Raw genomic sequence first — 56,568 nt, 5'->3', positions numbered from 1 at the left:
GCCCACCGATCCCGTTTTGCAGGCGCAATATAATCGGATCAAAGCCAAGCTGCAGGGCTATATCTGGCCAGCCTCATCCACATTGGGGCAATATCCGCCATCCGATAAAAGCATTCCGGCCCGCTATGCCCGTATTTACGCCTATAACAAGGCTTTGGAATGGGACAAAGCCATGGCCGAAGCCGATAGCCTGATCGCGGAAATCCCCGATGATCCTTATTTCCATGAGATCAAGGGCCAAATTCTTTTAGAAAATGGCCATGTCGAACAATCCCTGCCGCATCTGGAACGCGCCGCCCAACTGGCCCCCACCGAGCCTTTGATTCTCACCCTTTATGCGCAGGCGCTGGTGGCAAAAGATGAGCCGGAAACCGACAGGCTGGCCATGCCCATTTTGGAAAGATCGGTTCGGATCGATCCCTATAACAGCTTTGGCTGGTATCAGCTTGCCATCATCTATACCCGCAATGAAGAACCCGCTTTGGCCAATCTGGCTACCGCCGAACGCTATATGCTGCAACGCAATCCCGGCCGCGCCGCCATGCATGCAAGCCAGGCCTTGGAAGGCTTGAGCCCCGGCACGCCGAAGTGGCTGCGGGCGCAGGATATAAGGCAGGCCGCCGGTGTTGAGATCGAGCAAAGCGCAAATCGTCGTCGATAACGGAATATCATTTTATGTCAAACAAGCCGGGAGCTTCGCGGCTCCGCCCCTATAGCCTGATCATTGCCAGCCTTGCTTTGGTCATTTCCATGGCCTCCTTGCTTTTGGTGCTCAATTCTACGCAAAAATCGACTTTGGGGCCAAACCCCGATAAAGCCCGGATGCATGACATGTTTCGGGCTTATCTATTGGAAAATCCTGAAATCCTGCCCGAAGCCATCGCCATCTTGCGCCAGCGCGATGAAGCCGCTCAGCAGCAAAGGTTGCAGGCTTTGGCATCGGATCGCTGGGATGATATCCGCAAGGATGCCTATTCCCCCATCATCGGGCCGGATGATGCGGCGGTTACAGTGGTTGAATATTATGATTATCGCTGCCCATTCTGCCGCCGGGCGCATCCCGATATGGTCCGGCTTCTAAAAGAGCATGGGGATGATATCCGCTATGTGTTCAAGCAGTTTCCCGTGCTGGATCGGGATGGGGAAAATGGCGTGTCTCATTTTGCCGCCCGCGCCGCCATCGCCGCCTCAAATCAGGAGGTCTTCCCGGCTTTTCATGAAAAGCTGATGACCCATGAAGGATCGCTGAATAAGGGCGTGATCCTTGATTTTGCCGAAGCCCTGAAGCTCGATATGGGCCGCTTTCGCAGCGATATGGATGATCCGGCCCTTTCCGCTTATTTTGAGCAAACTATCAATCTGGCGCGCATGGTCGGCATCAGCGGCACCCCCACTTATGTCATCAATGGGCAGGTGCTGGCCGGCGCCCAAGGCTATGATGCCATTCTGGATCTGGTGGAAAAAGCCCGCAACTAAGCGGACTTCCTCGCGCAATGTGCTGTTATCAAAGGCCAGCCGCTGATGGCGGCTTGCCCCCTTTGCCAGTTATGCGCACAGTGCTTTCATCATGAAAACTCTTTAGCCCAGAAAGACCGCCATGTCTGATCTTCCCTTTCCGGATTTAAACGCCAAAATCGGCCAAAGGCTTGTTCTTTCCGATTGGCATGAGGTGACACAGGCGCATATCAATGCCTTTGCCGATGCCACCGGTGATCATCAATGGATTCACATCGATGTGGACCGCGCCAAGGCTGAAAGCCCTTTTGGCGCCCCCATTGCCCATGGATTTTATACTTTGTCGCTGCTGCCCTATCTGATGGGGGATTTTTTTGGCGCTTATAAAGTGGCCCAAGGGATCAATTATGGCTGCGATAGCGTGCGCTTTCCCGCCCCGGTTCCGGTGGGATCAAGGGTGCGCGGCAGCTTTGTGCTGAAAGCAACGGCGGCAGGGCCGATGGGCTCCTTGAAATGCACCGTCACCTCGACGGTTGAAATCGAAGGCGGCCAAAAGCCTGCCTGTGTGGCAGATCAGGTCTTTTTACTTTTTCCATGAAAGGATTGAGCATGAGCGGACTTTTCTCCCTCAAGGATAAAGTGGCGATCATCACCGGATCATCTCGGGGCATTGGCCGGGCGATGGCCATAGCCATGGCCGATGCCGGGGCCAAAGTGGTGATTTCTTCGCGTAAGCGCGAGGCCTGCAAGCCGGTAGCCGATGCCATCAAGGCGGCGGGCGGCGAAGCCATCATTGTGCCCTGCAATATATCGGATAAGGATCAGCTTCTAAATCTGGTCAGCAAAACGCGCGAGCATTATGGCCGGATCGATATTTTGGTGTGCAATGCCGCATCCAATCCGGTTTATGGCTCGATGACGGAAGTGTCTGATGATGCCTTTGACAAGATCATCGGCAATAATGTGCGCGCCAATATGAATCTGGCCCATATGGTTCTGCCCGAGATGGCCGAACGCGGCGATGGGGCGATCATTCTGGTGTCTTCTATCGCGGGCCTTTCAGGCAGCCGCAATCTGGGGATTTATGCGATTTCCAAGGCCGCTGATTTTCAGGTGGCCCGCAATCTGGCCGTGGAATGGTCGAAAAAAGGGATCCGGATCAATTGCATCGCCCCCGGACTTATCCGTACAGATTTCGCCAAAGCCCTGTGGGAAAATGACAAGGCCCGCGCCTATGTGGAAAAAGTGACCCCGGCTGGCCGCATCGGCGAGCCTGAAGATATGGCGGGGATTGCGGTTTTTCTGGCAAGCCCGGCGGCGCGCTATATCACCGGTCAAACCATCATTGCTGATGGCGGGGTGACCATTGCCGATATTTTTTAGGCAAAGATAGCATAAAGAGGCTGACAAAAAGGGAGGATGGTGCCCGCTGCCGGACTTGAACCGGCACGGCCAAAAGGCCGAGGGATTTTAAGTCCCTTGCGTCTACCAAATTCCGCCAAGCGGGCACACGCACATCCTATGGCACAGCCTTTGCGGCATGAAAAGATGCCACAAAGGCAAAAACCAAAATTATCCGGCTTTGTGCCATCAGCCTTCGCGGGGATCGCGCACCGGTTCGGCCCCAAAGCGGCGCACGGCGGCCTCGATCTCGTGAAGGGCACGATCAATCAATGCCTGATCCAAGGCCCGCACCACCACATGCAGGCCAGCCCGGCCCTCCCGATAATAGGGATAGCTGCCGATCTGCACATCCGGGTGGGCTTTGGCAATCAGCCCCAGATCCCCGGCCAGGGCGCTTTCCGGCACCGGCACAGACAGGCTGGCCGATAGCATCGGCAGGCCGCCCACCAGCTTATGTCGAATGCTTTCCAGCATCGATTGCATGATCAGGGGAACCCCCGCCAGCACAAACACATTTTCAATCTGAAAGCCGGGGGCCACACTTACCGGATTATCGATCAGGCTGCCGCCCTTTGGCACCCGCGCCATGCGCTGGCGAGCTTCGGTAAATTCGCCGGGGGGATAATGCGCTTCCAGTAAAGCCATCGCTTCAGGGTGAAAATGCAAAGGCACAGCAAAAGCCTGGGCTATCGATTCTGCGGTGATATCATCATGGGTAGGGCCAATGCCACCGGTGGTGAACACATAATCAAATTGTCGCCGACAGCTATTCACATGATCGACGATTCTGCTCGTATCATCGGGGATCACCCGCACTTCATCGAGCCTGATCCCTTCCCCATTCAGCCATTTCGCCAGATAAGCCAGATTGGCATCTTTGGTCCGGCCAGATAGAATCTCATCACCGATGATGATCAGCGCCGCCTTCACAACAGGCTTGGCTGCCGCATCATCAGGCTGCGCGGAAATGGAATGATCGCTCATGGATTGTGGCTCCGGGCGCCAGATTGGGGAACGACGCTAGAGGCTCGGTGTATCCTATTTGGCTGGCAAAATCCATTCCCCGCATCCGCTTTTCTTTCCTTTCCGGCAAGCCATGCGCTGCACATTGATCAGGATCGCGCAATCGTCTAGCCTTGGCCGACCATTATGGGGATAAGGATCAAAAACAATGCAAAAGCGCGATGATAAAGGCCAAAATCCACAGGCCAAAATCCGCAAAAATCGCTTCTCTGCCGCCCTTTTGCTGGGTGGCTTTTTCAGCAGCAGCCTGCTGATGACCGTCATCACCACCACTGCCAGCGCACAGGTGCCACCGGGGGAAACCCCGATCCTGCGCGAAATGGGCGCCAAGGCCAGCCCCGAACGGCTGCGCCTCGATGTGGAAAAACTGGTAAGCTTCGGCACCCGCCACAGCTTATCTGAAACCCAATCCGAAACACGCGGCATCGGCGCAGCGCGGCGCTGGATCGAAGAGGAATTCAACCGGATTTCCAAAGCCTGTGGCAATTGTCTGGAGGTGATCACGGTGGCAGATACCGTTTCAGGCGAACGCCGCATTCCCGATCCCACCGAGATCGTCAATGTCATCGCCATTCAGCGCGGCACCCTTGATCCTGATCGCATGGTGATCATGTCGGGCGATATCGATAGCCGGGTCTCTGATCCCATGAATGCGACCGCCGACAGCCCCGGCGCCAATGATAATGCAACAGGCGTTGCCGGCACCATCGAGGCGGCGCGTGTGCTATCGCAATATCGCTTCCCCGGCACCATTGTTTATGCAGCCCTTTCGGGCGAGGAACAGGGCCTTTTTGGCGGCCAGATTTTGGCAGAATACGCCTTGAAACAGGGCTGGAAGGTCAAAGCCGTTATCAATAATGATATGATCGGCAATATTTCCGGCATCAATGGCGTGATCGATAACAGCACGGCCCGGGTTTTTTCTGAAGGCACCCGCGCCACCGAAACCCCCGAAGAAGCGCGCATCCGGCGTTTCAGCGGGGGTGAGGTGGATAGTGCCTCGCGCAATCTGGCGCGCTATATTGACCGGCTGGCCGATGATTATATCCCCAATCTGGATGTGATGATGGTGTATCGGCTGGATCGTTTTGGCCGTGGCGGCCATCATCGCCCGTTCAATGATGTGGGGATGCCCGGTGTGCGGATCATGGAAACCAATGAAGATTATACCCGCCAGCATCAGGATTTGCGCCGCGAAAACGGGATTGACTATGGCGATGTGATCGCGGGCGTGGATTTTGCCTATAATGCCAAGCTCACTGCGCTCAATGTGGTGACTTTGGCCGCTCTGGCCTCGGCCCCGCCTTTTCCATCGGATGTCAAAATCGCCGGTGCCGTTGAGCCATCAACAAAGCTGAGTTGGACCCGACCCACCGGCAAAGAGGCTGAAAACCTGGCCGGTTATCGGGTTTATTGGCGCTTGACCACCGATCCGCAATGGACCTTCAGCCGCTGGGTTGGCGATAGCGATCAGGTGACTTTGGAGAATATCGTGATCGATAATTATTATTTCGGGGTCGCCAGTGTTTCCAAGGATGGCTTTGAAAGCCCGGTGGTGTTCCCCGGCCCTGCGGGCAGCTTTGATCATGGCATAGCGACAGAGGCGGAATGAGCACGGCATTCTGACCAAAAAATGAAATAAAGCCATGCATTTTCCCGATCCCCTGATCCCGGCGCGGCTGATCCGGCGCTATAAACGCTTTCTGGCCGATGTCGTGCTTGAGGATGGCCGCCAGATCACCGCCCATTGCCCCAATCCCGGGGCCATGCTGGGCTGTGCCGAGGAAGGGGCCCGCATCTGGCTTTCCCCGGTGCATAATCCCAAGGCCCGGCTGCGCTGGCGCTGGGAACTGGTGGAAAGCCACGATACATTGATCGGTATCAACACCATGCTGGCCAATCGCATCGTGGCTGAGGCCATCAAAAAAGGGCAGATCGCCCCTCTAGCGGGCTATGGCAGCCTCAAGTCCGAAGTGAGCACGGGTGCGGGCACGCGCTTTGATTTCATGGCCAGCGATCACCCCGAAAGGCCGGGTGAGCCATGCTATATCGAGGTGAAAAGCGTTACCTATCGCCGCGATGGCCTTGCCCAATTCCCCGATAGCGTCACCCAAAGGGGTGCGAGGCATCTTTTGGCCCTGAAAGCGATGCTTGACAGCGGGGCGCGCGCAATGATGATTTATCTGATACAACGCTCTGATTGTAGCGAGATGACATTTGCCTGTGATATAGATCAAATTTATTACCACGCCTATGAGGAGGCCGTGGAAGCGGGGATCGAATCTTATGCCTATGGCTGTCATTTATCGCCATCTGCCATTGAAATCGATCAACCCCTTCCCATCGGCAAGCCAGCCTTGTATGCCGGTCCTTAACGACCACATCATGAAACAGCACATCATGAAACACACGACCAATCTGTGACCATGAGGATAATCCGGTGAGAGAAATGCAAGAAAACGCCATGACCCAGGAACGCCGATCACAGGGGATCAAGCTTCATGATGAAGCGGGTTTTGAAGGCATGCGCAAAGCGGGCAGATTGGCGGCAGAGGTTCTTGATTTCATCGCCCCCCATGTTGAACCCGGCATCAGCACCGAAGCGCTGGATCGCCTGTGCCATGATTTCATCCTTGATCATGGGGCCATTCCGGCACCGCTCAATTATCGCGGCTTCCCCAAATCGATCTGCACATCGATCAATCATGTGGTCTGCCACGGTATTCCCGGCCCCAAGGTCTTGAAAGATGGCGATAGCATCAATATCGATATCACCGTCATTCTGGATGGCTGGCATGGCGATACCAGCCGGATGTTTTTTGCCGGAACCCCATCGGTGAAGGCCCGCAGGCTGGCGGACATCACCCATGAAGCCATGATGCGCGGCATCGAAATCGTGAAACCCGGGGTGACTCTGGGCGATATCGGCCATGCCATCCAAAGCTATGTGGAAAGCGAACGCTGCTCGGTGGTGCGTGAATTTTGCGGCCATGGTATCGGGCTGGTGTTTCATGATGCGCCCAATATCTTGCATTATGGTCGCCCTGGCACCGGCGAGGTGCTGGAAGAGGGCATGTTTTTCACCATCGAACCCATGGTCAATGCGGGCAAACCCGATACCAAGGTGCTTGAGGATGGCTGGACGGCGGTCACCCGTGACCGTTCCTTGTCGATGCAGTTCGAGCATAGCCTTGCCGTTACCGCCGATGGCCATGAAATTTTCACTCGCTCACCGGCTGGCCTTCACCAACCGCCTTATGAACTCTAGGGCCGCAAATGCCCGGCGATCCCTCTGATAACACCGGTCATCGTCAGCGTTTGCGCACACGCTTCATGGCGACCCGGGGCCAGGGGATGCCCGATTATGAAATGATAGAATTGCTCCTTATGGGTGCAATTTTGCGGCGCGATGTAAAGCCTTTGGCCAAGCAGATGTTGAAGCTTTTTGGCAGCTATGAAGGCGTGATCACCGCCTCGCCCGAACGACTGCGCGAAGTGGATGGGGTTGGCGAAGTGGCGATTTCCATGATCAAGCTGGTGGAAGCCACCGCCCTGCGGCTATCGCAATCAAAGGTGCTCAATCGCCCGATCCTCAGCAATTGGCGGGCCTTGCTCGATTATTGCACTGCGGCCATGGCCCATGCCAAAACCGAACAATTCCGCATTTTATTTCTGGATCGCAAAAATATCCTGATGGCCGATGAGGTGCAGCAGCAGGGCACCATCGATCACACCCCGGTCTATCCGCGTGAGGTGATCAAGCGGGCTTTGGAGCTTCATGCCTCTGCCCTTATTCTGGTGCATAATCATCCTTCTGGCGATCCCACGCCCTCGCGCGGCGATATCGAAATGACCAAAGACATCGTGGAGGCCGCCAAAAAGCTGGGCATTTCCGTTCATGATCATCTGGTCATCGGGCGCAAGGGGCATGTCAGCTTTAAAAGTCTCGGTCTTCTCTAAAGATGGGCCTGCTCTAGTCGATCTTGCGAAGAAAAATGCGGCGACTTGCCAGCATCGCCCCCCGATGCTAGGGAAACCGCGCCTGCCCCATCACCCGCCCGGAGACCGATCAATGATCACCCGCTATTCCCGCCCCGAAATGACCGCCCTGTGGTCGGCAGAGAGCAAATTCGGCATCTGGTTCGAGATCGAAGCCCATGCCTGTGATGCGCAGGCAGCGCTTGGCATCATCCCCCCTGAAGCGGCCAAAGCCGTGTGGGAGCGCGGCCGGTTCGAGGTGGCGCGGATCGACGAGATCGAGGCCGAAGTAAAGCATGATGTCATCGCTTTTCTCACCAATCTGGCCGAACATGTAGGGCCGGAAGCGCGCTTTGTGCATCAGGGGATGACCTCATCCGATGTGCTGGATACCTGCTTTAATATCCAGCTTGTGCGGGCGGCCGATCTGTTGATTGCCGATCTCGATGCGCTTTTGGCGGTGCTGGAACGCCGCGCCCATGAACATCGCGATAGCATCACCATTGGCCGCAGCCACGGCATCCATGCCGAGCCCACCACCTTTGGTTTGAAAATGGCCCAGGCCTATGCCGAATTTGACCGCGCCAAAAGCCGGATGCGCGCCGCCCGCGAAGAAGTGGCAACCTGCGCCATTTCAGGGGCGGTGGGCAGCTTTGCCAATATCGATCCCCATGTGGAAGCCCATGTGGCCGAAAAACTGGGATTGGCCATCGAACCTGTTTCAACCCAGGTGATCCCCCGTGATCGCCATGCCATGTATTTTGCAACCTTGGGCGTGATCGCCAGTTCGGTAGAGCGGTTGGCCACGGAAATCCGCCATCTGCAACGCACCGAAGTGCTGGAGGTGGAGGAATATTTCTCACCCGGCCAGAAGGGCAGTTCGGCCATGCCCCATAAGCGCAATCCGGTGCTCACCGAAAATCTCACCGGGCTGGCCCGCATGGTGCGCTCTTATGCCTTTCCGGCCATGGAAAATGTGGCGCTATGGCATGAGCGCGATATTTCCCATTCATCGGTGGAACGGATGATCGGCCCCGATGCCACCATTACCCTGGATTTCGCGCTGGCCCGCCTCACTTCGGTGATGGATAAGCTTTTGGTTTATCCTGATCGGATGCGCGCCAATATGGATCGCTTGGGGGGATTGGTCAATTCCCAGCGGGTGCTCCTTGCCCTCACCCAAAAAGGGATGAGCCGCGAAAAGGCCTATGGCCTCGTTCAGCGCCATGCCATGAAGGTGTGGGAAAGCGATGGCCGCGATCATCTGCTCGACCTTTTGAAAGCCGATCCCGAACTGGCGGACATCTTTGGCGCAGGCGAATTGGAAGGGCTTTTTGATCTGGGCTATCACACCAAACATGTGGAAACGATTTTCCACCGCGTTTTTGGCCGATAGATTTTTGGCTGATCTGTTTTAGGCCGCTCGCATCTCCGAGGCTTACGGGCGGCCTCTGGCCGCTCGCATCCGAGGCTTAGAAATTATTTTCCTGCATGATCTCGTTGCGGGCTTCTTCCATGCATTCCTGCAAGCGACGCTCCAGATGATGCTCGGTCATCTCGATCTTATGGGCCCGGAAATCGGCCAAAACCTTACGGATGACATCCTTATCGCCTACTTCTTCAAAATCTGAATCGATCACCGTTTTGGCATAGGCCAGCGCATCTTCAGCGCTCATGCCGAATTCGGCAGCCGCCCACAGGCCCAGAAGCTTGTTGCGGCGCATGGCCGTTTTGAACCGCAGATTTTCATCCAGCGCATATTTCGCTTCAAAATTCTGTTCACGGTCATTGAACATGCTCATCTGGAGTCCTTGATTTTCGGTGATGAATGGGTCTTTCACGATGTAATCACATTGTTCGCGCATCGCAAGCGTTCACAAAGCTTGACGAACCGAATTTTACGCGCTTTTTTAGGGCCCGTGGTGATTTGGTCCGACCGGCTTGCGGCCACGTAAAAAAAGCAGCTAAAAGGTGGGGGCTTGCCTCGACTCTTCATGCGCCGGTTGGGCAGATCTTTGCTTATGAACTTGAAAGGCGCTTCAGCATGAAAAATAAAACCGGCTTTGATCGCCAGATCACCCAAAAATGGCGGCGCGATACGCAGCTCATCCGGGGCGGCACCCTGCGCAGCAATTTAGGCGAAACATCAGAAGCCATCTTCATGACATCGGGCTTTGCCTATGCCACCGCCGAAAGCGCTCAGGCCCGCTTTGAAGGCGAAGAAGAAGGCTTTACCTATAGCCGGCAGGGCAATCCCACCATTGCCATGTTCGAGGAACGCATGGCCCTGATCGAAGGTGCCGAAGCCGCCGCCGCCACTGCCAGCGGCATGGCCGCCATGAATGCCGCCCTTTTGGGGCTGCTGCGCGCCGGTGATCATGTGGTCGCTGGCCGGGCGCTTTTTGGCTCCTGCCGGTGGTTGATCGATGAATTGCTGCCCCGCTATGGCATAGAGACCACCACCGTCAACGGCCCCGATCTGGACGAATGGAAGCGTGCTATCCGCCCCAATACCAAGCTGTTTTTCCTCGAATCCCCCTCCAATCCCACCCTTGAGATCATCGATATCCAAAAGGTTGCCGATCTGGCGCATGAGGTGGGCGCGCGGCTGGTGGTGGATAATGTCTTTGCTTCACCTATTTTGCAAAAACCGCTGGACCTGGGTGCCGATGTGGTGTGCTATTCGGCCACCAAGCATATCGATGGCCAGGGCCGCACGCTCGGCGGGATCATCTTGAGTAGTCAAGCCATCATCGTCGATGAATTGGGGCCTTTTTTGCGCCATACCGGCCCCAGCCTTTCGCCCTTCAATGCGTGGCTGCTTTTAAAGTCGCTGGAAACCCTTGAACTGCGGGTGAATGCCATGTGTGATCGCGCCGATCATCTGGCCGCCGCCATCGCTCAAGCCGGGATTGATTGTCTGCATCCCAGCCTGCCCGGCTTCAAGCAGGCCGATCTTGCGCATCGGCAGATGAAGCGCGGGGGCACCGTTGTCACCTTCACCTTGCCCGGCGGGGCCCAACAGGCCTTCCGCTTTTTGAACGCCCTCAGCATCATCGATATTTCCAATAATCTGGGCGATAGCCGTAGCATTGCCGCCCATCCCTGGACCACAACCCACAAGGCGCTGGATGAACAGACCCGGCTGCAAATGGGGATCACCCCGGGGATGATCCGCTTGAGCGCAGGCCTTGAGGATAAAGACGATCTGGTGGAAGATGTTCTGGCGGCACTGGCCGCAAGCGCGCCATAATTCATCGGCACATATGGGCGATGGTAACGGACAGGAAAGGGGCCCCATGAAAAACGCGCGCGCATCTGCCTTGCCGGGCCGCCTGTTTTATGCGCGCAGCTTTGCTTTGTTCGCCGTACTGATATTGGGCTATCTGGTCTGGCGCATTGTGTCTCCTTTCATGGCGCCTTTGGCATGGGCGGCGATCATCGCTTTTCTGCTCCACCCCGCGCATCTGTGGCTCAGCCGCGCTTTGGGGGCTCGGCCCAATCTGTCTGCCCTCATCCTCACCGGCTTGAGCTTTTTGTTTCTGCTGGGGCCGATCTCGCTTTTGCTGGCGGCCTTTGCCGCCCAGGCCGCCAATCTTTTGGAGCCCTTGCAGCAGGCAGCGGCCAAAGGCGATTTTTCGATTTTGCAATCTGTGATGGATGTGCCGATCATCGGCAATCTGATCAGCCAGATACAGCAGATGTTTGATGTTTCTCTCGATGATCTTGGCCAATGGCTCAATCTACGTATTCAGGAAGGCGCGAAAATCCTGCTGTCCTTTGGCAGCCGCGTGTTTTTGGGAGCCATTGGCACCATGGCCGCTTTTGTAATCATGCTTTTTGTTTTGTTTTTCGTGCTGCGGGATGGGCGAAAAATCCTCAATGCCACAAAAGCGTTGGTTCCGATGTCGGATCAGCGCACCGATCTCTTGTTTTCGCGGATTGCCGATGCGGTTCATGCGATTGTTTTCGGCACCGTTCTCACCGCCCTTATCCAGGGGGCGCTGACCGGGCTTGCCCTGGCGGTCACCGGGCTGCCGGCACCCGTGGTTTTTGGCGTGTTGGCGGCGATTTTCTCATTGTTTCCGGTGGGGGGAACCGCCCTGATCTGGGGTCCCGCCGCCCTGGTTCTGGCCTTCCACGGCCAGTGGGTCGAAGCCATCGGGATGCTTTTGTGGGGCATGCTCATCGTGGGCACCATCGATAATTTCCTGCGCCCGATTTTGGTCTCCCGGCGCAGCCATATCACAACCCTGACCGTGTTCATCGGGGTTTTGGGCGGTGCCGTTGCCTTTGGGGCCGTGGGCCTGCTTTTGGGCCCGGTGATCCTGACCATCGCGATGGTGCTTTTGCGCTTCACCCGCCAGCAGCGCGAGGCGGAAAATGAAGATGCCCCCGAAGATGATCAGGCCATAAGGGCCGAAAAATCCTGAAGCCCGATATTGCCCCCCGATAGGACAATGGCAATGACCCGATCACGGGTTTCGATTTTATGGGCCAGCACCGCCGCAAGAGCCACCGCGCCCCCCGGCTCGACAATGATTTTCAAGCGTTCAAAGGCAAAGGCCATCGCCGCCTTCACCTCATCATCAGTCACCACCACGCCGCTCTCTAAAAGCTGCCGATTATGGGCAAAGGTGAGGGCGCCGGGCATGGGGGCTAATAGAGCATCGCAGATCGAGCGGCTTTCAAGATCATTGGCCACCTGCTTTCCAGCCTTTAAGGATCGGGCCGTATCATCAAAGCCCAAAGGCTCGACCCCATGCACCGCAATGGCTGGGAATGCCGCCTTCAGAGCCGTGGCGCTGCCCGCAATCAAACCGCCGCCGCCAACGCAGATGAGGGCGGCATCGAGCGTTAATCCGCGCTTTTTGGCCTGATCGGCTATTTCCAGCCCCACGGTGCCCTGCCCTGCGATGATATGGCGATCATCATAGGATGGCACCAAAATCGCCCCGCTTTGGGCGCACAGATCCATGGCAATCTGTTCACGGTTTTGGCTATAGCGATCATAGGCAATGATTTCAGCACCCAAAGCGCGGGTGTTCTCGCGCTTGATCGCCGGCGCATCATGGGGCATCACGATCTGGGCCCGCACGCCTAAGCGCCTTGCGGCTTCCGCCACCCCCTGGGCATGATTGCCTGACGAAAAGGCAACCACACCTGCGGCCCGTTCATCCGCGCTCAGGCGCGACAGGCGGTTATAGGCTCCCCTGATCTTGAATGAGCCGGTGCGTTGCAGGCATTCCGCCTTTACCAGAACCCGGCCCCCTGCTCGTGCGTTTAAAATCGGATGTTCCATGAGCGGGGTGCGCAGGGCCACCCCGGCCAAAGCTTCGGCGGCGTTCTCGATATCCGCGATGCCGATGAGGTCGAGATCGTCTTCATGATGGTGCATGATCATTCCTTGCGGGCTTTTTTATTTTTGAGACGTTTTGACAAGCCATCGGCAAAGCGCAATAAAAATGGCAGAACCACAAGGGTTGTCAGCACCGTGATGCTGATCGCGATCATCAGCAGTACCCCCATGCTGGCGGTGCCGCGATGCTGGGAGAGGGCCAGCGAGCCAAAGGAGCCGATGGTGGTCATCGCGCTTAACACAACAGCCCGGGGTGTGCTGCTGGAAAAGAGCGCAGCCATCCCGCTCTGCCCCGGATCGGCCGGTTTTTCGAGCGCCATATGGCGCGCCCGCATGGCCAGATGAATGGCGCTATCCACCCCCAAACCAATCAGCAAGGGCAAAACGATCACATTGGCAAAATTAAACGGCAAACCGATCAAAACCCCGATGGCCGCCGTCAGGACCCCCGCCAAAAGGATCGGAGCCATCACAATGAAGATAAAACCAATCCGCCGGATCAACACAAAAATAAGGATCGACCCCAGCGCCAAAGCCAGCACTGATGCCTGCACCATCGCCTGCCCCACCACATCGCCTGCCCGCAGAACGGAAATGGCGCCCCCCGATAAATCCGGGGAAATTGCGGCCACTTCATCGACAAAAATACGGCGAGCCTCCTGATCACGCACATCATGGGCGGGAAGCACCTCGACCCGGACCAAACCATCGGACGAAATAAACCGCCTGCTGATCGCCGGGGGCAGACTTTCCATCTCCACGGGCCGGGCGGTCAATTGCAGGCGCAAATGCTCCATCTGCATGGGGAAATAGCGCATCAGGGCTTCATCAAGGCGATCATAAAGCACCGGATCATGCCGTGCCGCCTGGAAAAAAACCTGCAGGCTTTTATTCAACCGGGCCGCAGCCTCGGCCGCTGGGCCATCGGGATGGATAGCGCTCACGGTTTGGGTATCCGTGATCAGATCCGCCACTGCCAGTTCAGCCGCATGGGCATCTGTGGGGGGCAAAGCGGCCATCCGTGCCGCAAGATCATCGCCGCTTTGCAAGACAAAAACCAGATCGCCCGCCAGAAAATCAATTTCCGCCAGTTTCAGATCCTGTTCATCAGGGATGAAATCATTCAAGGTGATCGCAGCCTCGACACTGGCTAATTCTTCTGCCTTTTGCGCAAAATCCATAGCCGCATCAGGGGATGGGCTGAGATAATTGAGCCTATAGGGAAAATCCTGCGGGCGATCAAACAACAGATTGAAAGCCACCACCCCGGGCGATTGCGGATCGCGCAGATGCATCGGATCGGCATCGAACCGCACTTTATCCATCAACCCCAAGGATAGGAAACCCATTACGATCAGCAATCCCGCCAGTGGCGCGCTGAAGCGTTGGCCAAAAGCCTGCAGCCGCCTGATGGTGCGGCCCGCCGCCACTTTCGCCGCAATGCCATTCGGCTTGGCGGATATTTTGACCGAAGGAAAAATGGACAACAAAGCGGGGATCAGGGTCATGGCAATGATGAAGGCCAGCAAAACCCCGGTCCCTGAAATCACCCCCAATTGCGCCATGCCCACAAATCGGGTGGGCACGAAGGCAAAAAACGCCACGCTCGTGGTGAGCGCTGCCAGCGCCAAAGCCGGGCCCGCCTTTTCTATGGCCTGCACCATAGCGGCACCTTGATCATCATGATCGCGGCTTTGCTCGGCATAGGCGAGGATTAAATGAATGGCAAAATCAATACCCAGACCAATCAGCAAAACCGTGAAGGCGATGGAGACCAGATTAAGCTCGCCGATCAAAACAGCCGCCGCCCCGGATGTGAGGAGAATAGACACAAGAAGCGAGGCCAAGGCCGCCACCACATATTGCCAACGCCCCAGCCCCACAACCAAAATAACCGCCACCAGCACAAGAGAGATCAGGGCCGATATCTCGATCCCCTGCGACACCGATTTCAATTCTTCGGTCCGCAACACAAGATCGCCGGTGATCGCAATGCTGGCGGCATCAAGAACAGGCGCGGGCAGCCCGGCAATCGCCTGATAGAGCCCATCGATGGCGGCACGGGCGGGCTGCAGGGATTGATAATCCAGCACCGGATGAACCACCAGAACATTCTGGTTGATCGCCTGTTTTTCGCCAAACATCTGCTGCCATGAAAGCGGCTTTGCCTCCCCCTGATTAAGGGCCGAAACCGTTTCATTCACCGCATCATAGGCGCCGGCGATCATCGGCAGATCAACGCCATCCTCGCTCGCCTCAGAGATCCGTCCCAATTCGGTGAAAAATGTGGAAAGTGATGGATCAAGAACCAAAGATTGCAACAAAGGGGCCGCGCTTGACAGCCGCCCGGTCAAATCCATCAGATCATCAAGGGGCAGAAACAACAGCCCCTGCCGCTGAAAATAGGGATCGACCCGAGGCGCAAAAACCTCGCTGAAAAGATCGCGGCGCTGGCGCAGGGCTTTGGCGAGTTCGCTGGCAGCATGATCGGCTTCATCGGGAGTTTCGGCGCGAATGATAACAAGGATCTGATCGCGTAATTTCGGAAAGGCGCGATCCATGGCAATGGCATTTTGCCGGAAAGCTTCGCGGCGGTCGATCATCTGAGAGCTATCGGTATTGATCCCAAGCGACGTGATCGCGGCATAAACTGAAAGCAAAACAAGAAGCCCCAATATGGCCACAACGCGCCAGGGCTTTTGCCATGCCCGCGTCACCACAAAGGACAGGACGCGCTCGATATAAGTTTCAAATGTCGCCTTCACGATGTGCTTCTTGCCCTTGCGCTTTAGGATGATGGGGGTGGATGAGAGATCAATGATCGCTGGCGGCCAGCATGCTCTCCCTGATCCCGGTTTTCAACTTTAACCCTTCGGCGGTTAGGGTGATGGCGTGCGGCCAATTGGCCCGGGCCAATCCCTTTCGTTCCAGCGCCACCCACACATTGGGATTGATAAGCCCACTGGCAAAGCGGGTGGAAACCGTAAGGCGGCCAATATGCAGATGATCGCCATGGGCCTCTTGATGGGCTTGGGGCAGATTAAAAAGGGTGACCTCGCCGGTCTCTTCGTTGGTGGAGGCCAATTCGGATTTTTCAGCCAGTTCCTGCAATAAGGCGAGAGTCCGCATTTGCAGATTATTAAGCCGGATCTTCGCCATATCGCGCTCCATTCCTTCATCTCTCCTTTATCTTTGGCCTTCAATGAGACCCCGCAAAGCCGCCCTTTATTCTGACCTCAAAAAAGCATTCTGGCATCAACCCGGGCACGGGATTATTGTCATGCACGGATCAGTCGATAAAGATATGTTTTAGCTTAATCATGCGAAAAGGAAAAATGCCCTAAGCCACAGGCAAAAGGCCAAGGGTTTTCGTTGAAAGATCGGGCCATCTGGCTTAGGTCCTGACTTAAGCAGTATCGGCACGGATTATCCAGCAGGAAGGCACGCTCATCCCATGTCACAGATGACCCATTTACAGCGTCTGGAAGCCGAAAGCATCCAGATCATTCGTGAGGTTGCATCAGAATGCCGCAATCCCGTCATGCTGTTTTCCATCGGCAAGGATTCGATGGTGATGCTGCATCTGGCGCGCAAGGCTTTTTATCCCTCACCTTTGCCCTTTCCCATTTTGCATGTGGATACCACCTGGAAATTCCGCGAGATGATCGCCTTCAGGGATCAACTCGCCAAAGATTGGGGCCTTGATCTGCTGGTTCATATCAATCAGGACGGGGTGAAACAGGGTGTGGGGCCGATCAGCCATGGCTCTGCCATCCATACCGACATCATGAAAACCCAATCGCTCAAACAGGCGCTCGACCTTTATAAATTCGATGCGGCTTTTGGCGGCGCCCGGCGCGATGAGGAAAAATCCCGCGCTAAGGAGCGGATTTTTTCTTTCCGCTCAGCCCAGCATCGCTGGGACCCTAAAAATCAGCGTCCTGAATTATGGCACATCTATAATACCCGCATCCATAAAGGCGAAAGCATGCGGGTGTTTCCCATCTCGAATTGGACCGAATTGGATGTGTGGCAATATATCTATCAGGAAAAAATCCCCATCATCGAGCTTTATCTGGCCAAGGAACGCCCGGTGGTGGAACGCGATGGCGCGCTGATCATGGTCGATGATGATCGCCTGCCCATCAATGCAGGAGAGACCGTGGAAACGCGCATGGTCCGTTTTCGCACTTTGGGCTGCTATCCGCTGACCGGCGGCATTGAATCCCAGGCAACGGATCTGGAAGGGATCATCATGGAAATGCTGGTTTCCCGCACATCCGAGCGGCAAGGCAGGGTGATCGATCGCGATCATGGGGCCTCGATGGAAAAAAAGAAGCAAGAGGGCTATTTCTGATGCATGATCAATCCGTGGGAAAGGCGCCCGAAGCCCTGATCCGCTATCTGAAGGAACAGGAATCGAAAGATTTGCTGCGCTTCATCACCTGTGGCAGCGTGGATGATGGCAAATCCACCCTGATTGGCCGCCTGCTCTTTGATTCCAAAATGATTTTTGAAGATCAACTGGCCAGCCTTGAAAAAGACAGCCGGAAAATGGGCACCACGGGTCAGGATATCGATCTGGCGCTTCTTCTTGATGGTTTGGAGGCCGAGCGCGAACAGGGCATCACCATCGATGTGGCCTATCGCTTTTTTGCCACCGACAAGCGCCGGTTCATCGTTGCTGATACCCCCGGCCATGAACAATATACCCGGAATATGGCCACCGGCGCCTCGACCGCCGATGCCGCGATCATTTTGGTGGATGCGCGTAAAGGCCTGCTCACCCAAACCCGCCGCCACAGCTATATCTGTTCGCTTTTGGGTGTGCGCCATATCATTTTAGCCGTCAACAAGATGGATCTGGTGGATTATTCCCAAACGGTTTTTGACCAGATCCGCGCTGATTATGAAGCCTTTGCCAAAACCATTGGCTATGACCATGTAAGCTGCCTGCCGCTTTCAGCACTCAAGGGCGAAAATGTTCTGCAGCGCACGGCGGCCCTTGATTGGTTCAATGGTCCCACCCTTCTCGCCAAGCTTGAAACCATTCCCGTGGCCGATGCCGATGATACAGGCCCCTTTCGCCTGCCGGTGCAGTGGGTCAATCGACCTAATCTGGATTTTCGCGGATTTTCCGGCACCATCGCCGCCGGGCGGGTTGCGGTGGGCGATCCGGTCGTGGTTTTGCCATCGGCCAAAAACAGCAGGGTTTCATCCATCGTCACCTTTGATGGAACGCGTGAAAGCGCCTCGATCGGTGAAGCCATCACCCTCACCCTTGAAGACGAAATCGATATTTCGCGCGGCGATGTGATCTGCCACTCTGAAAACCGGGCCGGGCTTTCCGATCAATTCGAGGCGAAAATCGTGTGGATGGCCGATGAACCGCTGATCCCCGGGCGGCCCTATCTGCTCAAAAGCGGCGCCCGCACGGTTTCAATGGTGGTGACCCGGCTGAAATACAGTATTAATGTCAATAGCCTCGAACAAGCCGCCACCAAACGACTTGAGCTTAATGATATCGGGATCGCCAATATCAGCCTTGATCAGCAGATCGCCTTTGATCCCTATCACGATAATCACGAAACCGGCAGTTTCATCATCATCGACAAGATGACCAATGGCACGGTGGGGGCCGGGATGATCGATTTCGGCCTGCGCCGGGCCACCAATATCCATTGGCAGGCGGTGGATGTGAACAAGGCCGCCCGCGCCGCGATGAAGGCGCAAAAACCGGCGGTTTTGTGGTTTACCGGGCTTTCAGGATCGGGCAAATCAACCATCGCCAATCTGGTTGAAAAGCGCCTTCATGCCGCTGGTCAACACACCTATATGCTGGATGGCGACAATATCCGCCATGGCCTGAACAAGGATCTGGGCTTTACCGAAGTGGACCGGGTGGAAAATATCCGCCGGGTTGCCGAAGTGGCACGCCTGATGGCCGATGCCGGGCTGATCGTTTTGGTTTCGTTCATCTCGCCCTTTCGATCCGAGCGCAAAATGGCCCGCGATCTTTTGCCGGAGGATGAATTTCACGAGGTTTTTGTGGATACTCCCATCGCCCTGTGCGAACAACGCGATCCCAAGGGGCTTTATAAAAAGGCGCGGATGGGCGAAATCAAGAATTTCACGGGCATCGACAGCCCCTATGAACCGCCTTTAGCATCAGAACTCAGCCTTGAAACCGCGCACGCCTCGGCCGAAGAATGCGCCGAAAAGGTGATCGATTATCTTGATCAACTGAAAGATTGAAGATACGCCGCCTGATCGGCCATCAGCGTTCTGTTTTCCGGGAATTGCACGGTGAATTCCGTTCCCTTCCCGGGCGCTGATCGCACGGTCACGGTGGCCTGATGCAAGGTGGCAAGGTTTTTGACCAAAGGCAGGCCCAAGCCGGTTCCCGGGAATTGTCGCGACAGGCTGTTATCCACCTGCTGGAACGGCTCGAATATTTTTTCCTGATCCTCGGCTGCAATGCCGATGCCGCTATCAATCACCCTGATCCTGATGGCCTTTTCAGGCATATCCACACACAACTTCACCGCTCCATCGGGCGGGGTGAATTTGATCGCATTCGATAACAGATTGAGCAAAATCTGGCGCAGCGCCCGTTGTTCCGCCCGCAACATGGGCAGGTCCATCTTGCAATCGAGCTTTAAGGAAATCCCTGTTTTGGCCGCCATCGGTGCCACATGATTGAGGACTGATCGGGTCAGTTCTTCCAGATCAATGCTTTCTTCTTGCAGGTCATAGCGGCCCGCTTCGATCCGCGACAGATCGAGAATCCCCGAGATCAGTTCAAGCAGATGACGCCCGCTTTCCTTGATATGGACGCTATAATCCCGCACGGTTTTGGCGGGCATGGGAATATCATCCCGGGCGATCAATTCGGCAAAACCGATGATCGAATTGAGGGGCGTGCGCAATTCATGGCTCATCACCGATAGAAATTGCGATTTCGCCTGATTGGCGCTTTCGGCTTGCTTGCGCGCCTCGATCAATTCCTGTTCTTGCTGCTTTAAATGGGTGATATCGGCATGAACGCTGACCAATTCGCCGGATGATGTGCGCCGCAAGGTGCTTTGCACCCAGCGCCCGCCAGCAAGGGACTGCACAAGCTGATGGCCCGGCTCAAGATCGGCCCCCGCATTGCCAGCATTGCCATCGGGGAAAAAATCGCGAAACATCCGATTGGCAAGCTGCAATTCTCCTTCGGCCGAGAAAATGGCAAAAGCTTCGCCCGTATTTTCAATGGCATCCCTGATCCGCATATGCGCCATCTGCAAAGCCTGTTTATCGCGCAGAGCTTCCATAAAGGCATGAAAACTGCGAAAGGCGATATAGGCCAGAACCATCACGAAAACGATGAGCAAAAGGCCCATCGCAAAGCCTTCGCGCGATCCATGATAGAGCATCCATAAAACCGAAAGCGGCATGGCTGTTAATGAAAAGGCCAAACAATGACGCGGCAAGGGCGACAGGGATGTGACCACGCCCGCTGTGAGGCCAATGGCGATAAAAGCAATGAAAATATGAACATTTTCATTATCGGCAAAGCCAAAAACCAGTTCCGCCGACCCCCATGAAAGGCCCATCATGATGGTAAAGATCAAGGAGGCGCGCAAGGATCGGCCCTGGATCGCTTCGGGATTGAAATGGCGGTTGATCTGATAGGCTTTCCACAGGCTGAAAAGCGAAAGCCCGATGATCACAGAAATCCAGAGGCTGGCATAAAGGGGATTGGCATGGGGATGCAAAACCCCCAGCACCACAATCGCCACCACGATATTCATGATCGACATGATCGGGATGAATTGCAAAAGATGCAGAAATTGCGCCCGGCGCACAATCCGGCGCGGCACAAAAACCTTTATATCATCGGCCTCGGCCCCCAGCGCCGAATGGCCTTTCTTGTTTTTATTCATTATATATTCCAAGGATCGCTATGATCAGACGATCTCATGGGGATGTAAATTAATCTTTAATCATGGCGCACACCCGATCACATTGGCATGAGCGCGACCGGGGCCTCAGTTCGCCCACAGGCTTTCGGTGTGATCAATCCATCCCCCGCCCAGCACTTCATCGCCATCATAGAAAACCGCCGCCTGTCCGGGGGAAATGCCCGCTTGTGGCGTGCACAGGGTGATCTGCGCCCGGCGATCATCAAGCAGACGCACCCGCGCTTTCACTGGCTCCTGCGTATTTCTGATGCGCACAAACACATCTTGTTCATCTGCCTCTGCTCGGTCCTCGCCCAGCCAATTCAGCTCGCGGGCGATGAAACGGCCAATATCCAGAGCCGCTTTGGGGCCCACGATCACCCGCCGGCTTTCGGGCTCCAGCTTCACCACATAAAGCGGATCGGCACTGCCCCCCACACCGATGCCCCGGCGCTGGCCAATGGTATAATGAATGATCCCTTCATGCTGGCCCAAAACCCGGCCATCCAGATGCACGATCTCGCCGGGATCGGCGGCACCGGGGCGCAGGCGTTCGATCACGCTGGCATAATTGCCCTGCGGCACAAAGCAGATATCCTGGCTATCGGGTTTATCGGCAACGATCAGCCCGAAATCTTCGGCCAGCATCCGCACATCCGGCTTTTCCAGACCGCCCAGGGGAAAGCGCAGAAAATCCAGCTGCTCGCGGGTGGTGGAAAACAGAAAATAGCTTTGATCCCGGCGCGCATCCACCGCCTTATAAAGGCGCCAGCCCCCCTCCCCGGGGAAAGACTGCACATAATGCCCGGTCGCCAGACAATCCGCCCCTAAATCCCGCGCTGTTTGCAAAAGATCGCGAAATTTAACCCGTTCATTGCAGCGCACGCAAGGGATCGGGGTTTCACCGCGCAGATAGCTATCGGCAAAATCATCCATCACAGCATCGGAAAAGCGGCTTTCATAATCCAGAACATAATGGGGGATGCCCAAGGATTCACAAACCCTGCGGGCATCGTGAATATCCTGCCCGGCACAACAGGCCCCCTTTTTCTGAACCGCCACCCCATGATCATAAAGCTGCAAGGTGATGCCGATCACCTCATAGCCCTGACGCGCCAGCAAGGCTGCGGTCACCGAGCTATCGACCCCGCCCGACATCGCCACAACCACACGGGTATCGGCTGGCGCCCGGTCAAACCCAAGGCCATTCAATGTTCCGGGCGACCAATGGGCGGCCTCGGCGATCAGCTTGTCTAATAATGTGCTCACGCGGCGCACTATAATCTTCTGCCGCAAAAATTCAATATCCGGCAAAAGCCGCCATCCGGGGGGTAGAGATTGCCTGACACCACCACAAAAACCATCCTTAATATCCTGATTACCATCTATAAATCCTTTATTTTCAATAAGATAAAGAAATTCATCAAATTGGCCCGATCATTGCATTGTTCTGTGCGACATAACAGCGAGCAAGCGCATCATGGCTTTTATAGATTTCAGCAGCACCACGCCCCCCCCGGCTTCGGACAAGGCTGGCCTTTCTGCCCTTACCGGGCAAAAGGCGGCCACAGGGCCAAACGCCACCGCTTTTAATAGGGCACAAGGCGGCGCATCGGGCTTTTTAGCGATGCTGGCCCAAAACCTTGCCCCCCAAAAGGCGGGCGCACCCATCATGGGCCTTGATCAGACGACAGCTCAAACCACGGCCCAAAATGCGGCCCAAAACGCTGCTCCACAAATAAATGATGGCGTGATCAAGGGCCTTGGCCAAAGTGCCACACCCAATATTCTGCAAAATCTGCCAGTCGATATTCGCCAAAATCTTATGAATGCGGCTGCCAAGGCAGACAATACCGCGCCCATGAGTTTGCCATCCTCTGCAACCCTTGCTGGCTTGATCGATCTTGAAACACCGGGCCTGATGACGGCCAGCGAAAAGGCGGCCCTCAACAGCGCCCTTGCCAGAATTACAACCGGCTCCGGCGCAGGGGCCGAGGATGCGACCACAGCCACTGGCAACAGCACGGGCGATCTTTCTGGCGCAATCCCCAATCCGGATTTGGCTGGCGAGGCCGAAGGATTGCCGGAACAGGGTGCAGATCAGGTCGCGGCCCCACAATCCGGGCCTGCGGCCCCATCCAAAACCCCATCTGAAATCATCGCCCAAGTCACCGCCGGCCCCGAATTGATCGGGGATGAGGGTGCCACAAGCCAAAGCGCGGCCTTTGCAGTTACGGATAGCGATCTCGCCCTCAATGAACAAACCCTCAATGAACAAGCCCTCAAGGATTTGGCGACACAGGATGGAACCGAGGCGCATGCTGCCAATGCAGTATCGGGATCAATCAATGGGGCAGAGCTTTTGGCTGCCAATCAGGATCAATCCATAAACCCCATCCCAGAGCTACAGGCGGAAGAGCTACAGGCGGACCCGCAGATCGATCAGGCCACCGCAAACTCAATCGCCGAAGCCCTGGATAGCAGCGCGGCCAAAAACCCCGCAGCATTAAGCCAGAATTTAATGGCCAGCACCGCCCCCACGGCCATTGCCCAAAGCCTGCAAGCCGAGATCACCCCCAATGATGATCTGCAACTCAATGGCAGCAATCGGCGGGCCGGACCGGGGCTGTTTTCCCGGATCGAAGGCGCCGCTGCGCTTCAGGCCAATGGCACTGCATCAACATCGGCCAATAGCATGACGGGCGCTTCTGCAAGCGGGGCGACCCCTGATGCCTTTTCGCCAAAATCCACAGGCCCCGGCAATGCGGCTGATTTTTCCGCCACGCTGAAACAGGCCGCAGAGCAGACTATTAGCCAGAATAATGGCCAAAATGCCAATCAGAATACCAGCCAGACTGCGGTGGCCCCGGGCAGTGGCCCGCTCAATCCGCTATCCAGTCTTGAAGCCCTTGCAGGCCAATTATCAGGCCAGATTTCGCTGCAAGGCAGCGGCCCTGTCGATCAATCAGGGCAAATTCAAACTCTGTCCCAGGATGCGGATAAGGGCAGCCTTCTCGCCCGGTCGCAATCCCAAAGCCCGGCCAATCAGGTGGGGATCGGCATTGCCCGCGCGGCAATGGATGGCCAATCGCGCTTCACCATCCGCATGGACCCCCCCGAATTGGGGCGGATCGAGGTGAAATTGGCCATGCAAAAGGATGGCAGCGTGCAGGCGATGATTTCAGCCGATAATCGCGATGCTTTTGATATGCTGCAACGCGATGCCAGATCACTGGAGCGCTTGCTTCAGGATGCCGGTTTGAAAACCGATTCAAACAGCCTCAATTTCTCGCTCAATCAGCAAGGCGGGCGCGATCCCGGATCGGCCTTTGCCCATCTGGCGCAGGATAGCGACCAACACTCCAGCCCTGATCAAACCAGTGATCAAGGCGCCGATCAGCCGGAAAATCCGGCGGATGATCTCTCCATGACGATGAAGCGGCTCGATCTCACCCTCAGCGACGGGCTCAATATCGTCGTTTGATCCAGTATTAAGGAATGAACCTATGGATATCGGAAGCATTACCGCGGGCTTATCTGGACAAGCGCAGAGAGCGACAACCGGACTGGTCCAGGATTTTAATACGTTCCTCACTCTCCTGACCACGCAATTGCAAAATCAGGACCCGCTGGAACCCACAGACAGCAATGAATTTACCCGTCAGCTCGTCTCCTTTGCGGGGGTGGAACAGCAGATCCAATCCAACCAGAATCTGGAAGATCTGGCGACCCTGACCGCCTTCAGCCAGAATGCTGCAGCGGTCAATTATCTGGGCAAAACCGTGACCATTGCCGGTGATACAATCAATCATGATGGTCAATCGGAGCTCAGCTTTGAATATTTACTTCCGGTTACAGCAGACTCTGCGGATGTGAAAATTCTCGATGCTCAGGGCAATGTTGTTTTCGAGCAGCCCGGACAAACCAATTTCGGCGTCCACCGGCTGAGCATCGATTCCTTTGATGGCGGGAATAATCCGGTGCCGCCGGGGCAATATACCCTGCGCATCGATGCCCGCAATGCCGAGAATAAACCCATCGATACACCCCTGTTCGTGCGGGCCCCGGTGAAAGAAGTGGAAACATCGGGGCTGACCCCCCTGCTCACCATTGGCGGCCAGAAAGTACCGCTGCATGAGGTATCGGCTGTTGGGCTTTAGATTTTACGGACTTCAGATTGCACTGAAACATAACTGAAAAATACAAGCGGCCGCGCCGCTTATGACAAGGAGAAGCATCATGGCTTTCGCAGCATTATCATCGGGCGTTTCAGGCTTAACGGCCTTTACCGAAGGCATTGGCATCATTTCCGATAATATCGTCAATGTGAATACCGTGGGCTATAAGGAAACCCGCAGCCGGTTTTCAACTCTGGTCACCGAAACCCAATCGGTTTCGCGCTTTTCGCCGGGCGGGGTGCAGTTGCGGGCGCAAACGCTGGTGAGCCAGCAGGGGCTTTTGACCTCTACCGCATCGCAAACCGATCTGGGGATCGATGGGTCGGGCTTTTTCGTGGTCCGCTCGGCTCCCAGCGCCATTTCTGCTGAAGGGAATATTCAATTCACCCGGGCGGGGAATTTCACCCCCGATGAAGCCGGTTTTCTGAAAAATACCGCCGGCAATTTCCTCCTCGGCTTTCCCATTGATGTTCAGGGCAATATTCCCACCAATATCGGCGATCTCAATACGTTGGAGCCGATCAATGTCAGCGGGCTGACCGGCACGGCAGAAGCCACATCGGTTGTCACCCTGCGCGCCAATCTGCAATCCTCGCTCACGGCCACCACCATAGGCGGTACCGGACCGGGCGGTGTTGTAGCGGCAGGCGATTTGACAGCGGATACGATCGAGCCGGATTTCGCGCAAACCATCACCGTGTTCGATAGCCAGGGTGCGGCCCAGGGGCTGACTTTGGCGGCGGTAAAAACCGGGACAAACGAATTCCGTTTTGAAATCTTCGCCCAGGATCCAGCAGCGATCAATGCGGGCAATGGTGGCCTTGTGCTCTCCGGTCTCATCACATTCGATGCGGATTCAGGCATCGAATCCTTTGCCAGAGATTTTCCGGCCCCCGCCGCAACTTTCCCCACAACGCCCGGAGCGGGACAGCGCATTTCACCAACAGCGGATCTCGCTTTTACGAGCGGCGCCTCCACCTCCACGGTCACCTTCAATTTTGGGCGATCGGGCGATAAGGATGGGATCACGCAGTTCGATAGTCTGTCCACCCTCATTTCATCGAATGTGAATGGGGCGGTTTTTGGCAATGTGATCGGCACCAATATCTCCAATGATGGGGTGGTCACGGCTTTGTTCGATAATGGCCTGTCGCGCGATGTGTTCCAATTGCCCATCGCCACCTTCCCCAATCCCGATGGGCTCACCCGCCTGCAGGGTAATGCCTTTGGGGTCTCGGATGACTCGGGGAATTTCTCGATCAAACTCCCCGGAACCGGCGGCGCTGGCACCGTTGCCCCCTCGTCCCTCGAGGCTTCGACTGTCGATCTGGCCAAAGAATTTGCCGATCTCATCGTGACCCAGCGCTCTTTTTCGGCCTCCACACGGATTATTTCGGCGGCAGATGAAATTCTCGAAGAACTGGTCCGCATCTAGAGATTTCAGCGCTTTTGCTTGTTATCATCATTCCAATTTTAAGGGCGAGAGGGGTTATCCTCTCGCCTTTTTCCGTGAAAACAAAGCTATCATTAATAAACTGGCAACCAAAATTGTCGCGCTGTTAACCGATCCCTTTAGCGCTTTTTTAAAAGACAGGGGGGTAGCCTTCCTTTCATCGCAACCAGACAGCTCAGGCTGCCGATGATGCTGGCCGATCATGGCCAAGACCATCAAAGGCGCGAAGGCTTTGAATATGGCGCAGACAAGGAATGAACGCGTGAGGCAAGTGATCGGACCAACAGGTGAAGCTTTGACCCTTGACGACCTTCCGCCCGTGAATACGAAACGCTGGGTCATTCGCCGCAAGGCCGAAGTGGTGGCAGCCGTGCGCGGCGGGCTCATCACTTTGGAAGATGCGTGCAAGCGCTATTCCCTCTCGGTTGAGGAATTTCTATCCTGGCAGCGGGCCATCGACCAAAATGGCCTGCCCGGCCTGCGGGTCACCCGGGTGCAGCATTATCGTGAAGAACCGGCGATGCACTGAAATCATCGCCCCTGCCCCCTTCTTTTGCGCCCTTATGTCATGGCGTCCCGGGCGATTTCCGGCCCCATAGCGCCCGGCCATCGAAATAATGCACCATCCCGCCTTCAACTGGGCAGAATCTGCCTATTATTAACCTCGCCTTTACCGTCTCCTTGCTAGCGTCTTTCCAGCAAGGGCGGCCTTTTTGGCCATCATGACTATAAAGCGGGGTAATCGTGAATCGCCTGATCCAGCTCCTGGCCAGCTTCGGTGCCGTCCGCCTTTTGGGCATGGGCGTTGTGGCCGCCGGTCTCATTGGTTTTTTCATGTTCATCTCTTTGCGCCTTTCAGCGCCGGATATGAGCCTGTTGTTCAGCAATCTGGAAATGTCGGAAAGCGGCCAGATCATTGAACAATTAAAGGCCCAGGGGGTTCCCTATCGGGTCACCGATGGCGGCAAAACCATTCTGGCCCCCGCCAATCAGATCAGCGAATTGCGGGTGCAGCTTGCTGCCGAAGGGCTGGGCGGGGCCATCATGGGCTATGAAATCTTTGATCAGGCCAATGGCTTGGGCACCACCAGCTTTGTTCAGAATATCAATCTGGTGCGCGCCATCGAAGGCGAACTGGCCCGCACGATCCGGGAAATCCGCGCCATCGAATCTGCCCGTGTGCATATCGTGATGCCCGAACGCGCGCTGTTTTCCCGCGAGCAACGCACCCCCACAGCGTCGATTGTTTTGCGAACGCGCCAAGGCCTTGGCCAAAATCAGGTGATGGCAATCCAATCCCTTGTTGCCGCTGCGGTCCCGGGTCTCAGCCCGGGCAATATCTCGATTGTTGATCAATCCGGCACTTTGCTGGCCAGCGGCGATGGGGCCATGGGATCGGGATTTGGCGGTGGATTGGATGATAAGCGCCGCCAAATGGAAGAACAATTGCGCAATCGCGTGGAAACTCTTCTCGAAGAAACGGTGGGCGTGGGTCGGGTTCGGGCGCAGGTGTCGGTGGAACTCGATATGAATGCCATGGTCACCAATGAAGAAATTTATGATCCTGAAAGTCAGGTGGCGCGATCCACCCGCAGCATCGAAGAAAACAGCAGCGATCGCGATGGCGCGCCCCAGAATGTCACGGTGGGCAATAATCTGCCCGCCGCCGAGGCAGGAGGCGGAGAAGGCGGCGGAGAAGGTGGATCGCTTTCGCAAAGCAACAAAACCGATGAAACGGTTAATTTTGAAATATCGCGCACGGTCCGCACCCTCACCCGGGATTCCGGTGAAGTCGAGCGGATTTCGGTCGCCGTGGTGGTGGATGGTACCTATGTGGATAATGCCGATGGCACCCGCATCTATCAGGAACGTGCCCCTGCCCAGATCGAACAACTCACAACTCTCGTCCGTTCGGCCATCGGCTATAATGCCAATCGCGGCGATATCGTTGAAGTGGTCAATCTGCCCTTCGTGCAGCAAGAGCCGGTCGGCACCGATGGGACCGCGGAATTTTCGCTTTATGGGCTGGGCAAGGATGATCTTTATGGCCTCCTCGAAATTCTGCTTTTGGGGATCGTCTCGCTTCTGGTGCTGCTGCTTGTGGTGCGGCCTTTGGTCAATCGTTTGATCCTCGCCATTCCCGATAGCGCCAATAATGCCGCCAATTATCTGGAGGCGGGCGAAGCGCGCATGGCTTTGGCAGGCCCCGATATTACCCCCGAAATGGAAGAGGCCGCCGCCAATGGCGACCCGGCGGCCATCGAAGCGATCAACCGCAGCCGCGCCCAGCAACAGGCCCTTCCGGCACCGAAAAGCCAGGAGGTGGATGTGAGCCAGGTGGATCATCGAATCAAAGAAGCCACGGTCAAGAAGGTGGGCAATATCGTTCGCGCGCATCCCGAAGAAGCCGCGGCGATCATCCGAAGCTGGCTTTATGCGGAATGAACCGAAGTCTGAGATTGTCATCTTGATGAGCAGGGAAAAGATCACCCCATGACCGAAAGCAAAGAACTCGCCAAAATGACCGGGCCTGAAAAGGCAGCCGCCTTCATGCTGGCGATTGGCGAAGAATTCGGCAAACCCATCTGGCAGCTTTTGAGCGACGAAGAAGTCCGCGAATTGTCGGTGGTGATGTCCAATCTGGGTCAGGTCTCGGCGCAGGCCGTGGAAACCCTGTTCACCGGCTTTTCTCAGGATGTGACCAGCGGCGGATCGCTCAATGGCTCGTTCGACAGTACCGAGCGGCTTTTGTCGAAAATTCTGCCCCAGGATCGCGTTAATACCATCATGGAAGAAATCCGTGGCCCTGCCGGGCGCACCATGTGGGATAAGCTGGGCAATGTGAATGAAATGGTGCTGGCCAGCTATTTGAAGAATGAATATCCGCAAACCGTGGCGGTGGTGCTCAATAAAATCAAGGCCGAACATGCCGCCCGGGTGCTTTCGGTGCTTCCGGAAGATTTTTCCATGGAAGTGGTCATGCGAATGCTGCGCATGGAAGCGGTGCAAAAGGATATTATCGACAAGGTGGAACAAACCCTGCGCATCGAATTCATGAACAATCTGGCCCGCACCAGCCGACGCGACAGCCATGAAACCATTGCCGAGATTTTCAATTATCTTGATCGCAATTCAGAAACCCGCTTCCTGACCGCTTTGGAAGACAGAAACCGCGAAAGCGCCGAACGCATCCGCGCCCTGATGTTCACCTTCGAGGATCTGGCCAAGCTCGATCCCGGCGGGGTGCAAACGCTTTTGCGCAATGTTGATAAAGGCCAGCTTGCCCTTGCCCTCAAAGGGGCATCCGATACCTTGCGCGATCTCTTTTTCTCGAACATGTCGGAACGGGCGGCGAAAATCCTGCGCGAAGATATGGAAGCCATGGGGCCGGTGCGCCTGCGCGATGTTGATGAAGCGCAGATGGCCATGGTGAATAAGGCAAAGGATCTGGCCGAAGAAGGCGAGATCATGCTGACCGACAGCAAGGGAGAAGACGAGCTGATTTATTGATGCCCCATCATCTGCCCGGACCCCATGCCTGATCGCATGGCCCGCACACGGCCCCGCAAAGCCCGCAAGACCCCCAATGAGGCGATATCGTGCCCATAAAATATAATTTCGATACCAGTTTTGGCGACAATCGGCAGGACAAGGTTCAAGAAGAGCTCGATGATCTGCGTCGGCAGATCGGTGAAGCGCGGGAAGCCGGGCGTCGGGAAGGCCATGCCGCCGGGCGGGCAGAGGCATTGCGGGAACTGGAACAAACGCTGGTTCAAACCTTGAACAAGCTGATTGCATCCTGCGCCGATCTGGCACGAGATCGGCAGGAATTGGAGCGGCAGCTTGAAGCCGATGCCGCAAACCTTGCCCATGCCATTGCCCGCACCTTGTCGCCGGCCCTGATGAAAAACCATCCGCTGGCCGAGATCGAAGCCCTTGTTGCCGATTGCCTTGATGGCGCCCGGCGTGAACCAAGGCTGGTGGTGCGGGTTCATGAAAGCCTGGCAGATCCCCTGGGCCAACGGCTCGATGCCCTGAAAATCAGCAATCATTTCGCCGGGCAGATCATCTTACTCGATGATCCCGCATTGGGGCCATTGGATTGCCGGGTGGAATGGCCCGATGGCGGGGCCGAGCGCGATCAGGCCGCCTTGCATAAACAGATCGAGGCGGCCGTTGGGCGCTTCATGGCCAAAGACGATCATCAATTTACAACCGACAGAAAAGCCCCGCAGGCACCATCCGGGGCACAAATTGGGCAGACTGAATAATGGCAGACACAGACAACGAAAATGACGGCAATGAAAAGGCATCCACCGGTGTTGATTATCAGGAATTGCAATCCGCTGGAGGCGCAGCCGCCGATGAAGATAGCGAACAGCGCACCGCCCATGATCTGGAGCCGGTCTTTGATGTTCCGGTGCGGGTGCAGGCCATTCTTGGCCGCGCCAATCTCGAGGTCAGTCAGCTTTTGAAGCTGGCCCCCGGCGCCGTGCTCGAACTCGATCGCAAAATCGGCGAGGCCATCGACATTTATGTGAATAACCGGCTCGTGGCTCGCGGCGAAGTGGTTCTGGTCGAAGATCATCTGGGGGTGACCATGACCGAAATCATCAAAACCGAAAGGGCATAGACCCCATGATCGCGCTGTTCGCCCTGTTTTCAGCTTTTGGCCTTTTGGCCGCTGCGGTGGCCCTTGGGGGCGCACCGGCGGCGTTCATCAATGGTGCGGGGATGCTCATCGTTGTTCTGGGCACTTTGGCGGTCACGGCGATCAGCTTTTCAGGCCGGGAACTGGCGGAAATGCCGCGCACTTTATGGCGCTTGCTGATCGAACCTCAGCGTGATCCGGCTTTGGCGGCGATCACCGTTTTAAAGCTGGCGGAACGGACGCGGAAAGATGGCCTGATCATTTTGAAAAAGCTGATGCCTTCGTTGGAAGACAGCCCGTTTCTGATGAATGCCTGTCAGTTGATTCTGGATGGTTCAAGCCCCGAAGAAGCCGAAAGCATCATGCAAAAGGAAAATCATGCAGCCGCCAATCGCTATCTGCGGGCCATCGAAATCCTGCGCCGGGCGGGCGAAGTGGCCCCGGCCATGGGGCTGATCGGCACGCTGATTGGTCTGGTTCAGATGCTGGGGTCTTTGGATGATCCTTCATCCATCGGCCCGGCCATGGCGGTGGCCCTGCTCACCACCCTTTATGGCGCCATTCTGGCCCATCTGGTGTTCATCCCGCTGGCCGCCAAGGCCGAGCGCATGGCATCGGATGAAGCCATTCTCAATACCGTTTATGCCATGGGGGCCGCATCGATGAGCCGCCAGGAAAATCCGCGCCGGCTTGAGATGCTCATCAATACGGTTTTACCGCCCACCAATAAAGTCATGTACTTCAAATGACCGATTATCGCCCCCTTGCACCACAAGGCATAGCGGGGACAGGAGACAGACCATGCGCTTGCTGATCATAGGAAAACTGGATGGCCAATTGGGCAATGCATCGGCGATTGCCGTGAAAAAAGGCGCGCGTGTCACCCATGCAACCGATCCGGATATGGCCCTTGATAGTCTCAGAAGCAAAGGAGCCGATCTTTTGATGGTGGATGTAGCGCTGGATATCAAAGCCATCGTCGAGCAATTGAGGACGGAGCATTTTTCCGTGCCCATCGTGGCCTGTGGGATCGGCACCGATGCCCGCACAGCGGCCCAGGCCATTCGCAATGGAGCCAAGGAATATATTCCCCTGCCCCCGGATGCGGAATTGATTGCCGCCGTTCTGGAAGCGGTGGCCGAAGAAGACGACACCTTCATCGTGCGCGACGAGGTCACCCGGCAGGTGGTGCGCCTTGCCGAACAGGTGGCACCTTCGGAAGCGAGCATCCTGATCACCGGGGAATCCGGCACGGGCAAAGAGGTTTTCGCCCGACTGGTGCATCGCAAGTCCAATCGCGCGAAACAGGCGTTCGTTTCGGTGAATTGCGCGGCGATCCCGGAAAATCTGCTGGAATCGGAATTGTTCGGTCATGAAAAAGGGGCCTTCACCGGGGCCGTGGCGCGCCGGATCGGCAAATTCGAGGAAGCCGATGGCGGTACTTTGCTGCTCGATGAAATCTCGGAAATGGATATCCGCCTGCAAGCCAAGCTTTTGCGGGCCATACAGGAGCGCGAAATCGATCGGGTGGGGGGGTCCCGTCCGGTCAAGATCAATATCCGCATCATCGCCACATCCAACCGCGATCTGGCCGAGGAGGTAAAAAAGGGCACCTTCCGCGAGGATCTTTTGTTCCGGTTGAATGTGGTCAATCTGCGGATTCCTGCCTTGCGCGAACGTCCGGCCGATATCGAGGCATTGGCCGATCATTTCGCCCATAAATATTCCGAGATGAATTCCATCCCCTTCCGCCCGCTTTCCGAAGGGGCGCGCGCGATTTTGCGGGCCCATCGATGGCAGGGCAATGTGCGTGAGCTGGAAAACACCCTCCATCGCGCTGTTTTGCTTTCCAGTGGATCAGACATCGGACCCGATGCCATTTCTCTGCCCGATGGCAGCCGCCCCCATGATCAAGGAAGCTCGCAAAGCGCGCAACCAGGCGACGCCTCCCCCGATGGCATGGCAGGCGGCGCGGCAAGTGGGGTGCCTTTGGTGGGCCGCACGGTGGCGGATGTGGAGCGCGATCTGATCATCGATACCTTGAAACATTGTTTGGGCAATCGCACCCATGCCGCCAATATCCTTGGCATTTCCATCCGCACCCTGCGCAACAAGCTCAATCAGTATCAATCCGAAGGGCTGCCGGTTCCGGCGCCCGGCGAAGGGGCAAGGGCATCCCTGTCATGAGCATGAAATGGGCAAGCCGCATCTTGCAGCACAGATCCATATCCCCTTTTGAAAACCTCCCATATGATCGGGGATCGCTGATCTTATGAGCGACACCACCACAAAATCCCCGGCCAAGGGAGCCGCCAGCGCCAGTGCCAGCCTCACCTCGCTTTTCGGGGCGGCGCGCGGCACCGATGTGGCCATGGCAGTGGGGGTGATGGGCATCATCCTGATGCTCATCCTGCCCATGCCCTCATGGCTTCTGGATTTTGCGCTGGCGGTTTCCATCACCTTTTCCGTGATGGTGCTGATGACCAGCCTATTCATCGAAAAACCCCTGCAATTATCATCCTTCCCTACCATTTTGCTGATCGCCACCATGTTGCGCTTATCGCTCAATCTGGCCTCCACCCGGCTCATTCTGGCCAATGGCCATGAAGGTACCGATGCGGCAGGGCAGGTCATTCAGGCCTTTGGCGAATTTCTGATGGGCGGCACGGTGATCATCGGGGTGATCGTTTTCGCCATTCTGATCATCGTCAATTTCGTGGTGATCACCAAAGGCTCGGGGCGGATCGCCGAAGTGGCCGCGCGCTTTTCCCTTGATGCCATGCCCGGCAAGCAGATGGCCATCGATGCCGATCTATCCGCCGGGCTGATCAATGAAACCGAAGCCAAGGCCCGGCGCAAAGAGCTGGAAGACGAAAGCGGCTTTTTCGGCTCCATGGATGGGGCGGCGAAATTCGTGCGCGGCGATGCCATTGCCGGTTTGCTGATCACCTTCATCAATGTCATTGGCGGGATGATCGTTGGCATTGCGATTAATGATCTCACCTTTATGGAAGCGGTCAATCGCTATACCGTGCTGACTGTGGGCGATGGCCTTGTCAGCCAGATTCCGGCGCTGATCGTTTCGGTCGCCGCCGGGATGCTGGTCACCAAAGCCAAAGCCGAAGGCTCGACCGATAAAGCCCTGACCGAGCAATTATCGGCCTATCCAAAAGCTTTGGGGATTTCCGCCGCTTTGCTGTTTCTTTTGGGGCTGATGCCCGGCCTGCCCTTTTTACCCTTTGCCATATTGGGCGGGGCTTTGGCCTATGCCACCTTCAGCATCGATCGCAAAACCCGGGTGAAAAAAGAAACCGACGACAGCGCGCGCGCCCAGGAAATCAAACAGGAAAAACCCAAGGAAGAGCCCATCACATCGGCGCTGGCGATCGATATGGTGCGGCTGGAACTGGGCTATGGCCTGTTGCAATTGATCAATGAGGATAGCGGCTATCGCCTGACCGATCAGATCAAGGCCCTGCGCCGACAATTGGCCAGCGAAATGGGCTTTGTCATGCCATCGGTGCGGATTTTGGATAATATGCAGCTTCCCACCAACAGCTATGCCATCCGCATCAAGGAAACCGAAGCGGCGCGCGGCGAAGTGCGCCCCGGCTTTTTGCTGGTGATGGACCCGCGCGGCGAACCGGTGAACCTGCCCGGAGAGAAAACCACCGAACCGGCTTTTGGCCTGCCCGCCACATGGATCGAGGAATCGATGCGCGAAGAGGCATCTTTCCGTGGCCATACGGTGGTCGATGCCGCAACCGTGGTCACCACCCATCTCACCGAAATCATCAAGGATAATACGCCCGATCTTTTATCCTATGCCGAAACCCAGAAGCTGCTTGATGATCTGCCCAAAGAACAGCAAAAGCTGGTCACAGATCTGGTGCCCAATCAGGTCAGCCTTTCCACCATCCAGCGGGTTTTGCAAAGCCTGTTGAGCGAACGCGTGTCGATCCGCGATCTGCCCACCATTCTGGAAGGCATCGCCGAAACCGCCGGGGGCACCCAGAATATCGTGCTGATCACCGAACATGTGCGCTCGCGCCTTGCTCGCCAGCTTTCCTCGACCCATAGCAGCGAAAACGGCTTCATCCCCCTGCTGAGCCTATCGCCGAAATGGGAGCAGGCCTTTGCCGAATCGCTGGTGGGCCAGGGTGAAGACCGGCAATTAGCGATGGCCCCAACCTTGCTGCAGAATTTCATGGGTGATCTGCGCGATGCCTATGATAAAATGGCCGCCCGAGGAGAATCCCCGGTTTTGATGACCAGCCCCGGCATCCGCCCCTATGTGCGATCGATCATCGAACGGGTGCGACCGGCCACCACGGTGATGTCGCAAAGCGAAATTCATCCAAAAGCCAAAATCCGGACATTGGGACAGGTATGATCGCCATGAAAGCTGGCCAAAAGCGCAAAGACAGGGGCAATCATGCGTCTTAAATCCTTCAGCGCCAAATCGATGAAAGAGGTGATGGCTCAGGTCCGCGAGGCTTTGGGGCCGGATGCGATCATTTTATCCGTGGAGCAGGGCAAGGCCGGAGCCGGCGTGCGGGTGACCGCGGCCAGTGACAATGAAGCCCTGCCCGAACAGCAGGCGCCCACTATCACCGCCCCGCCCCCCAGCCCCGCTACCGAAGATGAGCGCCGTGGTCCGGCTTTCGTTTCCCGGGATTTCGATCTCGCCGATCTGAAGGCAGCCATCAGCCATCATGGCCTGCCTTATGAACTGGCGGATCGGGTGATTTCGATGGCTCAGGCTTTCGATGCCGCAAGCCTTGCCGATGCCCTTGCCCATTCCTTTGAAAGCCTGATCGGTTTTTCCCCCCTTGGCCTTGCCTTGCCCCGCCCGGTGATGCTGGTGGGTCCGCCCGGTGCGGGGAAAACGGTTTCAGCGGCCAAGCTGGCGGCCGAAGCCCGGGTCAATGGCCATTCGATCCGGCTGATCACCACCGATACGGTGAAATCGGGCGGTGTGCATCAGCTTGAACATTATGCCCGATTGATGGATGTGGCGGTGATCACCGCGCAGGATGAAGCGGCGCTGGCAAAGGCCATCCACAAAGGCGCGCCGCCGGAACTGACCCTGATCGACAGTTGCGGCATCAATCCTTATTCCATGGATGAACTGGAACGCACAGTCAGGCTTTTGAAGGCCGCCGATGCCGAGCCGGTTCTGGTTCTGCCAGCGGGCCTTGATCCGGCGGAAAGCGCCGATATTGCTGAAATCTTTGCCCAGATGGGCACCCGGCGCTTCATTGCCACCCGGCTCGATGGTGCCCGCCGCTATGCCAGCCTGCTGTCTATTGCCCGGGGGGGGCATTTATCCCTTGCCGGTTTAAGCCGCAGCCCTTATGTCGCCGATCCTTTAGAAACCCCGGCACCGCTGATGCTGGCCCGGCTATTTGCCACCCTGCCCGCCGCCAAATCCCGTAATCGCACAAAAGAGCGGATATCTTGAGATGACGCCCACACCCAATTCAGAGCTTGAAAAGAAATTGATCACCATTGCATCCGGGAAAGGCGGCGTGGGCAAGACATGGCTTTCCACCACCCTTGCCCATATGCTGGCGCGCATGGGCCGCAGGGTTTTGTTATTCGATGGCGATCTGGGGCTTGCGAATGTGGATATTCAGCTTGGGCTCACCCCTCAGCGCGATATCGGCGATGTGATTTCAGGCAAATATTCCATCAAGGACGCCATCACCCGCTATGACGAAGAAGATTTCGGCGCGGGCTGTTTTGATGTGCTGGCGGGGAAATCAGGCTCGGGGGCTTTGGGCAGCCTCACCCGCGAAACGCTGGTCGCGATCCGATCCGGGCTGATCGAGGCGGCTGCCGATTATGATCATGTGATCCTTGATCTGGCTGCGGGCATCGATCCTTCGGTGACCACGCTGTCCCGGCACAAAGGGCGGATTTTCACGGTGATGAGCCCTGATCCCACTTCGCTCACCGATGCCTATGCCTTCATCAAGCTGACAGTGCAAAGAATGCCCGATGCCGATATCCGCATCGTCGTCAATCAGGCGGCCAACCGGCGCGAAGGCGAACGCACCTATGAAGCCATCCGCAAGGTGTGCCAAACCTTCCTGAAAACCAATCCACCGCTGGCCGCCGTGGTGCGCCAAGATAGCAAAGTGCGTGATGCCATCCGCCATCAGGTGCCCTTGCTGGTGCGCCACCCCCAATCAGAAGCCGCTGAAGGGATTGGCGATATCATCCGCCTGCTCACCGCCCCCGCGATGACATCCTGATCGCACGGGCGTAAAGACAACTCGGCAATTGTAAGCCGCATGGGCTTGGGCTATGGTCCGCGCGATTTCGCTGATAACACGCGCGCCTATCATCATCCGGGGTGATCCCTCAGCCTTTTCGCCCCGCCCCCTTTTCGCCCCGCCATTGGGCTGAGCAGGAGCCATCATGTCTCGTCGCAACAAAATCTACGAAGGCAAGGCCAAAATTTTATATGAAGGGCCGGAACCGGGCACTTTGATCCAGTATTTCAAGGATGATGCCACCGCATTCAATGCGCAAAAGCGCGCCACCCTACAGGGCAAGGGGGTGCTCAATAATTGTATTTCGGAACATGTGTTCACACAATTGAATGCCATCGGCATCCCCACCCATTTCATTCGCCGGATCAATATGCGCGAACAGCTCGTGCGCGGGGTGGAAATCATCCCGGTGGAATTTGTGGTGCGCAATGTGGCTGCCGGTTCGATCTGCAAAAGACTGGGGCTGGAAGAAGGCATGCCCCTGCCGCGCGGAATCGTTGAATATTATTATAAGGATGATGCGCTGGGCGATCCCATGGTAGGCGAAGAGCATATCACCGCCTTTGGCTGGGCGCAGGATTTCGAACTCGACGAAATCATCCATATGTGCCTAAGGGTGAATGATTTTCTATGCGGATTATTTGCCGCTATCGGGATCAGGCTGGTGGATTTCAAAATGGAATTTGGCCGCCTTTATACCGATGATCTGATGCAGATCATCCTGGCCGATGAAATCAGCCCCGATAATTGCCGCCTGTGGGATATGAAAACCAACGAAAAGCTGGATAAGGATCGGTTCCGCCGGGATATGGGCGGCGAAATCGAAGCTTATCAGGAAGTGGCGCGTCGTCTTGGTGTCTTGCCAAGCGCCGATATCAGGGATATTGCAGGCGGCGAAAACAGATCCGCACGAAAGGATTGATGCCGATGAAGGCGCGCATTCATATCACCTTGAAATCGGGGGTTCTCGATCCACAGGGCAAAGCCGTTCATCATGCTCTTGATCATCTTGGCTTTCAGGGGTTGAAGGATGTGCGGCAGGGCAAATATATCGAAATCGATCTCAATGAAACCGATCGTGCGAAAGCCATGGAACAGCTCGATGAGATGTGCAAAGCCCTGCTCGCCAATCTGGTGATCGAACGCTATAGCATTGATCTCGACTAGGGGTTTTGGCCATGAAAACTGCGGTGATCACCTTTCCCGGTTCTAATTGTGATCGTGATATGCGGGTCGCCATTGCTGCGGTCACCGGACAGCCCCCGCAGGCGGTCTGGCATGGGGAAACCAGCCTTCCCGATGTGGATTTCATTGCCCTGCCCGGCGGCTTTTCTTATGGCGATTATCTGCGCTGCGGGGCGATTGCCGCGCGATCCCCCATCATCCCCGCGCTGATTGCAGCCGCCCGGCGCGGCGTGCCCATTTTGGGGGTTTGCAATGGTTTTCAGATCCTCACCGAAATCGGCCTTTTGCCCGGTGCCCTGATGCGCAATGCCGGATTGAATTTCATCTGCCGCGATGTGCATGTGCGGGTTGAAACCAGCCAAAGCGCCTTTACCCAAACTTATGAAAAAGGGGCGGTGATCCGCCTGCCCGTGGCCCATCATGATGGCAATTATATCATCGCCCCCGATGATCTGGCCCTTTTGGAGGATCGAGATCGCATTGCCTTTCGCTATGCAAGTGCTGCAGGCGAGATCGACGCCCATCATGGGATCAATGGATCGGTGGGCAATATCGCCGGGATTTTGAATGAAGATCGCACGATTTTGGGGATGATGCCCCATCCCGAACGGATGATCGAACCCGCCCATGGCGGCACGGATGGCCGCCCGCTTTTTGAAAGCGTGCTCGGCGCGCTTGCCAATGCCTGACTTGGGCCTGATCTCGGCCTGACCTCGGCCTGACCTCGGCCTGACATGGGCCTAAGCCCTTATAGCAGATGATGAAAAAACCTCATGACGCATTCCACATCCCCCTCCAAGCACAATGATCAGCCGCCCATCACCCCTCAGATGATCAAGGATCATGGGCTGAATGCAGAAGAATATGAGCGGGTATTAAGGGCTTTGGGCCGCGCCCCCAATCTCACCGAATTGGGGATCTATTCGGTGATGTGGTCTGAGCATTGTTCTTATAAATCATCACGCCTGCATCTGAAAAAGCTGCCCACCAGCGCCCCTTGGGTGATTTGCGGACCGGGGGAAAATGCCGGTGTGGTGGATATTGGCGATGGGCAGGCGGCAATTTTCAAGATGGAAAGCCATAATCATCCCAGCTTCATCGAGCCTTATCAGGGCGCGGCCACCGGTGTTGGCGGCATTTTGCGCGATGTGTTCACCATGGGCGCGCGGCCTGTGGCCAATATGAATGCCTTGCGCTTTGGCGCCCCCGATCATCCCAAAACCCGGCATCTGCTGGCGGGTGTGGTGGCAGGCATCGGCGGCTATGGTAATTGCGTCGGCGTGCCCACAGTGGGGGGAGAAACCAATTTTCACCCCAGCTATAATGGCAATATTCTGGTCAATGCGATGACCGTGGGGGTGGCAGAGCAGGACAAAATCTTTTATTCCGCCGCGGCCGGTGTGGGCAATTCAGTGGTTTATGTGGGATCGAAAACCGGGCGCGATGGCATTCATGGGGCAACCATGGCTTCGGCTGAATTCAGCGAAGATACCGAAGAGAAGCGCCCCACCGTGCAGGTGGGCGATCCCTTTACCGAAAAGCTTCTGATCGAAGCCTGCCTTGAATTGATGGCCACCGATGCGATCATTGCCATTCAGGATATGGGGGCGGCGGGGCTGACCTCTTCATCAGTTGAGATGGCCTCGAAAGGCGGCGTTGGCTTTCGCCTTGATTTATCAAAGGTGCCTTGCCGTGAAAGCGGGATGACGCCTTATGAAATGATGCTGTCTGAGAGCCAGGAACGCATGTTGATGGTTTTGAAGCCCGGGCGCGAGGCCGAGGCCGAAGCCATTTTCCATAAATGGGAGCTGGATTTCGCGATCATCGGCACCATCACCGATACAGGCCGACTGACATTGGTTTTCGAGGGCGAAACCGTGGCCGATATTCCGGTGGACAGCCTGACCGAAGACGCCCCGATCTATGATCGCCCGCATGTGGAAACGGCCAAACGCGCCTCTTTAGCGGCTGATGAATGTGCCCCGCCCGCCGATTATGGCCAGGCCCTGCTCGCCTTGATGGGGGGGCCGCATGGCGCCTCGCGCCGTTGGATCTGGGAACAATATGATCATATGGTGATGGGCGATACGGTGCAGCGCCCCGGTGGCGATGCCGCCGTGGTGCGGGTGCATGGCACGAATAAGGCGCTGGCCATCACCACCGATTGCACCCCGCGCTATGTGGCGGCCGATCCCCGAATGGGGGCGTGTCAGGCCGTGGCCGAAGCCTTTCGCAATCTCAGCGCCGTGGGGGCAAAACCGTTGGCGATCACCGATTGTCTGAATTTCGGCAATCCCGAACGGCCGCAGATCATGGGCCAGATCGTGGGGGCCATCGAAGGCATGGCGAAAGCCTGCCGTGCCCTTGATATGCCTGTGGTGTCCGGTAATGTCTCTTTATATAACGAAACCAATGGCACGGGGATTCTCCCCACCCCTGCCGTGGGGGCCATCGGCCTGATCAATGATGCCAGCCATATCGCCACTCTGGCCTTGAAGCGGGCGGATGATCAGCTCATTTTGATCGGAGACACCAAAGGCCATCTGGGCGCGTCCCTTTATCTTTGGCAGTTTCACGGGCAAGAGATTGGCGCGCCGCCGCCGGTGGATCTGGGTGCCGAACGGCGCAATGGCGATTTCGTGCGCGGCCTGATCGAAAGTGGCCTGATCGATACGGCCCATGATCTGTCCGATGGTGGGCTGGCGGTGGCTTTATGCACCATGGCTTTGGCCGGCCATATTGGGGTTTCGGTCGATCTCAAGGCCTTGTCAGAGGTTGAACTGCCCCCTCATGCCGCTTTATTTGGCGAGGATCAGGGGCGCATGCTGCTGGCGGTTCCCGCCGATCTGGCAACCGATATTCTGGCACGCGCCAAAAAGTCGGGTGTTCCCGCCCGGATCATCGGCCAGTGTGGCGGGGAGCGGATCGCGCTTTCCGGGCTGTGCGATCTGCCCCTCGATGATCTGCGTACGGCCCATGAAGGCTGGATGCCCGATCTGATGGCCCAAAATCTGACAGTCGAAAGCTGAAGCGCATAATCGATCCTTGCCGCTGAAGCCTTTTGAAATAAACAGGACCGGTGCTTGAGCCAAAGCATCAGATGCCCTAGATTATCCCTCATAACATCTCGATGAAAAGGACCATGATCCAATGCCCATGTCCGCAAGCGATATTGAAAGCATGATCCGTGAAGCCCTGCCCGGGGCGCAGGTGGATATTGAAGATTTGCGTGGCGATGGCGATCATTATGCCGCCCATGTGGTTTATGATGGCTTTAAGGGGCTGCCACGGGTGAAGCAGCATCAGATGGTCTATAATGCCCTGCAGGGCCGCATGGGGGGAGAGCTGCACGCCCTTGCGCTCCAGACATCAGCCCCAAAAGACTGAAAATCACCAAAAGTACCGGCTCTGTGCAATTCAAAGCTGGACAATTTCAGTCTGATTTCTCATATGGGGTTCAGTGCCCCCACAATGGAGTATGAAGATGAGTGCAACGATAAACGACCGCATCGCTCAGGATGTGAAGGCTGATGATGTGGTGCTGTTCATGAAAGGCACACCGGTTTTTCCGCAATGCGGCTTTTCGTCAACCGTCGTCCAGATTTTGAGCCATATCGGCGTCCCGTTCAAAGCTTATGACGTGCTGTCGGATCCCGAATTGCGCGAAGGCATCAAGGCCTATTCCGAATGGCCCACCATCCCCCAGCTTTATGTGAAGGGGGAATTTGTTGGCGGCTGCGACATCATCCGCGAAATGTTTTCCAATGGTGAATTGGGCGAATTGCTCGAAGAACAAGGCATCAAGGCGCAAGCCTGATCGCCTTCAGTGTCTGCATCCAGGGTCTTGATCCTGATGAAATGATCAGCCTCGGCAGTTTTGCCGGGGCTTTTTTCTACCCTATCATGGCACAGTAAACCGCCTTCAGCCCTTCGCTCTCATAATATCAACTTGACATATAACTAATACGAATATATCAAAAATATATATACATCATCCCATCGGAGCCATCATCCATGATCTCAACTTTCTGGCGTACATCTTTTATCACCCCCGCCCTGCTCGGCAGCGCAATGGCCTTATCCGCCTGTTCGATCAATGTCGAGGATCGTTCGCCTTTGTATGACGGACCCATGGAAAGCACCAGACAGTCCGATCTTAAAGACGGTGAAACACGGATCACGATAAGTCGCCGCATGGGGGATCGGGATGCGGCCTTCGATAGCATGGTCGCCATGGCCAGCACTTTGCGCGCCGAAGGGTGCCGGATTGAAGAAACCCAAGGCTGGATGGCTTTAAAAGGTAGCGACAAGCGTGGCTTTCATGTGCGGGCGGTGTGCCCCGATGGATTTAGCCTTTCGCAGATCAGATCATGAAGGTGCTGGTTGCAATATCAGCGCAGCCGCATCTTTAAAGCAGGCCCAGCCTGGAAAAAACATCGGCCACATCATCGGCAAATTTCGATGATTTCGACAGGATCGGCACCTGATCGGGTAAGCCTTCGAGCTTTACATGTCCGCGCTTTTCACTGGTGAGAAGGGCAATGGGAATCCCTTTGGTGGACGGCATGGCCAGAAGGGCACAGGCAAAATCGATCCCGGTGAGTTCGGGCATGAAATTAGAGACGATCACCAGATCCGGGCGCATTTGCGCTGCCAGCGCCAGCGCATCCACTGTCGACCACACATTAACGATGCGATAACCGCATTCAGCCAGTTCGCGGGTCACGAAATTGGTGGCGGCCCCTTCGGTCATCACCAGCATTACTTCGATATCGCGCACTTCCACATCTTCAACATCGAAAGAGCCTTTGGCGGGCAAGCGGCGACAGAAGCGGGCGATTTCTTCCGGGCTGGCATTGAGTCGCCCATCAAGAGCTTCGCTGATGCGATCCACAAAAACCTGACAATCCGCCAGAACGCGCCCTTCGATCCCGCTGACATTGCCGAGATAATCCTCAAAGCGATGCGCCAGAACCTTGATCATATTGACACCAACACTGGCCGCCAGCCCCTTGATGGAATGGGCCTGTTGGCGCATAACCGCCACAGCCGTGGCTTTATCCAGCTTTTGATGGCTGACATCCGCCAGAATGCCGCTCATTTGGATCGAGCGATCCTCGATGGCATCGAGGGCTTCCTGGGCGGCTTCTTCAAGGCTGGGCAGATCGGATGTCATAATCTCTCTAAACTCCATGCTGGTGGGCTTTATCCATGAGTAAGGGCAAAGGGTCAAAAAACTTCTAACATTCTGGTACTTTTTAAATCCGTCACAGCGCTTGACAAATCCGGCACTGGCTCTATGTTTGCGCCTTCGATTCAGCCACAGGAAACATCCTGTTGGCGTCAACACCAAAAAGACGGTGGAGTTCCCGCGATGGCCAAGCCAAATGGCATTAAAATCAAGCTCGTGAGCAGCGCGGGCACCGGTTATTTTTATGTAACCAAGAAAAACCCACGGACCATGACCGAGAAGCTGACGCTTCGCAAATATGATCCCGTGGTGCGCAAGCATGTGGATTTCAAAGAAGCCAAAATCAAATAAGGCTTTCCTTGATTTTATAAAATTGCCGGATTCGCTGGGCTCATCCCCCGCGTTTCCGGCTTTTTTTATGGCGCATTGCCGCAAAGCAAAGCGGATGCGCGCTAAGGGCCTCAGGGGACTTGAACGAACATTCGCTCTGAGCAGCGAAAATGGTGGATTTCGAGAACCGGAACGGAATGTACATCGGCGTACATGAGAACCGGAAGCGCAGAAATCCACCATTTGCAGCAAAGCAGAGTAGAATGTGCGCTAAGGGCCTCAGGCGGCGCTGGCAATCACCACCCTGTTCCGCCCTTCATGCTTTGCCTGATAAAGCGCCGCATCGGCTCGTTCCAAAAGGTCGGCCGTGCTATTGATGCTGGCATCCACAAAAGCCAGACCAAGGCTGACCGTGATATTCACTTCCTTGCCGCCACTGATGATGAAGGGTTCATCGCTGATGGTTTGACGCAAGCGATCGGCGATCACCCCGGCATCATTGGGCAAGGTATCGGGCATGATGACCACGAATTCCTCGCCACCAAAGCGCGCAGCCAGATCCACTCCCCGAATATTGCGTGCGATCCGGCGGGCAAATTGATGCAAAATCTCGTCCCCCGCGGCATGGCCATAGGTATCATTCACCGGCTTGAAATGATCGATATCAAGCATGACGAGGGAAAGGGTTTTTTTGGTTTTTTTGGATTGCCGCAGCAGGGTTTCCAGATGGCTGTTCATATAATGGCGATTATAAAGCCCGGTGACCGCATCGGTGGTGGCCAATTGCATCGAAAGATGGAAATTTTCCCATAGGCGATCCGAATAGCGCTTGCGCCGTACCTGTGTGCGGGCCCGTGCCATCAATTCAAGGCGCTCAACCGGAGGGATGAGATAATCATTGACGCCCATCTCAAGTGCCCGCACCAATTGCCGCGACCCCTGTTCGCTATCATCCACAACGACCAGAATTGGCACATTGCGGGTTTCTTCATAAGATCTCAGCTTGGAACAAACCCACAAGCCATCGGTTTCGCGCATGGATAAAGAGACGATCACCAGATCGTAATTTTTCTCACGTGCCCGATCCGCCACATTTTCACCGCCTGTGGAATGGGTGACGCTGGCCATTTCAGACAGCATATGGCCCACCCTTGCAGCCACCTTTTCATTATCATCCACATAAAGAATCGATGTATTGGATGGCTGAAACGTCTCCCGCTCTTCTTCGTCCTTAACCCAGCCCAGAACGGCGCCGGTATTCTCGCGGTTTTTCAATTCATCCATCATCACCTTCAGGCGCACCAGCGATTTCACCCGCGCAAAAAGAGCGATATCATCCACCGGCTTGGTCAGAAAATCCTCTGCCCCCGCTTCAAGGCCTGCGACCTTGTCGCTCATCTGATCCAAGGCGGTCACCATGATCACAGGAATGTGATTGGTTTTGGGATCGCTTTTGATATGGCGACACACCTCAAAGCCATTCATGCCCGGCATCATCACATCAAGCAAAACGATATCGGGCTGCTCGCGCTGAACGATTTCCAGGGCATCGGGGCCGGATGTGGCGCACAAAACATCGAAATATTCGCTGGCAAGCTTGGCTTCCAGAAGCTTTACATTGGGAAGAACATCATCAACGACCAGCACGCGGGCTGTCATGTATTATCACCTGCAAACTGTTTGATCGTTTCCAGAAACTGGCCCACCGAAATGGGTTTGGCAATATAAGCCTCGCAACCGCCTTCCCTGATTTTTTCCTCATCACCCTTCATGGCAAAAGCCGTCACGGCAATCACCGGAATCAAGCGAAGATCTTCATCTTCCTTGATCCATTTGGTGACTTCAAGGCCTGAGACCTCGGGCAATTGGATATCCATCAAAATCAGATCCGGGCGATGATCCCGGGCCAGTTCCAAAGCCGCCATGCCATCCCTAGTTTGGATGGTTTCATAATCATGTGCTTCCAAAAGATCGCAAAAGAGCTTCATATTAAGCTCATTATCTTCGACCACGAGAATTTTCTTCGCCATTGGAATCCGATCAGTTATCTATGCTGAGATAAACTATAGCTACAAAAGATCTTAAAATTCGATGATGCACCAGAGCGCGACACATCAGATCGCCGTGAAACTGATTATAACCCTAACTTTTCAATCCTAAAGAAAGGTTTATTTCAATTCAGATAAAATCCCACATAAAAAATCGCAAGCCCGGTGCCGATCAGGCGCCTTCTCATGAATTTTTCATGGCGGTGGCTTTGCAGGCTTTGGCTTTCATCCTTGCCGATGAAACCCTGCGCGTTCGATTTCTGGATTTGAGCGGAATCACCGCCGATCAGATCCGTGATCGGGTCGAGGACCCTGATTTTCTCTGTGCTGTCCTTGATTTTCTGATGGCCAATGAAAGGGACCTTCTGGCCTTCACCCAGGAAACCGGGATCGATGCCACCGCACCGGGATTGGCCCGCCACGGCCTTCATGGCCCCGATTTCGACTGAAACCCTATAAATTTTTCGTAAGCGCGCAAGATTGTGCGTGTACACCGCGCTTTTGTCGCATTATCTGAACCTGTTCACGCGCTCGGGACTTTGCCACCCGCCTGCAATAGGCTATGAGACGATCATGTCTAAACAATCTCTCCATCATGAAAACGGCCCGCTTTTGCCCGAAAGTCTGGGTTTGATCGAAGGCTTGGCCCTCGACCCGGCACTGCCGCTGATTTTATGCGATGCCGATGAGGTGCTTTTGCAATTCGCCCTGCCTTTTGAAGGCTGGCTTCAAGAGCGCGGCTATGCTCTTGATTTCAAAAGCTTCGCCCTGTTTGGCAATATCCGCCGGCATGATGATCAAAGCCTTGTCGAAGGCGATCAGATCCATGCCCTTGTGGATCAGTTTTTGCAGCATGTGGTGGATCACAGCAAGGCCGTGGATGGGGCGATTGATGCCGTTCGCCATCTGCAAAAGAGGGCGCAGATGGTGATTGTCAGCAATATCCCCCATATTTTGCGCCTGCGCCGGGAACAGGCTTTGGCAAAAATCGGCATGGCTTTGCCGGTGCTCTCCAATCATGGCCCCAAAGGGCCGATGGTGGCCCATATTCTGCGCACCCATCAGGCGCCGGCCATCTTTCTCGATGATCTGCCCCAACAGCATGCATCGGTGGCCGAACACGCAGATCATGTGCATCGCATTCATTTCGTGGCTGATCAGCGGCTTGCCGGATTGATCGGTCCGGCCCCCGATAGCCATCACCGGATCGATCGCTGGCCTCTTTGCGTTGATCATATCGAAACCCATCTCACAGCAAACGGATTCTGAAACCCATGACCATGCATATCGGCATCGACCTTGGCGGCACCAAAATTGAAATCGCGGCGCTTTCCCATGATGGCGAAGAGCTGCTTCGCACCCGGCGTCCGGCCCCTTCGAAAAACTATGAAGAAACGGTGCGGGCCATCGTTGATCTGATCGGTGAAGTGCAGCACACGCTGGGTCGTCCGGGAACCGTGGGCATTGGCACGCCGGGGGCGGTTTCGCGCAAAACCGGGCTGATCAAGAATGCCTATGCCACCGCCTTGAATGACAAACCCTTTAAAAGCGATCTGGAAACCGCACTGGGCCGCCCGATCAAAATTGCCAATGATGGCAATTGCTTTGCCTTATCCGAAGCCATCGATGGTGCGGGCAAGGGGGCGGAAATCGTGTTCGGGGTGATTGTGGGCACGGGCTGCGGCGGCGGGCTGGTGATCGATCAGCATGTGATCGAAGGGGCGAACAGCATTGCCGCCGAATGGGGGCATAATCCCCTGCCCTCTCCCGATGAGCATGAATTGCAGGGCTTTTCCTATTATCAGGGCGGCGAAAACAATATCGAAGCCTATCTGTGTGGCGCGGGTTTGGTCCATGATCATCTTCGCAGCACCGGGGAAAGTCTCACCGCGCCGGAAATCGCCGCCGCCGATACGCCGCAAAAGGAACAGACCATGCAGCGCTATGAACGGCGCATGGCCAAAGCCTTGGGCTCCTTGATCAATATCATTGATCCCCATGTCATTGTTCTGGGCGGCGGACTTTCAAATATCGATCGCCTTTATGAAAATGTGCCCAAATATTGGGGCGAATATATCTTTTCCGATCGTGTGGAAACCCAATTCAAACGCAATGTGCATGGCGATAGCTCTGGCGTGCGCGGGGCCGCATGGCTTTGGGTTGATCACTGAACCGGCCCAAAAACCGGCAAGCATCGCCGCGCACCCGGCAAATCTTTCCAGAATAACTTTGATCTGACAGGCAAAAGCCCGCTTTAGCTTGATTTTTCCAGCTGGCATGGTTTGTGCTTATATCTTTCCATCAGGTCGAGAGAAACCGATCAGAGGAATGATTTTATGAGCCAGGCCCTTTTCGCTGACACTGCTTTTGAAACCCAGTCCATGCCTTTGCCACAGGCCTTGAGCCTGCGCGCCAAGGATCCGATCCGATCCGCCCGCAAGCGCTTGATGGCCGCAGAAAAAGCCCCCAAAGCGGCGCCATCCGAAAGCCATCAAGGCAGCGCACCGGATATCGGCCTTATCTCGGATTTTCTGAACTATGCAGCGGCGGCGGAACAAACCATTGCCGAGCAGCAGGCCCGTATCGCCCAGCTTCTGACCCTGTCGCTGACCGATGAAATGACCGGGCTTGCCAATCGCCGGGGCTTTGAAGACGCCATGGGCCGTGCTTTATCGCGCGCGCATCGCTATGAAGAAGAAGGGGTTTTGGGGCTGTTTGATCTTGATGGATTCAAAGAGACCAATGATCGCTTTGGCCATCAGGCCGGCGATGAAATCCTCAAAATCGTTGGCCAAACCCTTGCCAATAGCGTGCGCAGCATTGATTGTGCCGCGCGCCTTGGGGGGGATGAATTTGCGGTTATCCTGATGCCCTGCAAACATCATGGCGGACGGGAAGCCCTTCACCGCCTGCAAGCGACCATTGCTCGCAAAAGCGTTTTTTATCAGGGGCAAAATCTGCGGGTCAAAGCCAGCCTTGGCATCAGTGCGATCAAAAAATCCACCGATCTGCACAGCCTGCTTTTCGAGGCGGACCGGGCGATGTATCAAAACAAACGCGCCCGCAGATAAACGCTTTTTCCCATCATCAAGGCTGGAAGCATCAAGCAATGCCTGCTAATCACAGAGCGAGATAAATCCATTTGATGGGAGCCATAAGATGACTGTGGATGCGCGCTTGATTGAACTGGGCATCACCCTGCCCGCCCCGGCCAAAGCTTTGGCAAATTATGTTCCCTTCGTCAAAAGCGGCCATCTGATCAGCATTTCCGGCCAGCTTCCCATCAATGCGGATGGCCTGAGGACAGGCAAGGTGGGGGCCGATCTCAGCACCGAAGAAGCGGCCATCGCCGCCCGCCTGTGCGCCATCAATATCATCGCCCAAATAAAAGCCGCCTGTGATGGCGATCTGGAGCGCGTGCAAAGAATCGTCAAGCTGGGCGGCTTCGTGAATTGCATCGATGGTTTTGAACAGCAGCCACAGGTGGTGAATGGCGCTTCCGATCTGATGGTTGAAGTTTTTGGTGATAAAGGCCGCCATTCCCGCTCGGCCGTGGGCGTTAATGCCCTTCCGCTCAATGCGCCGGTGGAAATCGATGCGCTGGTGGAAATCGCCTGATCACCGACGATGAGCACGCCCCCGGCCATCGTTCAGATCCATGGCGGTATCGGCGATTTCGATGCCGCCCAATGGGATGCCATGAGCCAGGGCCATCCCTTCATCCGCCATGCCTTTTTAAAGGCTTTGGAGGATAGTGGCTGCATCAGCGCCCAAAAAGGCTGGCTGCCCCGCCATCTGGGGCTTTATCAGCAGCTTGATGGCGGTGGAGAGAACCAGCTCTTGGGGGCCGCCCCATGCTATCTGAAAGGCCATTCCTATGGCGAATATGTGTTCGATCATGCCTGGGCCGATGCCTATGAACGCGCCGGCGGCCGCTATTACCCGAAATTGCAGATCGCCAGCCCCTTCACCCCGGTCACCGGGCCACGGCTTCTGGTATCGCGGCATTGTGACAAGGATGCAGCCAAGCAAAGCCTTTTGAAGGGACTCTCCAGCCTGTGCGATCAACAGGGGCTTTCCAGCGCGCATCTAACCTTTCTGGAACCCGATGATGCACGGATCGCGCAGGATATGGGTTATCTGATGCGCAGTGATCAGCAATTTCACTGGCACAATGATGGCTATGATCATTTCGATGATTTTCTGGCCGCCCTTTCTTCGAGAAAACGCAAGCAGATCAAAAAAGAGCGCCGGGAGGCTGTGGCCCATGGGATCTCCATCAAATGGATCGCGGGGCCCGATATCCGCGAAAGCGATTGGGATGCCTTTTATACCTTTTATCGCGATACCAGCAGCCGCAAATGGGGAACGCCCTATCTCAACCGGGATTTCTTTTCTTTGATCGGTGCCAGCATGGCCGATCAGATTTTGCTGTTTTTGTGCGAAAATAATGGCCGCCCGATAGCCGGTGCCCTTAATTTTTGCGGACCCGATACCCTTTATGGCCGTTATTGGGGGTGCATCGAAGATCATCCCTGCCTGCATTTTGAAACCTGTTATTATCAGGCCATTGACTATGCCATTGCCCATCGCCTGAAAAAGGTAGAGGCGGGCGCCCAAGGCCCGCACAAGCTGGCGCGGGGCTATGCTCCGGTCAAAACATGGTCGGCACATCATATCGCTGATGCCGGTTTTCGCGAGGCGGTGCGTCGCTATCTTGATGTGGAACGCCAGGATGTGGAAGCGACCGTCGATCTTTTAACGACTCACCTGCCCTTCAAGCACCAAAGCGGCTGAGGTGATCGCCACGTCATTCACCCCTTTTCGATGCGCCCTCATTGTTCGGCTTGCGAGGTCATCCGGGTGATCGAAACGCCGAGGCGATCCCCCACCATCATGATTTCGCCGCGTGCAATCAATTCACCATTGGCATAGATCCAGCATTCATCTTCATGCTTGGCATCCAGATCGATCACCGCTCCCCGGCCCATTTTCAATAATTGCCGAACAGGCATATCGGCCCGCCCTAAAACCACGGAAATATCAACGACAACACGCTTGATCGCACTCATGAAACGGCACTCCAATCTTTCGCTGCAGCCTTGCAGATCATGGTTGCCATATGGTTAAGGCCCCAAACTCCTCACACCCGATCCCTGATGCCCTATCCCTAATGCCCGATCGCGCATCATCTTGCCAAAAGGGGTTTTATGATCTTATCTGCGCTGATGGAAACAACCAAGAGCCTTGTCATCAGTCCGGATGACCGCTGGGTGCGCTCGGATAATCTGGTGGATTATCCCGATGCCCTCGCCTTTATGGAGGCCCGCGCCAACGCTATTCGCGATGGCCAGGCCCAGGATCTGGTGTGGCTGCTTGAACATCCGCCCCTTTATACTGCGGGCACCAGCGCCCGGCGCGATGATCTTTTATTGCCGGATCGCTTCCCGGTTTATGTGGCCGGGCGCGGCGGACAATATACCTATCATGGCCCCGGCCAACGGATTGCCTATGTAATGATGGATCTGACACAGCGCGGGCGCGATCTGCGGCGCTATGTGGCCGATCTGGAAGGCTGGATCATCGCCGCTCTAGCTGAATTCGGGGTGCATGGCGAAATCCGCGAGGGCCGCGTGGGGGTGTGGGTGGATCGAGGCGATGGCCGCGAAGACAAAATCGCCGCCATCGGGGTGCGGGTGCGGCGCTGGGTCAGCTTTCACGGGCTTTCCATCAATGTGGCGCCTGATCTCTCGCATTTTGGCGGGATCGTGCCCTGCGGGATCGCGGGTGGCAGCAGCGGCCTTGGGGTCACATCCCTGCAGGATCTGGGCATTTCTGCCAGCATGGCGGATATGGATGCGGCCCTCAAAGCCACATTTCCGCGTATATTTGGCCTGTCTCATCCATAGATCGCTCCATTCTCAGCCGATTTTTTGATGCTGTGCTTGCAAATCGGAGCAATCCCCTTCACATTATGAACCAAGTTCCTGGGGGAGCTCTTGCAAGAGAGTTGAGAGGCCGTTTGAGCGGCGACCCTTTGAACCTGATCAGGGTAAAGCCTGCGAAGGGAAAGGACGCATGATGCAAGCGGCGGGATTAATTCCGCCCAAAACCCGCATCCCTTGCCCCCATGCCTGCCCTGTCCTTTATTTTTCAGGAGAGCGCACCATGCCCGACGAACAAGCCCCCATCAGCGTCACCACCGGCCCTTTGCCGGCATCGAAACGCATTTATATCGCCGGGGAACAGCACCCGGATATCCGCGTTCCTTTGCGCCAGATCGATCTGCATCCCAGCGCCAAGGAACCGCCGGTGGTGGTTTATGATACCTCGGGGCCCTTTACCGATCCCGCCCAATATGTCGATATCGAAAGCGGTGTGCCGCGCCTGCGCGATCCCTGGATCAGGGCGCGCGGCGATGTCGAAGATTATGAAGGCCGGGCGGTTCGCCCCGAAGACAATGGCAATGTCTCCGAGCGCCATCTGGCCCGCGAATTTCCCAAAAAGCACAGCCCGCTCAGGGCAAAACAGGGCCGGAAACCCACCCAGCTTGAATATGCCCGGGCGGGGATCATCACGCCGGAAATGGAATTCATCGCCATTCGTGAAAATCTGGGCAGGCCAGCGGGCGACGCTTCGATCAATCGCGATGGCGGCGAAGGCTTTGGCGCGATCATCCCCGATCATATCACCGCTGAATTCGTTCGCTCCGAAGTCGCCGCAGGCCGCGCCATCATTCCGGCCAATATCAATCACCCCGAAGCCGAGCCGATGATCATCGGGCGAAATTTTCTGGTGAAGATCAATGCCAATATCGGCAATTCGGCGGTCACATCCTCGATCGCCCAAGAGGTCGATAAAATGGTCTGGGCCATTCGCTGGGGGGCCGATACGATCATGGATCTGTCCACCGGCCGCAATATCCACAATACCAGGGAATGGATCATCCGAAATGCCCCGGTGCCGGTGGGCACCGTGCCCATTTATCAGGCGCTTGAAAAGGTGGATGGCGTTGCGGAAAATCTGACATGGGAGGTGTTCCGCGATACCCTGATCGAACAGGCGGAACAGGGTGTGGATTATTTCACCATTCATGCCGGTGTGCGCCTGCCCTATATCCCCCTCACGGCAAAGCGGGTGACCGGGATCGTTTCGCGCGGTGGATCGATCATGGCGAAATGGTGCCTCGCCCATCATAAGGAAAGCTTCCTTTACGAGCATTTCGAAGAAATTTGCGAGATCATGGCGGCCTATGATGTCTCCTTCAGCTTGGGCGATGGCCTGCGCCCCGGCTCGATTGCCGATGCCAATGATGCCGCTCAATTTGCTGAACTCAAAACACTGGGTGAATTGACGAAAGTGGCATGGAAGCATGGCTGTCAGGTGATGGTGGAAGGCCCCGGCCATGTGCCGATGCACAAAATCCGCGAAAATATGACCAAGCAGCTTGAAGCCTGCCATGAAGCGCCCTTCTATACCCTTGGGCCGCTGACCACCGATATCGCGCCGGGCTATGATCATATCACGAGCGGTATAGGGGCGGCGATGATCGGCTGGTTCGGCACGGCCATGCTTTGTTATGTGACGCCGAAAGAACATCTGGGCCTGCCCGATCGCAATGATGTGAAAGAAGGGGTGATCACATACAAAATTGCCGCCCATGCCGCCGATCTGGCAAAAGGCCATCCCACCGCCCGCGCCCGGGATGATGCGCTCTCACGGGCCCGCTTTGAATTTCGCTGGGAAGATCAGTTCAATCTCTCCCTCGATCCTGATCGGGCGCGCGAATTTCATGATCAAACCCTGCCGAAAGAAGCCCATAAAACAGCGCATTTCTGCTCCATGTGCGGGCCGAAATTCTGTTCCATGGCAATTTCTCAGGAAATCCGCGATTTTGCCAAGCTGCAAAATGATAGCGGCGAAAGCATCAGCGATGCCCATGCCGGAATGCAGGAAAAGGCAGCGGAATTCCGTGAAAAAGGCTCCGAGATTTATCTGGAAGCCAATAAAGAGGGATAAAGGCCGCCGCTTCACCCCCCGGCTTGACCCCCGGGGGGCTACTCGACAAGGGCTTAATAATCGCTTTCTTTCCCTCGTTCTAATAGTCCACACGACATAAAAATCGCAGGGGGATTGCGCATCTGGCCCGGCCAAGGCTATAGAGGCCCAAAGGCTATCCCTGATTTTCGTTCGGAGACCAAAAGATGAGCAAGGCACGGATCTATCGTCCCTCGAAATCGGCCATGACATCGGGGCAGCGCAATACGCAGCAATGGGTTTTGGAATTTGAATCCAAAAGCCCGCGTTTCGTTGAACCTTTAATGGGATGGACCGGGTCGAAAGATACCAAAAGGCAGGTGAAATTGCGCTTTGGAACGCAAGAAGAAGCCCTCGCCTATGCCAAAAAATACAAAATCGATGCGCAGATCCTGCCCGAACAAAGCCGCAAACGGATCATCAAACCCTATGCGGATAATTTCAAATAGGATCGTAATACGATAAAGATGCCCCAGGGCCCCGTAGCTCAATTGGATAGAGCACCTGCCTTCTAAGCAGGATGTTGCAGGTTCGAGTCCTGCCGGGGTCGCCAGTTTCCCTGATCGTTTTCCGGACTATCTTCGCCCGCGGCCGCGCCAGCCGAGAACTCCCGTAAAAACCGCCAGGACAAGTGCGACGACAAGAATGATCACCGCAAAATCTGCGGAGAGATTGGCGATGCCGCCAAAGCCGAAAAGCGCGGCGACAAGTGCGAGAAGCAGGAAGAAAATCGCCCAACCAAACATTTTCATGTTCCTTGTTCCAGAGGTTATTGAATGCGCTTTGAAATCAGGCCATAGGCTAAAAGCTTAGCCTGCCCCCTCCTGGATTCCGTCGCCTACGGATTCGATGTCCTCACCCGCCCCCTCGATGGTATTGCATGCGGTCAAACTGAGCCCGCCCATCACCGCCAGCATGGCAAGCATTCCCAAGCGGCGCATTGTCTCGATATTGGTCATTCCAGCATCCCTATTTTATATCTGTGCTGGATATACGTTCTTGATATGTAATTTGTTCGCATCGAAAGTAATTTAGGCATGGTAATCCCCCCTGTGATTAAGGGGGTTTAAAAGTAGAATTTTCTCGGCACTATGCATGAGGAGATTTTGAATGAAGACCAGCCGATACAGTGAAGCGCAGATTCTTTCGATTTTGCGTCAGGCGGAAGGCGGCGTGCCGGTGGCGCAGTTGTGCCGTGAGCATGGCATGAGCGATGCCTCTTTTTACAAATGGCGAGCGAAATATGGGGGCATGGATGCGTCCATGATCAGCCAGATGAAGGCGCTGGAGGACGAGAACCGGCGTCTGAAGCGGATGTATGCGGACCTGAGCATGCAGAACGATCTGATCAAGGAAGCCCTTGGAAAAAAGTAGATCGGCCATCTCAACGCCGCGAGATGGCCGAAACGGCGGTGGCTCGACGGGGTTTCAGCATTGCGCTGGCCGTGCCGGATGCGCCCAATGTGACCTGGTCCATGGACTTCATGGCGGATCGCCTTGGCGATGGCCGTTCATTCCGGCTTTTGACCGTGCTTGATGACTTCAACCGCGAGGGGCTGGGGATCGAGGTTGACTTCTCGCTGCCCGCCGAACGCGTTATCCGCAGTTTGAACCGCATCATTGAATGGCGGGGAAAGCCCCGGACGATCAGAGTCGATAACGGCCCGGAATATATCAGTGAGACGCTGCTGATATGGGCTGAAAAACAGGGCATTGCCATCCAGCACACCCAACCCGGACAGCCGCAACAGAACGCATATGTCGAGCGCTATAACCGCACGGTCAGACATGAATGGCTGGACCAATATATCATCGAAAGCATCAAGGAGGCTCAGGATCAAGCCACACAATGGCTCTGGACTTATAACAACGCCCGCCCCAACATGGGCATCGGTGGTATCACACCAGCAATGAAACTGAATATGGCTGCGTGAATTCTATGAAGAACCCCCATTAAAAATGGGGGGATTACCTATGGCTATCGCAAGCTCCGTGACGATCTGTGCGATCAGGGCGAACACTGCTGCGAAAACCGCGTGGCACGTCTGG

General features: G+C 55.8%; 56 protein-coding genes, 2 tRNA genes, 2 pseudogenes and 2 riboswitches (1 of these 62 only partly in view). Of the genes and pseudogenes, 46 read left to right on the top strand and 14 right to left on the bottom strand.

Features of this window, described 5'->3' with window-relative positions; all coding sequences use genetic code 11:
* The 4 genes from QK300_RS11055 to QK300_RS11040 all read left to right on the top strand — a co-directional run.
* Positions 1–661: the 3' end of a M48 family metalloprotease gene (locus tag QK300_RS11055; protein ID WP_281301709.1), read on the top strand. It extends 686 nt beyond the left edge of the window; the window shows 661 of its 1,347 coding nt (coding positions 687–1,347); its start codon lies beyond the left edge, outside the window; its stop codon occupies positions 659–661.
* Between the two features lie 14 nt (positions 662–675).
* The gene (locus tag QK300_RS11050) at positions 676–1,476 is read left to right on the top strand and encodes a DsbA family protein (RefSeq protein WP_281301710.1); all 801 of its coding nucleotides are present in this window, start codon (positions 676–678) and stop codon (positions 1,474–1,476) included.
* A gap of 121 nt (positions 1,477–1,597) precedes the next feature.
* Positions 1,598–2,053 carry a MaoC family dehydratase gene (locus QK300_RS11045; protein WP_281301711.1) on the top strand — a complete coding sequence of 152 codons (456 nt, stop codon included), beginning with the start codon at positions 1,598–1,600 and terminating at the stop codon, positions 2,051–2,053.
* An 11-nt stretch (positions 2,054–2,064) separates the two neighbouring features.
* The gene (locus tag QK300_RS11040; RefSeq protein WP_281301712.1) at positions 2,065–2,838 is read left to right on the top strand and encodes an SDR family oxidoreductase; all 774 of its coding nucleotides are present in this window, start codon (positions 2,065–2,067) and stop codon (positions 2,836–2,838) included.
* A gap of 37 nt (positions 2,839–2,875) precedes the next feature.
* Here the strand turns inward: QK300_RS11040 and QK300_RS11035 are convergent.
* Together QK300_RS11035 and QK300_RS11030 are read right to left on the bottom strand one after the other, a co-directional pair.
* Positions 2,876–2,963 (bottom strand) — tRNA-Leu (locus QK300_RS11035).
* An 82-nt stretch (positions 2,964–3,045) separates the two neighbouring features.
* Complete coding sequence (locus QK300_RS11030; protein WP_281301713.1) at positions 3,046–3,843, bottom strand: molybdopterin-binding protein; 798 nt, start codon at positions 3,841–3,843, stop codon at positions 3,046–3,048.
* Between the two features lie 187 nt (positions 3,844–4,030).
* Between QK300_RS11030 and QK300_RS11025 the strand changes: the two genes are divergently transcribed.
* From QK300_RS11025 to purB, 5 genes are all read left to right on the top strand, one after another.
* Entirely contained in the window at positions 4,031–5,494 is a 1,464-nt protein-coding gene (locus QK300_RS11025; RefSeq protein ID WP_281301714.1) for a M28 family metallopeptidase, read from the top strand.
* Between the two features lie 34 nt (positions 5,495–5,528).
* On the top strand, positions 5,529–6,257 hold the full coding sequence (gene sfsA, locus QK300_RS11020; RefSeq protein ID WP_281301715.1) for a DNA/RNA nuclease SfsA: 729 nt from the start codon (positions 5,529–5,531) through the stop codon (positions 6,255–6,257).
* Positions 6,258–6,346: 89 nt separating this feature from the next.
* The gene (gene map, locus QK300_RS11015) at positions 6,347–7,150 is read left to right on the top strand and encodes a type I methionyl aminopeptidase (RefSeq protein WP_281301716.1); all 804 of its coding nucleotides are present in this window, start codon (positions 6,347–6,349) and stop codon (positions 7,148–7,150) included.
* Positions 7,151–7,158: 8 nt separating this feature from the next.
* Positions 7,159–7,842 (top strand): DNA repair protein RadC, encoded by a 684-nt coding sequence (gene radC, locus QK300_RS11010; protein ID WP_281301717.1) that lies wholly within the window; start codon positions 7,159–7,161, stop codon positions 7,840–7,842.
* A 112-nt stretch (positions 7,843–7,954) separates the two neighbouring features.
* Positions 7,955–9,256 (top strand): adenylosuccinate lyase, encoded by a 1,302-nt coding sequence (gene purB / locus QK300_RS11005; protein ID WP_281301718.1) that lies wholly within the window; start codon positions 7,955–7,957, stop codon positions 9,254–9,256.
* Between the two features lie 76 nt (positions 9,257–9,332).
* Here purB and QK300_RS11000 read toward each other — a convergent pair whose 3' ends face one another.
* Positions 9,333–9,662: a DUF1476 domain-containing protein gene (locus QK300_RS11000; protein WP_042084740.1), complete on the bottom strand. Its 330-nt coding sequence runs from the start codon at positions 9,660–9,662 to the stop codon at positions 9,333–9,335.
* Positions 9,663–9,769: 107 nt separating this feature from the next.
* A riboswitch (SAM riboswitch) is annotated at positions 9,770–9,848 on the top strand.
* Between the two features lie 56 nt (positions 9,849–9,904).
* Here QK300_RS11000 and metZ point away from each other — a divergent pair.
* Positions 9,905–11,113, top strand: a complete 1,209-nt coding sequence (gene metZ, locus QK300_RS10995; RefSeq protein WP_281301719.1) for an O-succinylhomoserine sulfhydrylase — start codon at positions 9,905–9,907, stop codon at positions 11,111–11,113.
* Positions 11,114–11,159: 46 nt separating this feature from the next.
* On the top strand, positions 11,160–12,293 hold the full coding sequence (locus QK300_RS10990; protein ID WP_281301720.1) for an AI-2E family transporter: 1,134 nt from the start codon (positions 11,160–11,162) through the stop codon (positions 12,291–12,293).
* Here the strand turns inward: QK300_RS10990 and QK300_RS10985 are convergent.
* The 3 genes from QK300_RS10985 to QK300_RS10975 are packed head-to-tail and all read right to left on the bottom strand — an operon-like array spanning position 12,266 to position 16,378.
* Positions 12,266–13,258 (bottom strand): threonine/serine dehydratase, encoded by a 993-nt coding sequence (locus QK300_RS10985; protein ID WP_281301721.1) that lies wholly within the window; start codon positions 13,256–13,258, stop codon positions 12,266–12,268. The two genes, QK300_RS10990 and QK300_RS10985, sit on opposite strands and share 28 nt — an antisense overlap.
* 2 nt (positions 13,259–13,260) lie before the next feature.
* Entirely contained in the window at positions 13,261–15,984 is a 2,724-nt protein-coding gene (locus QK300_RS10980; protein WP_281301722.1) for an MMPL family transporter, read from the bottom strand.
* Between the two features lie 49 nt (positions 15,985–16,033).
* Positions 16,034–16,378, bottom strand: a complete 345-nt coding sequence (locus QK300_RS10975; protein ID WP_281320845.1) for a hypothetical protein — start codon at positions 16,376–16,378, stop codon at positions 16,034–16,036.
* Positions 16,379–16,673: 295 nt separating this feature from the next.
* Between QK300_RS10975 and cysD the strand changes: the two genes are divergently transcribed.
* Both cysD and cysN read left to right on the top strand, forming a co-directional pair.
* Positions 16,674–17,576: a sulfate adenylyltransferase subunit CysD gene (gene cysD, locus QK300_RS10970; RefSeq protein ID WP_281301724.1), complete on the top strand. Its 903-nt coding sequence runs from the start codon at positions 16,674–16,676 to the stop codon at positions 17,574–17,576.
* A complete protein-coding gene (gene cysN / locus QK300_RS10965) occupies positions 17,576–19,474 on the top strand; it encodes a sulfate adenylyltransferase subunit CysN (protein ID WP_281301725.1) in 1,899 nt (632 codons plus the stop codon). Before cysD ends, cysN begins: the two co-directional genes overlap by 1 nt.
* On the opposite strand, the gene QK300_RS10960 is transcribed toward cysN, so the two are convergent.
* The gene (locus QK300_RS10960; protein ID WP_281301726.1) at positions 19,459–21,147 is read right to left on the bottom strand and encodes a sensor histidine kinase; all 1,689 of its coding nucleotides are present in this window, start codon (positions 21,145–21,147) and stop codon (positions 19,459–19,461) included. The genes cysN and QK300_RS10960 overlap by 16 nt on opposite strands.
* 105 nt (positions 21,148–21,252) lie before the next feature.
* Positions 21,253–22,377, bottom strand: coding sequence for a tRNA 2-thiouridine(34) synthase MnmA (mnmA, locus tag QK300_RS10955; RefSeq protein WP_348651882.1), 1,125 nt, complete (start codon positions 22,375–22,377; stop codon positions 21,253–21,255).
* 268 nt (positions 22,378–22,645) lie between these two features.
* Here mnmA and QK300_RS10950 point away from each other — a divergent pair, with 268 nt between their 5' ends.
* From QK300_RS10950 to QK300_RS10855, 20 genes are all read left to right on the top strand, one after another.
* Entirely contained in the window at positions 22,646–24,649 is a 2,004-nt protein-coding gene (locus QK300_RS10950) for a flagellar hook-length control protein FliK (protein WP_281301728.1), read from the top strand.
* A gap of 22 nt (positions 24,650–24,671) precedes the next feature.
* Positions 24,672–25,325 (top strand): flagellar hook capping FlgD N-terminal domain-containing protein, encoded by a 654-nt coding sequence (locus QK300_RS10945; protein WP_281301729.1) that lies wholly within the window; start codon positions 24,672–24,674, stop codon positions 25,323–25,325.
* 79 nt (positions 25,326–25,404) lie between these two features.
* Entirely contained in the window at positions 25,405–26,778 is a 1,374-nt protein-coding gene (locus QK300_RS10940) for a flagellar hook-basal body complex protein (protein WP_281301730.1), read from the top strand.
* A gap of 256 nt (positions 26,779–27,034) precedes the next feature.
* A complete protein-coding gene (locus tag QK300_RS10935; RefSeq protein WP_042084839.1) occupies positions 27,035–27,325 on the top strand; it encodes a DUF1153 domain-containing protein in 291 nt (96 codons plus the stop codon).
* A 215-nt stretch (positions 27,326–27,540) separates the two neighbouring features.
* On the top strand, positions 27,541–29,241 hold the full coding sequence (fliF, locus tag QK300_RS10930) for a flagellar basal-body MS-ring/collar protein FliF (protein WP_281301731.1): 1,701 nt from the start codon (positions 27,541–27,543) through the stop codon (positions 29,239–29,241).
* 48 nt (positions 29,242–29,289) lie between these two features.
* Complete coding sequence (gene fliG, locus QK300_RS10925) at positions 29,290–30,306, top strand: flagellar motor switch protein FliG (RefSeq protein WP_281301732.1); 1,017 nt, start codon at positions 29,290–29,292, stop codon at positions 30,304–30,306.
* A gap of 89 nt (positions 30,307–30,395) precedes the next feature.
* Positions 30,396–31,067 carry a FliH/SctL family protein gene (locus tag QK300_RS10920; RefSeq protein WP_281301733.1) on the top strand — a complete coding sequence of 224 codons (672 nt, stop codon included), beginning with the start codon at positions 30,396–30,398 and terminating at the stop codon, positions 31,065–31,067.
* Positions 31,067–31,429, top strand: a complete 363-nt coding sequence (gene fliN / locus QK300_RS10915; protein WP_281301734.1) for a flagellar motor switch protein FliN — start codon at positions 31,067–31,069, stop codon at positions 31,427–31,429. Before QK300_RS10920 ends, fliN begins: the two co-directional genes overlap by 1 nt.
* Positions 31,430–31,434: 5 nt before the next feature.
* Positions 31,435–32,196: a MotA/TolQ/ExbB proton channel family protein gene (locus tag QK300_RS10910; RefSeq protein ID WP_281301735.1), complete on the top strand. Its 762-nt coding sequence runs from the start codon at positions 31,435–31,437 to the stop codon at positions 32,194–32,196.
* Positions 32,197–32,248: 52 nt separating this feature from the next.
* Positions 32,249–33,634: a sigma-54 dependent transcriptional regulator gene (locus QK300_RS10905; RefSeq protein WP_281301736.1), complete on the top strand. Its 1,386-nt coding sequence runs from the start codon at positions 32,249–32,251 to the stop codon at positions 33,632–33,634.
* An 85-nt stretch (positions 33,635–33,719) separates the two neighbouring features.
* Positions 33,720–35,840, top strand: coding sequence for a flagellar biosynthesis protein FlhA (flhA, locus tag QK300_RS10900; protein WP_281301737.1), 2,121 nt, complete (start codon positions 33,720–33,722; stop codon positions 35,838–35,840).
* A 42-nt stretch (positions 35,841–35,882) separates the two neighbouring features.
* On the top strand, positions 35,883–36,911 hold the full coding sequence (locus tag QK300_RS10895) for a hypothetical protein (protein ID WP_281301738.1): 1,029 nt from the start codon (positions 35,883–35,885) through the stop codon (positions 36,909–36,911).
* 1 nt (position 36,912) lies between these two features.
* Positions 36,913–37,707: a MinD/ParA family protein gene (locus tag QK300_RS10890; RefSeq protein ID WP_281301739.1), complete on the top strand. Its 795-nt coding sequence runs from the start codon at positions 36,913–36,915 to the stop codon at positions 37,705–37,707.
* 166 nt (positions 37,708–37,873) lie between these two features.
* A complete protein-coding gene (gene purC / locus QK300_RS10885; protein WP_042084765.1) occupies positions 37,874–38,650 on the top strand; it encodes a phosphoribosylaminoimidazolesuccinocarboxamide synthase in 777 nt (258 codons plus the stop codon).
* Between the two features lie 5 nt (positions 38,651–38,655).
* Positions 38,656–38,895: a phosphoribosylformylglycinamidine synthase subunit PurS gene (gene purS / locus QK300_RS10880; protein WP_042084766.1), complete on the top strand. Its 240-nt coding sequence runs from the start codon at positions 38,656–38,658 to the stop codon at positions 38,893–38,895.
* 11 nt (positions 38,896–38,906) lie between these two features.
* Complete coding sequence (purQ, locus tag QK300_RS10875; RefSeq protein ID WP_281301740.1) at positions 38,907–39,602, top strand: phosphoribosylformylglycinamidine synthase subunit PurQ; 696 nt, start codon at positions 38,907–38,909, stop codon at positions 39,600–39,602.
* An 84-nt stretch (positions 39,603–39,686) separates the two neighbouring features.
* The gene (gene purL / locus QK300_RS10870; protein WP_281301741.1) at positions 39,687–41,942 is read left to right on the top strand and encodes a phosphoribosylformylglycinamidine synthase subunit PurL; all 2,256 of its coding nucleotides are present in this window, start codon (positions 39,687–39,689) and stop codon (positions 41,940–41,942) included.
* 121 nt (positions 41,943–42,063) lie between these two features.
* Positions 42,064–42,300 (top strand): BolA family transcriptional regulator, encoded by a 237-nt coding sequence (locus tag QK300_RS10865; protein WP_042084771.1) that lies wholly within the window; start codon positions 42,064–42,066, stop codon positions 42,298–42,300.
* Between the two features lie 97 nt (positions 42,301–42,397).
* Positions 42,398–42,730, top strand: coding sequence for a Grx4 family monothiol glutaredoxin (gene grxD, locus QK300_RS10860; RefSeq protein WP_042084772.1), 333 nt, complete (start codon positions 42,398–42,400; stop codon positions 42,728–42,730).
* Between the two features lie 197 nt (positions 42,731–42,927).
* Positions 42,928–43,287, top strand: coding sequence for a hypothetical protein (locus QK300_RS10855; protein ID WP_281301742.1), 360 nt, complete (start codon positions 42,928–42,930; stop codon positions 43,285–43,287).
* A 34-nt stretch (positions 43,288–43,321) separates the two neighbouring features.
* On the opposite strand, the gene QK300_RS10850 is transcribed toward QK300_RS10855, so the two are convergent.
* Positions 43,322–44,089, bottom strand: coding sequence for an Hpt domain-containing protein (locus QK300_RS10850; protein ID WP_052370960.1), 768 nt, complete (start codon positions 44,087–44,089; stop codon positions 43,322–43,324).
* Between the two features lie 198 nt (positions 44,090–44,287).
* Between QK300_RS10850 and rpmG the strand changes: the two genes are divergently transcribed.
* Positions 44,288–44,455 (top strand): 50S ribosomal protein L33, encoded by a 168-nt coding sequence (gene rpmG, locus QK300_RS10845; RefSeq protein WP_042084776.1) that lies wholly within the window; start codon positions 44,288–44,290, stop codon positions 44,453–44,455.
* A 258-nt stretch (positions 44,456–44,713) separates the two neighbouring features.
* On the opposite strand, the gene QK300_RS10840 is transcribed toward rpmG, so the two are convergent.
* Positions 44,714–46,093, bottom strand: a complete 1,380-nt coding sequence (locus QK300_RS10840) for a PleD family two-component system response regulator (protein WP_281301743.1) — start codon at positions 46,091–46,093, stop codon at positions 44,714–44,716.
* Positions 46,090–46,464 (bottom strand): response regulator, encoded by a 375-nt coding sequence (locus QK300_RS10835; RefSeq protein ID WP_042084778.1) that lies wholly within the window; start codon positions 46,462–46,464, stop codon positions 46,090–46,092. The genes QK300_RS10840 and QK300_RS10835 overlap by 4 nt, the downstream gene beginning before the upstream one ends.
* A gap of 215 nt (positions 46,465–46,679) precedes the next feature.
* Here QK300_RS10835 and QK300_RS10830 point away from each other — a divergent pair, with 215 nt between their 5' ends.
* From QK300_RS10830 to QK300_RS10805, 6 genes are all read left to right on the top strand, one after another.
* On the top strand, positions 46,680–46,931 hold the full coding sequence (locus QK300_RS10830) for a DUF3572 domain-containing protein (RefSeq protein ID WP_281301744.1): 252 nt from the start codon (positions 46,680–46,682) through the stop codon (positions 46,929–46,931).
* 124 nt (positions 46,932–47,055) lie between these two features.
* The gene (locus QK300_RS10825) at positions 47,056–47,751 is read left to right on the top strand and encodes a hypothetical protein (protein ID WP_281301745.1); all 696 of its coding nucleotides are present in this window, start codon (positions 47,056–47,058) and stop codon (positions 47,749–47,751) included.
* 5 nt (positions 47,752–47,756) lie between these two features.
* Positions 47,757–48,653: an ROK family protein gene (locus tag QK300_RS10820; protein WP_281301746.1), complete on the top strand. Its 897-nt coding sequence runs from the start codon at positions 47,757–47,759 to the stop codon at positions 48,651–48,653.
* 165 nt (positions 48,654–48,818) lie between these two features.
* Positions 48,819–49,553, top strand: a complete 735-nt coding sequence (locus QK300_RS10815; RefSeq protein ID WP_281301747.1) for a GGDEF domain-containing protein — start codon at positions 48,819–48,821, stop codon at positions 49,551–49,553.
* Between the two features lie 88 nt (positions 49,554–49,641).
* Entirely contained in the window at positions 49,642–50,100 is a 459-nt protein-coding gene (locus QK300_RS10810) for a RidA family protein (protein ID WP_281301748.1), read from the top strand.
* 9 nt (positions 50,101–50,109) lie between these two features.
* On the top strand, positions 50,110–51,279 hold the full coding sequence (locus QK300_RS10805) for a GNAT family N-acetyltransferase (RefSeq protein ID WP_281301749.1): 1,170 nt from the start codon (positions 50,110–50,112) through the stop codon (positions 51,277–51,279).
* Between the two features lie 38 nt (positions 51,280–51,317).
* Here the strand turns inward: QK300_RS10805 and QK300_RS10800 are convergent, their stop codons facing one another.
* A complete protein-coding gene (locus QK300_RS10800; protein ID WP_042084784.1) occupies positions 51,318–51,554 on the bottom strand; it encodes a FliM/FliN family flagellar motor switch protein in 237 nt (78 codons plus the stop codon).
* Positions 51,555–51,710: 156 nt separating this feature from the next.
* Here QK300_RS10800 and lipB point away from each other — a divergent pair, with 156 nt between their 5' ends.
* The 4 genes from lipB (at position 51,711) to QK300_RS10780 (ending at position 55,072) form a co-directional block, all read left to right on the top strand.
* On the top strand, positions 51,711–52,391 hold the full coding sequence (gene lipB, locus QK300_RS10795; RefSeq protein ID WP_348651881.1) for a lipoyl(octanoyl) transferase LipB: 681 nt from the start codon (positions 51,711–51,713) through the stop codon (positions 52,389–52,391).
* Positions 52,392–52,461: 70 nt separating this feature from the next.
* Positions 52,462–52,570: riboswitch (TPP riboswitch) on the top strand.
* Positions 52,571–52,650: 80 nt separating this feature from the next.
* Positions 52,651–54,501, top strand: coding sequence for a phosphomethylpyrimidine synthase ThiC (gene thiC / locus QK300_RS10790; protein WP_281301751.1), 1,851 nt, complete (start codon positions 52,651–52,653; stop codon positions 54,499–54,501).
* Positions 54,502–54,686: 185 nt separating this feature from the next.
* The gene (locus tag QK300_RS10785) at positions 54,687–54,968 is read left to right on the top strand and encodes an ETC complex I subunit (protein ID WP_042084787.1); all 282 of its coding nucleotides are present in this window, start codon (positions 54,687–54,689) and stop codon (positions 54,966–54,968) included.
* Positions 54,969–54,995: 27 nt separating this feature from the next.
* Positions 54,996–55,072: transfer RNA gene (locus QK300_RS10780), tRNA-Arg, on the top strand.
* Positions 55,073–55,094: 22 nt separating this feature from the next.
* Here the strand turns inward: QK300_RS10780 and QK300_RS10775 are convergent.
* The gene (locus QK300_RS10775) at positions 55,095–55,265 is read right to left on the bottom strand and encodes a DUF1328 family protein (RefSeq protein WP_281301753.1); all 171 of its coding nucleotides are present in this window, start codon (positions 55,263–55,265) and stop codon (positions 55,095–55,097) included.
* Positions 55,266–55,328: 63 nt separating this feature from the next.
* The gene (locus QK300_RS10770; protein WP_281301752.1) at positions 55,329–55,478 is read right to left on the bottom strand and encodes an entericidin A/B family lipoprotein; all 150 of its coding nucleotides are present in this window, start codon (positions 55,476–55,478) and stop codon (positions 55,329–55,331) included.
* 151 nt (positions 55,479–55,629) lie between these two features.
* On the opposite strand from QK300_RS10770, the pseudogene QK300_RS10765 reads away from it, so the two are divergent.
* Both QK300_RS10765 and QK300_RS13615 read left to right on the top strand, forming a co-directional pair.
* Positions 55,630–56,453: pseudogene (locus QK300_RS10765) on the top strand (IS3 family transposase).
* Positions 56,454–56,492: 39 nt separating this feature from the next.
* Positions 56,493–56,568 (top strand): annotated as a pseudogene (locus QK300_RS13615) (IS3 family transposase); the annotation flags it as partial.

The organism is Iodidimonas sp. MBR-22, assembly GCF_029946565.1.
GTDB lineage: Bacteria > Pseudomonadota > Alphaproteobacteria > Sphingomonadales > Rhodothalassiaceae > Iodidimonas > Iodidimonas nitroreducens.
The sequence above is the reverse complement of the archived record's forward strand: the minus strand, read 5'-3'. Positions and strand labels throughout refer to the sequence as shown.

Excerpts from the sequence above, each read along its gene's own strand:
- QK300_RS11050 (WP_281301710.1), top strand. The coding sequence starts at position 676 with ATGTCAAACAAGCCGGGAGCTTCGCGGCTCCGCCCCTATAGCCTGATC.
- QK300_RS11045 (WP_281301711.1), top strand. The coding sequence starts at position 1,598 with ATGTCTGATCTTCCCTTTCCGGATTTAAACGCCAAAATCGGCCAAAGG.
- QK300_RS11040 (WP_281301712.1), top strand. The coding sequence starts at position 2,065 with ATGAGCGGACTTTTCTCCCTCAAGGATAAAGTGGCGATCATCACCGGA.
- QK300_RS11030 (WP_281301713.1), bottom strand. The coding sequence starts at position 3,843 with ATGAGCGATCATTCCATTTCCGCGCAGCCTGATGATGCGGCAGCCAAG.
- QK300_RS11025 (WP_281301714.1), top strand. The coding sequence starts at position 4,031 with ATGCAAAAGCGCGATGATAAAGGCCAAAATCCACAGGCCAAAATCCGC.
- sfsA (WP_281301715.1), top strand. The coding sequence starts at position 5,529 with ATGCATTTTCCCGATCCCCTGATCCCGGCGCGGCTGATCCGGCGCTAT.
- map (WP_281301716.1), top strand. The coding sequence starts at position 6,347 with ATGACCCAGGAACGCCGATCACAGGGGATCAAGCTTCATGATGAAGCG.
- radC (WP_281301717.1), top strand. The coding sequence starts at position 7,159 with ATGCCCGGCGATCCCTCTGATAACACCGGTCATCGTCAGCGTTTGCGC.
- purB (WP_281301718.1), top strand. The coding sequence starts at position 7,955 with ATGATCACCCGCTATTCCCGCCCCGAAATGACCGCCCTGTGGTCGGCA.
- QK300_RS11000 (WP_042084740.1), bottom strand. The coding sequence starts at position 9,662 with ATGAGCATGTTCAATGACCGTGAACAGAATTTTGAAGCGAAATATGCG.
- metZ (WP_281301719.1), top strand. The coding sequence starts at position 9,905 with ATGAAAAATAAAACCGGCTTTGATCGCCAGATCACCCAAAAATGGCGG.
- QK300_RS10990 (WP_281301720.1), top strand. The coding sequence starts at position 11,160 with ATGAAAAACGCGCGCGCATCTGCCTTGCCGGGCCGCCTGTTTTATGCG.
- QK300_RS10985 (WP_281301721.1), bottom strand. The coding sequence starts at position 13,258 with ATGCACCATCATGAAGACGATCTCGACCTCATCGGCATCGCGGATATC.
- QK300_RS10975 (WP_281320845.1), bottom strand. The coding sequence starts at position 16,378 with ATGGCGAAGATCCGGCTTAATAATCTGCAAATGCGGACTCTCGCCTTA.
- cysD (WP_281301724.1), top strand. The coding sequence starts at position 16,674 with ATGTCACAGATGACCCATTTACAGCGTCTGGAAGCCGAAAGCATCCAG.
- cysN (WP_281301725.1), top strand. The coding sequence starts at position 17,576 with ATGCATGATCAATCCGTGGGAAAGGCGCCCGAAGCCCTGATCCGCTAT.
- QK300_RS10960 (WP_281301726.1), bottom strand. The coding sequence starts at position 21,147 with ATGAATAAAAACAAGAAAGGCCATTCGGCGCTGGGGGCCGAGGCCGAT.
- QK300_RS10950 (WP_281301728.1), top strand. The coding sequence starts at position 22,646 with ATGGCTTTTATAGATTTCAGCAGCACCACGCCCCCCCCGGCTTCGGAC.
- QK300_RS10945 (WP_281301729.1), top strand. The coding sequence starts at position 24,672 with ATGGATATCGGAAGCATTACCGCGGGCTTATCTGGACAAGCGCAGAGA.
- QK300_RS10940 (WP_281301730.1), top strand. The coding sequence starts at position 25,405 with ATGGCTTTCGCAGCATTATCATCGGGCGTTTCAGGCTTAACGGCCTTT.
- QK300_RS10935 (WP_042084839.1), top strand. The coding sequence starts at position 27,035 with ATGGCGCAGACAAGGAATGAACGCGTGAGGCAAGTGATCGGACCAACA.
- fliG (WP_281301732.1), top strand. The coding sequence starts at position 29,290 with ATGACCGAAAGCAAAGAACTCGCCAAAATGACCGGGCCTGAAAAGGCA.
- fliN (WP_281301734.1), top strand. The coding sequence starts at position 31,067 with ATGGCAGACACAGACAACGAAAATGACGGCAATGAAAAGGCATCCACC.
- QK300_RS10910 (WP_281301735.1), top strand. The coding sequence starts at position 31,435 with ATGATCGCGCTGTTCGCCCTGTTTTCAGCTTTTGGCCTTTTGGCCGCT.
- QK300_RS10905 (WP_281301736.1), top strand. The coding sequence starts at position 32,249 with ATGCGCTTGCTGATCATAGGAAAACTGGATGGCCAATTGGGCAATGCA.
- flhA (WP_281301737.1), top strand. The coding sequence starts at position 33,720 with ATGAGCGACACCACCACAAAATCCCCGGCCAAGGGAGCCGCCAGCGCC.
- QK300_RS10895 (WP_281301738.1), top strand. The coding sequence starts at position 35,883 with ATGCGTCTTAAATCCTTCAGCGCCAAATCGATGAAAGAGGTGATGGCT.
- QK300_RS10890 (WP_281301739.1), top strand. The coding sequence starts at position 36,913 with ATGACGCCCACACCCAATTCAGAGCTTGAAAAGAAATTGATCACCATT.
- purC (WP_042084765.1), top strand. The coding sequence starts at position 37,874 with ATGTCTCGTCGCAACAAAATCTACGAAGGCAAGGCCAAAATTTTATAT.
- purS (WP_042084766.1), top strand. The coding sequence starts at position 38,656 with ATGAAGGCGCGCATTCATATCACCTTGAAATCGGGGGTTCTCGATCCA.
- purQ (WP_281301740.1), top strand. The coding sequence starts at position 38,907 with ATGAAAACTGCGGTGATCACCTTTCCCGGTTCTAATTGTGATCGTGAT.
- purL (WP_281301741.1), top strand. The coding sequence starts at position 39,687 with ATGACGCATTCCACATCCCCCTCCAAGCACAATGATCAGCCGCCCATC.
- QK300_RS10865 (WP_042084771.1), top strand. The coding sequence starts at position 42,064 with ATGCCCATGTCCGCAAGCGATATTGAAAGCATGATCCGTGAAGCCCTG.
- grxD (WP_042084772.1), top strand. The coding sequence starts at position 42,398 with ATGAGTGCAACGATAAACGACCGCATCGCTCAGGATGTGAAGGCTGAT.
- QK300_RS10855 (WP_281301742.1), top strand. The coding sequence starts at position 42,928 with ATGATCTCAACTTTCTGGCGTACATCTTTTATCACCCCCGCCCTGCTC.
- QK300_RS10850 (WP_052370960.1), bottom strand. The coding sequence starts at position 44,089 with ATGACATCCGATCTGCCCAGCCTTGAAGAAGCCGCCCAGGAAGCCCTC.
- rpmG (WP_042084776.1), top strand. The coding sequence starts at position 44,288 with ATGGCCAAGCCAAATGGCATTAAAATCAAGCTCGTGAGCAGCGCGGGC.
- QK300_RS10840 (WP_281301743.1), bottom strand. The coding sequence starts at position 46,093 with ATGACAGCCCGCGTGCTGGTCGTTGATGATGTTCTTCCCAATGTAAAG.
- QK300_RS10835 (WP_042084778.1), bottom strand. The coding sequence starts at position 46,464 with ATGGCGAAGAAAATTCTCGTGGTCGAAGATAATGAGCTTAATATGAAG.
- QK300_RS10830 (WP_281301744.1), top strand. The coding sequence starts at position 46,680 with ATGGCGGTGGCTTTGCAGGCTTTGGCTTTCATCCTTGCCGATGAAACC.
- QK300_RS10825 (WP_281301745.1), top strand. The coding sequence starts at position 47,056 with ATGTCTAAACAATCTCTCCATCATGAAAACGGCCCGCTTTTGCCCGAA.
- QK300_RS10820 (WP_281301746.1), top strand. The coding sequence starts at position 47,757 with ATGACCATGCATATCGGCATCGACCTTGGCGGCACCAAAATTGAAATC.
- QK300_RS10815 (WP_281301747.1), top strand. The coding sequence starts at position 48,819 with ATGAGCCAGGCCCTTTTCGCTGACACTGCTTTTGAAACCCAGTCCATG.
- QK300_RS10810 (WP_281301748.1), top strand. The coding sequence starts at position 49,642 with ATGACTGTGGATGCGCGCTTGATTGAACTGGGCATCACCCTGCCCGCC.
- QK300_RS10805 (WP_281301749.1), top strand. The coding sequence starts at position 50,110 with ATGAGCACGCCCCCGGCCATCGTTCAGATCCATGGCGGTATCGGCGAT.
- QK300_RS10800 (WP_042084784.1), bottom strand. The coding sequence starts at position 51,554 with ATGAGTGCGATCAAGCGTGTTGTCGTTGATATTTCCGTGGTTTTAGGG.
- lipB (WP_348651881.1), top strand. The coding sequence starts at position 51,711 with ATGGAAACAACCAAGAGCCTTGTCATCAGTCCGGATGACCGCTGGGTG.
- thiC (WP_281301751.1), top strand. The coding sequence starts at position 52,651 with ATGCCCGACGAACAAGCCCCCATCAGCGTCACCACCGGCCCTTTGCCG.
- QK300_RS10785 (WP_042084787.1), top strand. The coding sequence starts at position 54,687 with ATGAGCAAGGCACGGATCTATCGTCCCTCGAAATCGGCCATGACATCG.
- QK300_RS10775 (WP_281301753.1), bottom strand. The coding sequence starts at position 55,265 with ATGTTTGGTTGGGCGATTTTCTTCCTGCTTCTCGCACTTGTCGCCGCG.
- QK300_RS10770 (WP_281301752.1), bottom strand. The coding sequence starts at position 55,478 with ATGACCAATATCGAGACAATGCGCCGCTTGGGAATGCTTGCCATGCTG.